The organism is Gemmatimonadaceae bacterium (assembly GCA_035533755.1).
Taxonomy (GTDB): Bacteria; Gemmatimonadota; Gemmatimonadetes; order Gemmatimonadales; family Gemmatimonadaceae; genus JAGWRI01.
The window spans coordinates 1-57242 of the sequence record DATLTC010000099.1; the positions used below are offsets into that span (position 1 = coordinate 1).

The 57242-nt window shown below is 69.4% G+C and carries 51 protein-coding genes (1 of these 51 running past the window's edge); 27 read left to right on the forward strand and 24 right to left on the reverse strand.

Features of this window, described 5'->3' with window-relative positions:
• Window positions 1–508: 508 nt before the first annotated feature.
• The 3 genes from VNE60_13445 to VNE60_13455 all read right to left on the reverse strand — a co-directional run bounded on the left by VNE60_13445 (window position 509) and on the right by VNE60_13455 (window position 2436).
• Window positions 509–1156: a PDZ domain-containing protein gene (locus VNE60_13445; protein HVB32525.1), complete on the reverse strand. Its 648-nt coding sequence runs from the start codon at window positions 1154–1156 to the stop codon at window positions 509–511.
• A 206-nt stretch (window positions 1157–1362) separates the two neighbouring features.
• On the reverse strand, window positions 1363–1866 hold the full coding sequence (locus tag VNE60_13450; protein ID HVB32526.1) for a hypothetical protein: 504 nt from the start codon (window positions 1864–1866) through the stop codon (window positions 1363–1365).
• A 48-nt stretch (window positions 1867–1914) separates the two neighbouring features.
• Window positions 1915–2436, reverse strand: a complete 522-nt coding sequence (locus tag VNE60_13455) for a sigma-70 family RNA polymerase sigma factor (protein ID HVB32527.1) — start codon at window positions 2434–2436, stop codon at window positions 1915–1917.
• A gap of 686 nt (window positions 2437–3122) precedes the next feature.
• On the opposite strand from VNE60_13455, the gene VNE60_13460 reads away from it, so the two are divergent.
• The 3 genes from VNE60_13460 to VNE60_13470 all read left to right on the forward strand — a co-directional run bounded on the left by VNE60_13460 (window position 3123) and on the right by VNE60_13470 (window position 7200).
• Window positions 3123–3437 carry a hypothetical protein gene (locus VNE60_13460; protein HVB32528.1) on the forward strand — a complete coding sequence of 105 codons (315 nt, stop codon included), beginning with the start codon at window positions 3123–3125 and terminating at the stop codon, window positions 3435–3437.
• Window positions 3434–4204 (forward strand): ATP-binding cassette domain-containing protein, encoded by a 771-nt coding sequence (locus tag VNE60_13465; protein HVB32529.1) that lies wholly within the window; start codon window positions 3434–3436, stop codon window positions 4202–4204. The genes VNE60_13460 and VNE60_13465 overlap by 4 nt, the downstream gene beginning before the upstream one ends.
• A gap of 530 nt (window positions 4205–4734) precedes the next feature.
• On the forward strand, window positions 4735–7200 hold the full coding sequence (locus tag VNE60_13470) for an ADOP family duplicated permease (GenBank protein HVB32530.1): 2466 nt from the start codon (window positions 4735–4737) through the stop codon (window positions 7198–7200).
• Window positions 7201–7376: 176 nt separating this feature from the next.
• Here VNE60_13470 and VNE60_13475 read toward each other — a convergent pair whose 3' ends face one another.
• The 4 genes from VNE60_13475 to VNE60_13490 all read right to left on the reverse strand — a co-directional run bounded on the left by VNE60_13475 (window position 7377) and on the right by VNE60_13490 (window position 12344).
• Complete coding sequence (locus VNE60_13475) at window positions 7377–8570, reverse strand: type II secretion system F family protein (GenBank protein ID HVB32531.1); 1194 nt, start codon at window positions 8568–8570, stop codon at window positions 7377–7379.
• Between the two features lie 21 nt (window positions 8571–8591).
• On the reverse strand, window positions 8592–9743 hold the full coding sequence (locus tag VNE60_13480; protein HVB32532.1) for a type IV pilus twitching motility protein PilT: 1152 nt from the start codon (window positions 9741–9743) through the stop codon (window positions 8592–8594).
• Window positions 9744–9823: 80 nt separating this feature from the next.
• Window positions 9824–11653, reverse strand: coding sequence for an ATPase, T2SS/T4P/T4SS family (locus VNE60_13485; GenBank protein HVB32533.1), 1830 nt, complete (start codon window positions 11651–11653; stop codon window positions 9824–9826).
• Window positions 11654–11801: 148 nt separating this feature from the next.
• Window positions 11802–12344 (reverse strand): ComEA family DNA-binding protein, encoded by a 543-nt coding sequence (locus VNE60_13490; GenBank protein HVB32534.1) that lies wholly within the window; start codon window positions 12342–12344, stop codon window positions 11802–11804.
• Between the two features lie 177 nt (window positions 12345–12521).
• On the opposite strand from VNE60_13490, the gene VNE60_13495 reads away from it, so the two are divergent.
• Window positions 12522–14591, forward strand: a complete 2070-nt coding sequence (locus tag VNE60_13495; GenBank protein HVB32535.1) for a M13 family metallopeptidase — start codon at window positions 12522–12524, stop codon at window positions 14589–14591.
• Window positions 14592–14596: 5 nt separating this feature from the next.
• Here VNE60_13495 and VNE60_13500 read toward each other — a convergent pair whose 3' ends face one another.
• Window positions 14597–15538, reverse strand: a complete 942-nt coding sequence (locus tag VNE60_13500) for a M28 family peptidase (GenBank protein ID HVB32536.1) — start codon at window positions 15536–15538, stop codon at window positions 14597–14599.
• Between the two features lie 178 nt (window positions 15539–15716).
• Here VNE60_13500 and VNE60_13505 point away from each other — a divergent pair, with 178 nt between their 5' ends.
• A complete protein-coding gene (locus tag VNE60_13505; GenBank protein ID HVB32537.1) occupies window positions 15717–18017 on the forward strand; it encodes a TonB-dependent receptor in 2301 nt (766 codons plus the stop codon).
• Between the two features lie 24 nt (window positions 18018–18041).
• Here the strand turns inward: VNE60_13505 and sprA are convergent, their stop codons facing one another.
• Complete coding sequence (sprA, locus tag VNE60_13510) at window positions 18042–24128, reverse strand: cell surface protein SprA (protein ID HVB32538.1); 6087 nt, start codon at window positions 24126–24128, stop codon at window positions 18042–18044.
• A gap of 216 nt (window positions 24129–24344) precedes the next feature.
• Here sprA and VNE60_13515 point away from each other — a divergent pair, with 216 nt between their 5' ends.
• The 4 genes from VNE60_13515 to VNE60_13530 are packed head-to-tail and all read left to right on the forward strand — an operon-like array spanning window position 24345 to window position 28775.
• On the forward strand, window positions 24345–25955 hold the full coding sequence (locus tag VNE60_13515; GenBank protein HVB32539.1) for an LptF/LptG family permease: 1611 nt from the start codon (window positions 24345–24347) through the stop codon (window positions 25953–25955).
• Window positions 25955–27037, forward strand: a complete 1083-nt coding sequence (locus tag VNE60_13520) for an LptF/LptG family permease (GenBank protein ID HVB32540.1) — start codon at window positions 25955–25957, stop codon at window positions 27035–27037. The genes VNE60_13515 and VNE60_13520 overlap by 1 nt, the downstream gene beginning before the upstream one ends.
• Window positions 27038–27039: 2 nt before the next feature.
• Window positions 27040–27891, forward strand: coding sequence for an ABC transporter permease (locus VNE60_13525; protein HVB32541.1), 852 nt, complete (start codon window positions 27040–27042; stop codon window positions 27889–27891).
• Window positions 27888–28775: an MlaD family protein gene (locus VNE60_13530; GenBank protein HVB32542.1), complete on the forward strand. Its 888-nt coding sequence runs from the start codon at window positions 27888–27890 to the stop codon at window positions 28773–28775. Before VNE60_13525 ends, VNE60_13530 begins: the two co-directional genes overlap by 4 nt.
• Here VNE60_13530 and VNE60_13535 read toward each other — a convergent pair.
• A complete protein-coding gene (locus VNE60_13535) occupies window positions 28772–30163 on the reverse strand; it encodes a nitrate/sulfonate/bicarbonate ABC transporter ATP-binding protein (GenBank protein ID HVB32543.1) in 1392 nt (463 codons plus the stop codon). The genes VNE60_13530 and VNE60_13535 overlap by 4 nt on opposite strands.
• A 4-nt stretch (window positions 30164–30167) precedes the next feature.
• A complete protein-coding gene (locus VNE60_13540; protein HVB32544.1) occupies window positions 30168–31844 on the reverse strand; it encodes an ABC transporter permease subunit in 1677 nt (558 codons plus the stop codon).
• Between the two features lie 184 nt (window positions 31845–32028).
• Here VNE60_13540 and VNE60_13545 point away from each other — a divergent pair, with 184 nt between their 5' ends.
• From VNE60_13545 to VNE60_13560, 4 genes are read left to right on the forward strand one after another with little or no spacing between them, the layout of a single operon-like run.
• Window positions 32029–32313 (forward strand): hypothetical protein, encoded by a 285-nt coding sequence (locus VNE60_13545; protein ID HVB32545.1) that lies wholly within the window; start codon window positions 32029–32031, stop codon window positions 32311–32313.
• Window positions 32310–33239: a COX15/CtaA family protein gene (locus VNE60_13550; protein ID HVB32546.1), complete on the forward strand. Its 930-nt coding sequence runs from the start codon at window positions 32310–32312 to the stop codon at window positions 33237–33239. The genes VNE60_13545 and VNE60_13550 overlap by 4 nt, the downstream gene beginning before the upstream one ends.
• A complete protein-coding gene (locus tag VNE60_13555) occupies window positions 33236–34129 on the forward strand; it encodes a heme o synthase (GenBank protein ID HVB32547.1) in 894 nt (297 codons plus the stop codon). The genes VNE60_13550 and VNE60_13555 overlap by 4 nt, the downstream gene beginning before the upstream one ends.
• Entirely contained in the window at window positions 34126–35955 is a 1830-nt protein-coding gene (locus VNE60_13560; protein ID HVB32548.1) for an ABC transporter transmembrane domain-containing protein, read from the forward strand. Before VNE60_13555 ends, VNE60_13560 begins: the two co-directional genes overlap by 4 nt.
• Before the next feature lie 12 nt (window positions 35956–35967).
• Here VNE60_13560 and VNE60_13565 read toward each other — a convergent pair whose 3' ends face one another.
• From VNE60_13565 to VNE60_13575, 3 genes are read right to left on the reverse strand one after another with little or no spacing between them, the layout of a single operon-like run.
• On the reverse strand, window positions 35968–36810 hold the full coding sequence (locus VNE60_13565; GenBank protein ID HVB32549.1) for a carboxypeptidase-like regulatory domain-containing protein: 843 nt from the start codon (window positions 36808–36810) through the stop codon (window positions 35968–35970).
• A complete protein-coding gene (locus tag VNE60_13570; protein HVB32550.1) occupies window positions 36810–37991 on the reverse strand; it encodes a Xaa-Pro peptidase family protein in 1182 nt (393 codons plus the stop codon). Before VNE60_13570 ends, VNE60_13565 begins: the two co-directional genes overlap by 1 nt.
• 5 nt (window positions 37992–37996) lie before the next feature.
• Window positions 37997–38629, reverse strand: coding sequence for a hypothetical protein (locus VNE60_13575; GenBank protein ID HVB32551.1), 633 nt, complete (start codon window positions 38627–38629; stop codon window positions 37997–37999).
• A gap of 174 nt (window positions 38630–38803) precedes the next feature.
• On the opposite strand from VNE60_13575, the gene VNE60_13580 reads away from it, so the two are divergent.
• From VNE60_13580 to VNE60_13615, 8 genes are all read left to right on the forward strand, one after another.
• Window positions 38804–39598: a DUF92 domain-containing protein gene (locus tag VNE60_13580; protein HVB32552.1), complete on the forward strand. Its 795-nt coding sequence runs from the start codon at window positions 38804–38806 to the stop codon at window positions 39596–39598.
• On the forward strand, window positions 39574–40854 hold the full coding sequence (locus VNE60_13585; protein ID HVB32553.1) for an FAD-dependent oxidoreductase: 1281 nt from the start codon (window positions 39574–39576) through the stop codon (window positions 40852–40854). The genes VNE60_13580 and VNE60_13585 overlap by 25 nt, the downstream gene beginning before the upstream one ends.
• Window positions 40851–41327 carry a flavin reductase family protein gene (locus VNE60_13590; GenBank protein HVB32554.1) on the forward strand — a complete coding sequence of 159 codons (477 nt, stop codon included), beginning with the start codon at window positions 40851–40853 and terminating at the stop codon, window positions 41325–41327. The genes VNE60_13585 and VNE60_13590 overlap by 4 nt, the downstream gene beginning before the upstream one ends.
• Window positions 41327–42019, forward strand: a complete 693-nt coding sequence (locus VNE60_13595) for a methyltransferase domain-containing protein (GenBank protein HVB32555.1) — start codon at window positions 41327–41329, stop codon at window positions 42017–42019. Before VNE60_13590 ends, VNE60_13595 begins: the two co-directional genes overlap by 1 nt.
• The gene (locus VNE60_13600; GenBank protein ID HVB32556.1) at window positions 42016–42543 is read left to right on the forward strand and encodes an SRPBCC family protein; all 528 of its coding nucleotides are present in this window, start codon (window positions 42016–42018) and stop codon (window positions 42541–42543) included. Before VNE60_13595 ends, VNE60_13600 begins: the two co-directional genes overlap by 4 nt.
• A 20-nt stretch (window positions 42544–42563) precedes the next feature.
• A complete protein-coding gene (gene fabF, locus VNE60_13605; protein HVB32557.1) occupies window positions 42564–43808 on the forward strand; it encodes a beta-ketoacyl-ACP synthase II in 1245 nt (414 codons plus the stop codon).
• Between the two features lie 119 nt (window positions 43809–43927).
• A complete protein-coding gene (locus VNE60_13610; GenBank protein HVB32558.1) occupies window positions 43928–44617 on the forward strand; it encodes an aquaporin in 690 nt (229 codons plus the stop codon).
• Between the two features lie 12 nt (window positions 44618–44629).
• Entirely contained in the window at window positions 44630–45226 is a 597-nt protein-coding gene (locus VNE60_13615) for a DUF1707 domain-containing protein (GenBank protein HVB32559.1), read from the forward strand.
• Between the two features lie 15 nt (window positions 45227–45241).
• Here VNE60_13615 and VNE60_13620 read toward each other — a convergent pair whose 3' ends face one another.
• The 5 genes from VNE60_13620 to VNE60_13640 form a co-directional block, all read right to left on the reverse strand.
• Window positions 45242–45637, reverse strand: a complete 396-nt coding sequence (locus VNE60_13620) for a hypothetical protein (protein ID HVB32560.1) — start codon at window positions 45635–45637, stop codon at window positions 45242–45244.
• 128 nt (window positions 45638–45765) lie between these two features.
• A complete protein-coding gene (locus VNE60_13625; GenBank protein HVB32561.1) occupies window positions 45766–46308 on the reverse strand; it encodes an inorganic diphosphatase in 543 nt (180 codons plus the stop codon).
• A gap of 3 nt (window positions 46309–46311) precedes the next feature.
• A complete protein-coding gene (gene hemB, locus VNE60_13630; GenBank protein HVB32562.1) occupies window positions 46312–47298 on the reverse strand; it encodes a porphobilinogen synthase in 987 nt (328 codons plus the stop codon).
• A 57-nt stretch (window positions 47299–47355) separates the two neighbouring features.
• Window positions 47356–48318: a hydroxymethylbilane synthase gene (gene hemC, locus VNE60_13635; GenBank protein ID HVB32563.1), complete on the reverse strand. Its 963-nt coding sequence runs from the start codon at window positions 48316–48318 to the stop codon at window positions 47356–47358.
• Between the two features lie 44 nt (window positions 48319–48362).
• The gene (locus VNE60_13640) at window positions 48363–49163 is read right to left on the reverse strand and encodes a uroporphyrinogen-III synthase (GenBank protein HVB32564.1); all 801 of its coding nucleotides are present in this window, start codon (window positions 49161–49163) and stop codon (window positions 48363–48365) included.
• Between the two features lie 170 nt (window positions 49164–49333).
• Here VNE60_13640 and acs point away from each other — a divergent pair, with 170 nt between their 5' ends.
• Window positions 49334–51298 carry an acetate--CoA ligase gene (gene acs, locus VNE60_13645; protein HVB32565.1) on the forward strand — a complete coding sequence of 655 codons (1965 nt, stop codon included), beginning with the start codon at window positions 49334–49336 and terminating at the stop codon, window positions 51296–51298.
• A gap of 12 nt (window positions 51299–51310) precedes the next feature.
• On the opposite strand, the gene VNE60_13650 is transcribed toward acs, so the two are convergent.
• Window positions 51311–51748 (reverse strand): vitamin K epoxide reductase family protein, encoded by a 438-nt coding sequence (locus tag VNE60_13650; protein ID HVB32566.1) that lies wholly within the window; start codon window positions 51746–51748, stop codon window positions 51311–51313.
• Entirely contained in the window at window positions 51745–52500 is a 756-nt protein-coding gene (locus VNE60_13655) for a thioredoxin domain-containing protein (GenBank protein HVB32567.1), read from the reverse strand. The genes VNE60_13650 and VNE60_13655 overlap by 4 nt, the downstream gene beginning before the upstream one ends.
• Window positions 52501–52758: 258 nt before the next feature.
• On the opposite strand from VNE60_13655, the gene VNE60_13660 reads away from it, so the two are divergent.
• The gene (locus tag VNE60_13660) at window positions 52759–53049 is read left to right on the forward strand and encodes a hypothetical protein (GenBank protein HVB32568.1); all 291 of its coding nucleotides are present in this window, start codon (window positions 52759–52761) and stop codon (window positions 53047–53049) included.
• 147 nt (window positions 53050–53196) lie between these two features.
• On the opposite strand, the gene VNE60_13665 is transcribed toward VNE60_13660, so the two are convergent.
• Window positions 53197–53679, reverse strand: coding sequence for a hypothetical protein (locus tag VNE60_13665; GenBank protein ID HVB32569.1), 483 nt, complete (start codon window positions 53677–53679; stop codon window positions 53197–53199).
• A complete protein-coding gene (locus VNE60_13670; protein HVB32570.1) occupies window positions 53676–54203 on the reverse strand; it encodes a CDP-alcohol phosphatidyltransferase family protein in 528 nt (175 codons plus the stop codon). Before VNE60_13670 ends, VNE60_13665 begins: the two co-directional genes overlap by 4 nt.
• 89 nt (window positions 54204–54292) lie before the next feature.
• Between VNE60_13670 and VNE60_13675 the strand changes: the two genes are divergently transcribed.
• From VNE60_13675 to VNE60_13690, 4 genes are all read left to right on the forward strand, one after another.
• The gene (locus tag VNE60_13675; GenBank protein ID HVB32571.1) at window positions 54293–54757 is read left to right on the forward strand and encodes a cyclic nucleotide-binding domain-containing protein; all 465 of its coding nucleotides are present in this window, start codon (window positions 54293–54295) and stop codon (window positions 54755–54757) included.
• 40 nt (window positions 54758–54797) lie between these two features.
• Window positions 54798–56210: a M28 family peptidase gene (locus VNE60_13680; protein HVB32572.1), complete on the forward strand. Its 1413-nt coding sequence runs from the start codon at window positions 54798–54800 to the stop codon at window positions 56208–56210.
• A gap of 1 nt (window position 56211) precedes the next feature.
• Window positions 56212–56553, forward strand: a complete 342-nt coding sequence (locus VNE60_13685) for an S-adenosylmethionine decarboxylase (GenBank protein HVB32573.1) — start codon at window positions 56212–56214, stop codon at window positions 56551–56553.
• A 94-nt stretch (window positions 56554–56647) separates the two neighbouring features.
• Window positions 56648–56992 carry a DMT family protein gene (locus tag VNE60_13690; protein HVB32574.1) on the forward strand — a complete coding sequence of 115 codons (345 nt, stop codon included), beginning with the start codon at window positions 56648–56650 and terminating at the stop codon, window positions 56990–56992.
• Between the two features lie 12 nt (window positions 56993–57004).
• Here VNE60_13690 and VNE60_13695 read toward each other — a convergent pair whose 3' ends face one another.
• Window positions 57005–57242: the 3' portion of a pitrilysin family protein gene (locus VNE60_13695; protein ID HVB32575.1), read on the reverse strand. The gene runs 2384 nt beyond the window's last position; only the last 238 of its 2622 coding nucleotides appear in the window; its start codon lies beyond the right edge, outside the window — the gene reads right to left on this strand; it ends in the stop codon at window positions 57005–57007.

Genomic DNA, 57242 nt, shown 5'->3' on the forward strand with positions numbered 1-57242 from the left:
CGAGGAGTGGCACGGCCACCAGGGCTTCGCCGAACCCGAGCGCCGAGCGAATGAGCGTCGCCACGAGGAGCACCGCCCCGACCTGCAGGGTCATTCCGTCCACCATCAAGTGTCTCCCCCGATGCGAAGAAAGGCCCCGGCGTTGGCCGGGGTGTGGCTCTGCGAGTTCTCTCGTAATTGTCTGGGCGCTGTCTCGTAACCCCACTCCCTAGCCCGAGTGAGTTGTTTTGTAACTTCCTGGGGGCAGGACCGGAAGGGACAGTCCGCAGACGGCGAAGTCGACCTGAGCCTCAAAACGGCGATCCGCAGATACATCGAGTTCGTGCTTGCGACTGATCGCTGGCCAGCGTCCAAGTCGGGCCGCCCGCCTGCTGGGCCTGCCGTATTCGACCCTTCAGAGCACCATGAAGCGGCTGGGCATCCGAGTGCGTTCCGGTCGCGACCCACCCGAGTGAGGCACGTGCGTGCTGGCACGCCCTCCGCCGCGGCGCGGCGGGGATGACGAGCCTCAGCGCTCGGCAGCGACCACGACGAGGGTGATCTTCGTCTGACCGCGGCGAATGCCAAGTCGCACCGACTGACCGGGCGCGATCGCGCTCCACCGCCGTCCGCCTTCGGGCGTGGTGAGCAAAATGCCGCCGATACTCTCCACGATATCCCCGGCGCGAACCCCTGCCCGCGCCGCGGGCCCATCGGCGCGGACCGCGAACACGACGGGCGCCTTCCCGAACGACCAGATTTCCGCCCCGTGCTGGCTCGATTGCACCGTGCACTGGCACGACAGACCGATGCCGAGCCACCCCGGCGCGTGGGCGCGGGGCGCGCCGCCGGTTTGCACCGGCGACCCCGCCACCGCGGGCTCCGAAGCGAGTGACTTCGCCTTCGCCAACTCCCCGCCCGTCGGCACGATGACGACCTCCCGGTCGCGCCCGCTACGGCGAATCGTCAAGCGGAGCGGGAGGCCCGGCCGCGCGTCGAAGAGATGCTCACTTCCCTCGCGTGTGGTGATGAGCGCACCGTCCACGGCGACCAGCATGTCGCCATCGCGCACCTGTGCCGCCGCCGGCCCGTTCGGCCGGATGTCTCGGAGTTCGAGCTCTCCCCCGAGCTGGATCCAGTCGTCGGCCGCATGCACGATCGCGTACGGCGCGATCATGCGCCCGATCCCGAGATCCGGACCGCTGCCGCCGGAGCCGCTGAACACCGCCTGCCCCCACGCCCGTCCGGTTGAGAGCGCCAAGGCTGCCAGGACGATTACCGCCGGGATCAGGACCGTCTTGCGTCGATTCCACCGCATATCACCTCCGCTTCTGAGTTCGCCCCATGCGCACCGGTGTCGATCGGTTTGCTCTTCTTGGTGCCTCAGAACCAGTGGATCGTTGCATCGGCTCGCGTCGGCGCCGACACCTCATCGTCGCATGGGATCCGCTCCGCCCCCACCCCGGATGAGAGGCGCGGGAGCTGCACCGCCGCGGCGCACAGCGTGGTCGCTGCGGATTCGCGCCCGTCGGCCAGCCCGGGGGCGGCCGGATGGGCGCGTGCGAGCGCCGCGAATTGGACCAGCGCGCCGACATACTCTGAGCCGGCGCGCTGCACGCGCAGCTCGGCGCTGCGCAGGTTGGACACCGGGGCCGGCCACGCCCGGACCGCGTCGACTCGCTCCAGGCTAGCGCGTGCGCGGGACGCTCCGGTGATACTCCCGGCGACGAACAGCGCGAGGGCAGCGGCCACGCCGGCGGCGTATGCGGCATATCGTTGCCAGCGCGGAACCGGCAGCATCCCGCGCCGACGCAGCGCCCGCACTGCGCGGTCCTCCTCCCCAGGCGGCGGCGCGCTCTCCCACGGGAGCGACGCCAGGGCCGTCATGAGTTCCGGGGGGAGTCGATCATCGTGATCCATTGCGGTTCATCCTCTTCAGCGGAGCGCGCTCCGCATCGCGTTGCGCGCGTGAGTGAGTTGACTCTTCGACGTGCCGGGAACAATTCCCATGAGCGCGGCGATTTCGTCGTGGGTGTATCCCTCAAGATCGTGCAGGACCATGACGGCGCGCTGCCGTGGTGGCAGCGCGTCCAGGGCCCTCGTCACGTCGAGGCCGTCGCCCGGCGGCGGGGCACCGTCGGCGACGAACTCCAGCGCCGCGTCACCGGCCCACCGCTCGTTGCGGCGCAGCACCTCGAGCGCGGCGTGCGCGCCGATGCCACAAAGCCAGGTGGAGAGGGTCGATTCCCAACGGAAGCGGTCGAGCGCTGCGCACGCGCGCAGCCAACTCTCCTGCACCACGTCGTCCACCTCATGGGCGGTGTGGCCGAGCAATCGCAGTACCACGCCCCGCATCCGCGGCGTGTGCCGGCGATAGAGTTGCCGGAACGCGGCCTCGGATCCGTCGAGGTACTGCCGGGCGAGCGCCCGATCAGAGGCATCGGGAAGTGCCTTCATGACAATGAGGGGCAGCAGACGCCTCGAAGGTTGCAGCCATCCGCGGAGCGCGCAAGCGGAGGGGTGCCGACGCCTCTCCGATGCCGTTCACGAAATGTCGTGAGCGGCTTCACAATGGCTTCCGCGAATTATGTGAAATTGCAGAACTTGGCGTAATTCAGTTGCGCGCACTATCGTCATTTCTTGCACTCTCTATCGTCAGGCAGTCGCGTTGGACATAGAGGGTACGGTGTCCTCGCGCACGAGACGCACTGTGGCACTGCACGAGCCAAGTCCCATGTCCCATCATACCCCAGATTACACAGTCCCGTCTATCGTATCGCGCGCTTCTGGCCACCGGGAAGCCCCGGTCCGCGTCCGGCACGATTCAACCCTTTCTCGCCGTAGATGGGGCGATGGTAGGCGTTTCCTGACCATTGGTGACTCGGATCTGAGGCCCCCACCGACCACATTCCGGAACTCTAGTGTCCACTCATAGGTACAGAATGCTGCGTCGCCGGGACGGCCGGCGATGATGCACTAAGCGGCTGGCCGCCGGGACGTGGCGCACCCGCCAGAGTGGGTCGGTACACTGTATCAGTCCGGGCATGTCGGTGCAGAGCCGTTCGCCGGAAATCACAACCGTCCTGGCCGTCAGGTCGGGGCACGCCCTTTCGCGCCCCTCGAAACGCCATGGGAGTCGTTGCATGACATGGGATCTCACTCGGATCCTACTCTTTCGGTTCACCGCTCTCTGGCTCGGGCTCCGGGGCCTGGCCGCGCTCGCCAGTCTCATGGTCGGCGTTTCCCTGGCACCCTCGGCAAGCGTGAGCTTTCGAATCGCATTACTGCTCGCGCTGGTCGCCTATATCGACATCCGGCGGCGGGGCGAGCGGATTCTGCTCGCCGATCTCACCGTCGGCACCACATCCACGGTCACCGGGGCCTTCTGCGTCGGGCTCCTCGCCGAGGGGATGCTGGGCATAGCCTTCGCAGCATTCTCGCATGCGTTCGTGAGATGACCTTCGCGCCGCGAGAAGTCCTCCGGGCCGACAGCATCGTCGTCACATTCGGCGATCGCAGGGTCCTCACCGCGGCTACGCTGCGCGCCGAAGCCGGGGAAGTGGTGGTCCTGTTCGGGCGCAACGGGGCCGGCAAGTCCACGCTGCTCCACGTCGCCGCCGGACTCCGACCTGCCACCAGTGGGGCCGTGCATTTCCAGGGGGAAGTCTACCTCCGTCCGTCGCTCGCACATCTCGCACGCCACGGGATGTTTCTCCTTCCCGACCGGGATCTTCTATCGGGCAACCTGACGCTTCGTCGGCACATGAGCCTCTTCGCGGCACGTTTCGATCGTCCGCTAATCGAGCAGGCCGCGGCCTTGGTGGGCCTCACAGAGCGGCTGGACCAGCGCGCCGATGCGTGCTCAGGTGGAGAACGACGTCTTGCCGAAGTCGCCCTCGCGTGGCTGCGCGGGCCGACTTGCCTGCTCGCCGACGAGCCATACCGGGATGTCGCGCCGATCGTCGGTGATACGCTGTCACGGGTCTTCCGCGAAATGGCGGATGCTGGATGCGCCGTAGTGCTCAGTGGACACGACAGCGAGACGCTGCTAGGCATCGCTGATCGCGTGGTGTGGTGCACCGCGGGGACGACCTATGAACTCGGTGACGCCGAGCACGCGCGCCGCGATCCTCGCTTTGTGGCTGATTATCTGGGGATGCGTGGCCCGCCGCTGCCCCCCGGGCGGCCCGAACCGCCAGCGGATCGGCCCCTTGAGGATTTCTGATCACCGCGCCAAGACGTATCAGCGTGTCACTTTGCGCGCTCTATCGTAAGTCCCGCGGCGGTCTATCGGAATTGTACCCGACAAGAGGCGTTGCTCTATCGTAATTCGGCATAGGTGCCGGCGTGGCAGCCACCCACGTGATCATACGGGGGGCGCCCCAACGCGGAGGCCCCCTCCGCCAGCCGCCCTCTTCCACATTTCAGGGCCCTAACGACCGCCGTGATACCCGGTCGTGCTCGGCGCCTCCCGTCGCTCCTCGTAGGATCTCCCAACGGGCAGAGGAGTGGCCCGGCTGACGCCAAGGCATGCGTCCCCTGCCTCTGCACGATTTAGTCTTTGCATATTGGCGTGTCGTGGATGTACAGTGTGGCATCGTCCTGCACCGCGGGCGTGCTTCACGGCGCGAGAGTAAGGGTGCCCTACCATTCGCCCGGGACGACCACACAGGCGCATTTTCCGGAGGTCGACGGATGATGACTCCGCGACAGTCTGAACATCGAAGCGGTCTTCGCGTGGTACGATCTGGATGGATGGATGGGTTGCGCCAGGATGTCGTCTATGTGGCGCGCTCACTCGCTCGCTCGCCCGGGCTCACCGCCGCAATCGTGATAACTCTCGCGCTCGGGTTGGGGACCAACGCAGCGATCTTTTCGTTTCTCGACCAGGTGTTCCTCCAGGCGCCTGCCGGGGTTGCTTCCCCGGGGCGTGTGCATCGCCTCTGGATCGAGCAGCCCAGGGGAAACAGTCGCGTGCCATCCATCTCGCAGGCGTTGAGCTACCACGAGTACCGCGTGCTCGATGCGGCGCTCGCCGATCAGGCGCAGCTCGCCCTGTACGCGTTGCGGACGGCGGTCCCGCTCGGGCGAGGCGATGCGTCGGCGACCGCGACGGTCGCGTACACGACCGCGAACTATTTCACCGTGCTCGGCGTTCAGCCGATGATCGGACGTGCATTTGCCGATGCCGAAGCCGACGTGCACGCGCCGAGCCGGGTGGTCGTCATCAGCGACGCGTTCTGGCACCGGGAGCTTGGCGCGGCCTCGGGCGCCGTCGGCACGATGCTGACCATCGACGGTCACCAGTATGCCGTTGTCGGTATCGCGCCCGCACACTTCAGCGGCATCGACTTGCAGCACGTGGACCTCTGGCTGCCTCTGGGCACCTTCCCGACTCACAACGTGGGCCGAGCGCCCTTCTGGGAATCGAACGCGACGATTGCCTTCTCGGCGTTCGGGCGCTGGGCGCCTCACGCCGACCGCCAGGTCCTTGAGGCCCGCGCGACCGATGCATTTCGCCACACGCCACGGACTGACTTTTCGACGAGCCCCACGGCGCAGCTGTCCTTCAGATCGATCATCGAGGCGCGGGGGCCGGGCAGCCGGCCGCAGGAGGTGACGCTCGCCGTTCGCCTGGCGGTCGTCGCGATCATCATTCTATTCATCGCGGGCGCCAACGCCATCAACCTCCTGCTGGCCCGCGCCATGGCCCGACGTCGCGAAGTGGCCGTCAGACTGGCACTCGGCATCAGCCGCGCGCGTCTCGCGCGCTTGTTCGTTGTGGAAGGCGTGCTCCTATCGCTCGCAGCCGGAGCCGCCGCCGTGCTGTCGGCACAGACTACGGCCGCCTTGGTTCGGGGACTGCTGCTACCGGGCACGGAGTTCGCCGACGGCTCGCTCAGTTGGCACGTGATCGCGTTCACCGTTGGGCTGTCGCTCATTGCGGGAATAGTGGCCGGCCTGGTGCCCGCGCTTCAGGCGACCGAACCGGACCTGGCCCGGTCGCTCAGGGTGACTCTGCGCGAAGGAGTCCAGGGACGCGCGCTGCTGCCCAAAGCACTCGTTGGTGCGCAGGCGGCACTCTCCGTTCTGCTCCTGGTCGGCGCCGCGTTGTGTGTGCTCAGCCTCACCAATATCGAGCAGTTGCACATCGGGTTTGATGTTCCGCGCCTGGCGTACGCGTCCGTGCAGTTCCCTGCGGGTGCGCGCCCGGACACCGTCGCCTTCACGAGCGGCATGCGCGCCGCGGGGGAACGGCTGCGCGGGGCGCCGGGGGTCGAGGCGGTGGCCTTCGCGTGGGACGAGCCCATGCGGCGGTTTGGCACCGTCAAGTTCTATACGGCCACGGACTCGTCCGACTCCGGAACCGAGCCGGTGCCGACCGGCAGCTACGTCTCGGCGGACTACTTCAAGGCCATCGGGGTGCCCGTGTTGCGAGGCCGCAGCTTTGGGGACCAGGCGCAGGGCAACTCGGCAGCCGCGGTCGTCGTGAACCAGACCCTGGCACGTACCTTCTGGCCCGGGCAGGACCCGATCGGTCAGTGTATCTACCTGCAAACGCGGCAAAGTCCGTGCGCGACCATCGTCGGAGTGGTCGGTGACGCCATTCGCGAGCGGCTCACAGAACAGCGCGCGCCGCAGCTGTACTTGCCGATCTTTCAGTCCATGCGGGGCGCACGACCGCCCCAGGTCATGGTGATTCGTGCCGATCCCAAGCGCCTGGCCGCAGTGATGGCACAGACCCGGAGTACCCTTCGCCAAGCGTTCCCCGGCGGCGAGCCCGGCGTGGTGCGCATGGCGGATCGGCTCGCGCCGCAATATCACCCGTGGGAACTCGGGGCCAGCTTGTTCAGCGTGTTCGGTGGGCTCGCCATGGTAATCGCAGGATTGGGCATCTACAGCACCGTGTCGTACTCGGTCACCCAACGCGTGCACGAACTTGGAGTTCGCATGGCCCTGGGCGCGGATGCTGCCGATCTGATGCGGGACGTGATTGGGCGGGGGCTCCGGCCCGTGATGAGCGGCGCGGTAGTCGGTGCCGTGCTGTCGCTCGCCGGTGGGCGGTTCGTCGCGTCGCGTCTCTACGGCACGGCCCCATGGAACCCTGCCGTCATCGCGTCCGTCGTGCTCACACTGCTTGGGGCCGGACTCGTCGCGGCGTCGATTCCGGCGTGGCGCGCGGCACACATCGATCCGGTGCGAACGCTGAATGCGGACTGAGGGGTGTTCTGACGCTCACAAACAATTATGATAGAATCCGCAAACAATTACGATAGAGCGCGCAACTGAATTACGATAGAAAGTGCAAATCCACACCCGATGCGAAGAAAGGCCCCGGCGTTGGCCGGGGCCTTTCTCGTGATCCACAACTCCACGAGCGCGCGTTACTGCCGCGCCTACTGCACCGCGTTCACCATGTCGAAGATCGGCAGGTACATGGCCACCACCATGCCGCCCACGACGACGCCCAGGAACACGATCATCACCGGCTCCATCAGCGCCAGCAGGTTGCTCACCGCGGCGTCCACTTCTTCGTCATAGAAGTCGGCGATCTTGGACAGCATCTCGTCCAGGCCGCCCGTCTGCTCGCCCACGTTGATCATGCTGATCACCATCGGCGGGAAGACCTGGCTCTTCTTGAGCGGCGCGCTGATCGTCTCACCGCCGGCGATGCTCGCCCGGCTCTCCATGATCGCATCCTGGATCACGCGATTGCCCGCGGTCTTGGCCGTGATCTCGAGGCCGTCGAGAATGCTCACGCCCGACCCGATCAGGGTGCCCAGCGTGCGCGTGAACCGCGACACGGCCGACTTGCGCAGCACGTCGCCCAGCACGGGCGCCTGCAGCGCCAACCGGTCGATGACGAGTTTTCCGTCGGGCGTGGCGTAGTACTTCTTGCCCAAGTACCCGGCCAGTCCGGCGCCGCCGAACACGGCCCACCAGTACGTCTTCAGAAAGTGCGACAGCCCGATCACGATGCGCGTGGGCAACGGCAGCGCCACGTTCACGCTCGAGAACATGTTCTGGAAGACGGGGATCACGAAGATCAGCAGCACGGCGATGGCCGCGCCGGCCACGGTCATGATCACCGCCGGATAGATCATCGCGCCCTTCACCTTGCGCACCAGGGCGTCGTTCTTTTCCATGAACACGGCCAGACGCAGCAGGATGGTGTCCAGGATGCCGCCCGCCTCGCCGGCCGCCACCATGTTCACGTACAGCTCCGTGAACGCCTTGGGATGCTTGCGCAACGCGTCGGCCACGGTATGGCCCGATTCCACGTCGAACACGATCTGCCGAGTGGTCTCGCACAGCGCCGGGTTCTCGCTCTGCTGCGCCAGGATGTCCAGCGCCTGCACCAGCGGCAGGCCGGCATTGATCATCGTCGAGAACTGCCGGGTGAAGATCACGATGTCGCGCATCCCGACCTTCCCCAACCGCTTCTTCTTGCCCGACCCCTCATCGACCTTGACGACGGTCAGCCGCTGCTTGCGCAGCTGCGCGATCACCTCGTCACGGTTGGCCGCATCGATGGTATCGCTCTTCAACTGTCCGTTCGCGGTGCGAGCGGTGTACGTGAAAGTGGGCATGCCGCCAGTTGCCTCCGGTGATTACCGCTTGGTTCCGGTGATGCTCGGCGTGGGGGACCCGGGCCGCTTCTCGTCCGCTCCGTCCAGCGGCACGCCGCACATGCGCGACAGCTCCGTCGGATCGTGCGAGGCCCGGACGCATTCTTCGAACGTGACCGCCCGGGTGACGTACAGATTGTACAACGCGTCGTTCATCGTCTGCATGCCGTACTTCTTGCCCGACTGCATGGTGGAATAGATCTGGTGGATCTTGTCGTCGCGAATCAACGCCCGGATGGCCGGCGTGACGACGAGGATCTCCGCCGCCATCGCCCGCCCCTTGCCGGTCGCCTTGGGCAGCAGCGTCTGCGTGATGATGCCCTCGAGCGAGAACGCCAACTGCGCCCGCACCTGCGACTGCTGGTGCGAGGGGAAGACGTCGATGATCCGGTTGATGGCCTCGGCCGCGCTGTTCGTGTGCAGCGTGGCGAACGCCAGGTGGCCGGTCTCCGCGATCGTCAGCCCGGCCTGGATGGTCTCCAGGTCGCGCATTTCTCCAATGAGGACGACGTCGGGGTCCTGGCGCAACGCGTACTTCAGCGCCGCCCCGAAACTCTTGGTGTCCGACCCCACCTCGCGCTGGTTCACGATGCACGCCTGGTGCTTGTGGATGAACTCGATGGGGTCCTCGATCGTGATGATGTGCCCCTTCACTTCCTTGTTGATCTTGTCGATCATCGCCGCCAGCGTGGTCGACTTGCCCGACCCCGTGGGCCCGGTCACCAGGATCAGCCCCCGCGGCTTGTCCGACAGGTCGCTGATCACCTTGGGCAGCCCCAGGTCCTGGAACGTCTTGATGTTGAAGGGGATCTGCCGGATCACCATCGACACGCAGCCCCGCTGCTTGAAGCAGTTGCCGCGGAATCGCGCCAGGTTCTGGATGCCGAACGAGAAGTCGAGCTCGTCGTCCATCTCGAACCGCTTCTTCTGATTCTCCGTGAGCACCGAATAGGCCAGCTGCATCGTGTCCTTGGGCTGCATCACCGTGTCGACCCGCGAGTCGGTGATGTCGCCGTCGATGCGCATCTTGGGCCGCTCGCCGGCCGTGATGTGGAGGTCCGACGCGTTGCGCTCGATCACTTCCTCGAGCAGCACGCGAAGATTCAGCGAACTGGGGGTGGCGGGGCTGGTCATCGATCCTGGGGTTGATCCACGTGGGGGCGCGCGGAACCACTGCGCCTACGAATACCGTCGTCCTACCGTCCTACCGGCTGTCACGCCGAGGTCTCCCGGCACATCTGTTCCATCGTCGTGATGCCCTTCATCACCTTCATCCAGGCATCCATGCGCAGCGTGAGCATCCCCTCGGCCACCGCGCCGTCCCGGATCTCCGCCGCGCCAACGTTCATCATCACCAGCTTGCGCATCGCCGGCGTCATCGGCATCACCTCGTACACGCCCTGGCGGCCCTTGAGCCCGGTGCCGGCGCAGGCGTCGCACCCCTTGCCGCGGAAGTACGCCAGCTCGCCGAACGTCGTGTCGAGCGTCACGTTGGCCAGGTACGGCGCCGCCTCCTTGGTGGCCCGCAACCGCGCCGCATCGATGGAATAGTCCGTGAACCGCAGCTCGCGCAGGGTCGTCGTGCGCGTGACCTTGGCGATCGCCAGCTCCTCGTCGGTGGGCGTGTACTTCTCCTTGCACCGCGGGCAGATGCGCCGCAACAGCCGCTGCGCCAGCACCAGATTGAGCGCCGACGCCACGTTGAACGGCTCGAGCCCCATGTCCATCAACCGCGTCACCGTCTCCGGCGCCGAGTTGGTGTGCAGCGTGCTGAGCACCAGGTGTCCCGTGAGCGCCGCCTTGATCGCGATGCCGCCGGTTTCCAGATCGCGGATCTCGCCCACCATGATGATGTTCGGATCCTGCCGCAGGAACGCCTTCAGCGCCGCCGCGAACGTCATGCCCACTTCGTTGCGCACCAGCACCTGATTGACCCCGAACATGTTGTACTCCACGGGGTCCTCGGCGGTCATGATGTTCACGTCGATCGTGTTCACCTTGGACAGCGCCGAGTAGAGCGTGGTCGTCTTGCCAGAACCCGTGGGGCCCGTGACCAGCACCATGCCGTAGGGGTTGGTGACCGCCTCCATCAGATCCTGCTCGGCCTTGGGCTCGATGCCGAACTTCTCGAGGTCCAGCGTCAGGTTGCCCTTGTCGAGAATCCGGAGCACGATCTTCTCGCCGAACAGCGTGGGCAGCGTGGACACGCGATAGTCGATCACCTTGTTGCCCATCTTGAGCTTGATGCGGCCGTCCTGCGGCACGCGGCGCTCGGCGATGTTGAGCGAGGCCATGATCTTGAACCGCGACACCAGCGCCGCCTGCATCTTCTTGGGTGGCTTCATCACCTCGCTCAACGCGCCGTCCACGCGATACCGCACGCGCAGCTCGTGCTCGAAGCACTCGAAGTGGATGTCCGACGCGCCCTTCTTCACGGCGTCGGTGAGGATGGCGTTGATCAGCTTGACCACGGGCGCATCTTCCATCTGCGCCTGCAACGCCGCCGCGGACACGTCTTCCTCGGTGTCCTCCAGCAGCTCCACGTCGCCGTCCAGGCCCATCCCCTCGATGTCCTCGAGGAGCGTGGTCATCTGCGTATCCGTGGTCTCGAATACCTTCTCGAGCGCGTTCTTGATCGTGAACTCGCCCGCGATCACCGGGAAGATGTCGTACCGGGTGATGAACTTGAGATCCTCGAGCACGCCCAGGTTGGTGGGGTCGGCCATCGCCACGGTGAGCGTGCGCCCCTCCCGCTTGAGCGGCAACACCAGATGCTTGAGCGCCAGGTCGCCGGGAATGAGCTTGGCGATGCGCGGATCGACCTCGAACTTGGACAGGTCCACGGCCGGCATCTTGTACTGCCGGGCCAGCATCTTGGTCAGCTCGGTCTCATGGATGAAGCCGAGCTTCACCAGGTTGTAGCCCACCCGGGTGCCGCTCTGCTTCTGCTCCTGAAGCGCCTTCTCGAGCTGTTCCTTGGAGATCAGCCCCTCGCGAACGAGGAGGTCGCCAATGCGTTCGCTTGAAGCGGCGGGTGCTGCCATGGCGGTGGTCAGGAGGGTTGTATCGGTGGTCCATCCGGCCGATCACGGGCATCCGTAATCTACAGAATGCCTCAATCGGGAAGGTGCCGATGCGTAACCTCCCTGTCAAGAACGGCTTACGACCCAGAACCGGGATCGGATTGGTGAGCTACCGCACACGCCCCGAAGGCTTGACGGGCCGGGGACTTACGGGCCGCGGCGTGCCGGAAAAGCTGACCAGCGAATCGAGCCGCGCCGCCGTGGCTTTGCCAATTCCCTTAACCCGCTGCAGGCCGGCCACCGACCCGAACGGCCCGTTGCTGTCCCGATCGGCCACGATCCGCGCTGCCAGGGCCGGCCCGATGCCCGGAAGCCGCTGCAGGTCCGTTTGGGTGGCCCGATCCACGTCCACGCGCTGGCGAGGGCCGGCCGGCCCCCGCTGGACGACCGTGATGCGCGGCACCACCCCCACCCCCGGCGCGCGCCCCTGGGGCCGTCGTTTGGCCGCGCTCTCGGGCTTGGCCTCGCGCGCCCGGCCGGCCGCTGCCCTCAGGCGCCGCGTGGAATCCACCGCCGAGATCTGGGCGTCGAGCGCGCGGCGCGACGCCTGCGGCGGCGGCACTTCGTGCGCGCGCATCACGCGCACGCCGGCGCCCAGGCAGACGACGGCCCCGAGAAAGAGCAGCGCTTGGCGTTCGGCGGGCGTAGGCATGGAGCCAGTGTATCCCCTGCACCGCGCGGCGCCGTCATCGGAACGTTGCCCGGTGGTGCGGACCACCGCGCAAGGGGTGCGCCGGCCAGGTACCGGCGCAATATTGCGCGGTCCGGGCGATCGTCCCCCCTCGCCCGCATTCGGTTCTCACCCCTCCGCTTCATCGGGAGTACGACGATGCACGCGAAATGGATCTTCCGCATGACCGCCGCGTTGGTGCTGAGCGCGGCCGCACGGTCCTCGGCGTGGGCGCAGCGCCCGGCCGACAGCGCGTTTCCCAAGGCGAATTTCGACACCACCTGCGCGCCGTGCACGGACTTCTACGAATACGCGAACGGCGGGTGGCTCAAGGACCACACCATCCCGCCCGACAAGACGAGCCTGGCCAGCTTCGGCATCCTGAGCGACAAGAACCAGGACGTGGTGCACCAGATCGTGGAGGACGACGCCAGCCTGGTGCGCAGCCGTGAGACCAAGGCCGGCACCAACGACTGGAAGATCGGCACCTTCTACATGGCGTGCATGGACACGGCGGCGATCGACCGGTTGGGCATGAAGCCGCTGGCTCCCGAGCTGCGCGCGGTCGCGGCGGTGCACACCACCGAGGACGTGGTGCGGGCCTTCGGCGAGCGCGGCGCCGGAGGCGGTGGACGCGGCGGCAGCGGGTTGGCGCCGTTCTCGCTCTTTCCGGGATCCGACCCCAAGAACGCCAACGACATCATCGTCTCGGCCAACCAGGGCGGGCTCGGGATGTCGTCGCGCGAGGACTATCTCAACGACGACGCGCGCTCGGTGAAGCTGCGCGAGGAATACCTGGACCACGTGGCGCGCTCGCTGGTGCTCACGGGAGAGACCGACGCCCAGGCCAGGGCCGACGCCGAAGCGATCGTCGGCCTCGAGACCGAACTGGCCAGGGTGCAGCTCTCGCGGGTGGCGATGCGCGACCCCAACGCGACGTACCACAAGATGTCGCTGGCCGAGTTCCAGCAGATGACGCCGCACCTGGACTGGACGCGCTATCTGGAGCAGCAGGGCGCCAAGCACGTGACCACGGTGAACGTGCGCACGCCGGCGTTCTTCACGGCGCTCGATTCGCTGATCCCGGCCACGCCGGTGGACACGTGGAAGGCCTATCTCCGGTGGCACGCCACGAGCGGCGCCATGGGATCGCTGAGCGCGCCGTTCCGCGCGGAGGCGTTCCGGTGGGAGCAGACGCTGACCGGCATCAAGGAGCCGCCGCCGCGGTGGCGCGACTGCACGGCGACGACGAACGGCGCGCTGGGCGAGGCCGTGGGCCAGGCGTACGTCAAGCGCAACTTCTCGCCGGCCGCCAAGGCGCGCGCCGCGAAGATGGTGGACAACCTCGTGTCGGCGCTGCACGACCGCATCGACGGTCTCCCGTGGATGAGCGAGGCCACCAAGCAGCAGGCGGTGATCAAGCTCGAGGCGTATCTGCGCAAGGTGGCGTATCCGGACAAATGGCGCAGCTACGCCACGCTGAGCGTGAAGACGGACGCGTACTACGCCAACCTGCGGGCCGTGTCGGCGTGGAACACGGCGCGCAACTGGGAGAAGGTGGGCAAGCCGCTGGACCGGAGCGAGTGGTCGATGATGCCGCCCACGGTGAACGCGTCGTACAGCCCGTCGCTCAACCAGATCCAGTTCCCGGCCGGCATCCTGCAGCCGCCGTTCTTCGATCCCGCCGCCGACGACGCCGTGAACTACGGAGCGATCGGCGCCGTGATCGGCCACGAGATGACGCACGGGTTCGACGATCAGGGCCGGCAGTTCGACGCCCACGGCAATCTGCGCGACTGGTGGACGCCGGAGGACGCGGCCAAGTACAAGGTGGCGGCGCAGCGCGTGGTGGATCAGTTCGACAGCTACGCCGTGCTGGACGGCACGGCGCACGTGAACGGACGGCTGACGTTGGGCGAGAACATCGCCGATCTGGGCGGACTCACCGTGGCGTACGCGGCGATGGAGAAGGCGCTGGGGAACGGCCCGCGGAAGAAGATCGACGGCTTCACGCCGGAGCAGCGATTCTTCCTGGCCTGGGCCCGGATCTGGCGCGGACTGCAGCGTCCCGAAGCCGAGTTGCAGCAGATCAAGACCAATCCGCACTCGCCGGGCAAGTGGCGCGTGGATGGGCCGCTGAGCAACATGCCGGAGTTCCGGAAGGCCTGGGGCTGCACGGACGGCGATGCGATGGTGCGTCCGGACAGTCTACGCGCCGTGATCTGGTAGGCGCGCTACTGGTGGGTGACGAGCCACACGGCCACGTCACCGACCACCTGCAGGCTGTGCGCCGACACCTTGTCGGGCGTGTCCTGCATGGTGTGGTGCCAGCCGTCCGGATACATCGCCGTCTTGGGCCCATAGTTGGCGTCGATCACGTCGATCACGTGCACGCCCTGCTTGAGGAACGGCACGTGATCGTCCCAGAACGTCTCGCCCTGTTGGGCGATGAAGTACCTGGAATAGCCCAGCTGCTTGGCGGTGTTCCAGACCAGCGACACGACCTCGGGCGCCTGGGCGAGCGAATTGCCTTCCTGATCGATGTCGAGGTCCTTGTCGCCGATCATGTCCCAGAGCACGCCGTACAGCGGCGGGTGGGTCATGTCCATATGGCGCGCGTAATAGGTGGACCCGATGAGCACGTCGGGATTGCTGGCCGTGTCGGAATACGTGTTGAAGTCGCCGTAGTCCTCGCCGTCCACGAACAGCAGGTCCACGCCCACGGTGGGGGGCGTCTTCTTGAGCGCGGCCGCGATCTGGATGAACATCGCCACGCCTGAGGCGCCGTCGTTGGCCCCAGGAATGGGCAGCTTGCGGTTGCCGATGACCGGATCGTTGTCGGCCGTGGGGCGCGTGTCCCAGTGGGTGACGTACAGCACGCGCTGCGACAGGTCGGGCCGGATGCGGGCGATGATGTTGCGCATCGGGATCGTGTCGCCGGCGGGCGTCACGTGCTCGAACCGCTGCTCGACCACGGAGTCGCCGAGCTGCTTGAGTTGGGTCACGATCCAGTCGCCGGTCTTCTTCCAGGCGGCGGTGCCGGGCACGCGCGGGCCGAACGCGACCTGCGTCTTGACCATCGCGTAGGCCGCCTGGCCATCGAACGAAGTCTTGGGGCCGCGGAAGCGGTCGCACGACGTGAGCGTGCACGCGGCCAGACACGCGAGAAGGAGCATTCGCACGGGGTGATCAGCGGAAGACGGGTGAAACCGCATGACGGGCTGTCCGATAGTAATATGCGCGCTCGCGAGTGCGGCGCCACGGCCGGCCGCCGGAAGACCAACAGTTTGCGGCCATGAATCGTACGGGTAAGATGGAATCTCGGACGACAACGAATCTACCAGGAGCCCGCGCTTGCTGACCCGGAATCGACCCCGCACGATCGCCGACTCGCTGTACCTGGCCGCGCTGGCGCTGGCCCTTGCCGCCGCGCCCGCCGCGGCGCAGACCATCTCCGGCACCGTCCAGAGCGCGGGGCATCCGATCGTCGGCGCCATGGTGCGGCTGCTGGAGCTCGACCGCATCGAACGCACGGGGGCGCGCGGCAACTTCCAGTTCGTCGACGTCCCCGCGGGCACCTACCGGATCTTCGTGGGCGTGACCGGATACGCGTCGGCCACCGACACGGTGCGGGTGGCCGGCCGCGCCGCCTCGGCGTCGTTCGATCTCAAGCCGTCGGCCATCCCGCTGGAGGAGATCGTCGTCTCGGCGTCCCCCACGGCGCGGCCGGCCGACGAGCAGTACCAGTCCGCGGAATCCAAGGGGCGACTGGACTTCGACAACAGCGCCGGCATGAGTTTCGCCGAGAAGCTGTCCGACCTGCCCGGCGTGACCGTGCGCGGCAACGGCTCGGCGCCGTCGCGCCCGATTCTGCGCGGTCTGGGCGACAACGAGGTGCTGATTCTGGAGAACGGGCTGCGCATGGGCGACATCGCCACCTACGATCCGGCGCACGCCACGCCGATCGACGCGATGGCCATCGCGCAGGTGGACGTGGTGCGCGGGCCGGCCACCATCCTCTACGGCCCCAACACGATCGGCGGGCTGGTGAATGTGATCACCAACCTCGTGCCCACGGCCTCGGATCATCCGATGTCGGGCACCGTGGCCATCGAGGGGAACAGCGTGAGCAATGAGTATTCCGGTTACGTCAACAACATCTACACCAACGGCAATTCGGCGTTCCGGATCTCGGCCGGCGGGCTGCACTCGGGCGACATCGGCATCCCGGCGGGCACGTACACCGATCCCGGCACCGGCGCCCAGTTCGCGCTCACCCGCATTCCGCAGTCGGACAATCGCAGCAGCGAGGGCGGGCTGGGCTACTCGTACCAGGGCGAGTTCGGCATGGTGGGCATCGGCGCCAACCATTACGAGATGAACTACGGCATTCCCGGCGTGCCGCCGAACGCCGACTGGCTCAACGTGCCGCCCACCACGTCGCGCATCTCGCAGCAGCGCAACACGGTGGAGTTCCGCAGCCTGTTCAACATCGGGAGTGCGTGGTTCCAGCGCGTGAAGCTCGACGCGAGCTACAACGACTACAACCACTCCGAGTTCCCCACGGCGCAGGATTCCACCGGCGTGTCCGATCCGCAGGCCAACCACTTCCACAAGCAGGAATTCAACGCCGTGCTGCAGTTCCAGCAGAAGCAGTACGGCAAGTTGAGCGGCACGCTGGGCCTCTGGTCGGACATCCAGAACCTGACCATCGAGGGCGACCAGCCGCTGGGGCCCAACTCGGTGACCACGGGCCTGGCCGGCTACGCGTACGAGGAGTATCGCGCGGCGTCCAACACGCGCCTGCAGGCCGGGGTGCGATTCGACTACAACAAGATCCAGACCAATCCCTACGCGCAGTCCACCGATACGGTGTTCCAGACGTTGAACGAATCGCGGCTCTCGAATGCCGTCACGGCCTCGGTGGGCGCGATCCAGCAGTTCACGCCGGAGATCCTGGGCTCGTTCAGCGTGGCGCGTTCGTTCCGCGCCCCCACCGTGCAGGAGCTGTTCGCCAACGGGCTCGACGCGGCCAGCGGGACGTACTCGGTGGGCACGGCGAGCCTGGGCCCGGAGAACGGGCTCGGCGTGGACGCGTCGCTCAAGGGCGACTTCGGCGGCGCCAAGTTCGAATTCACGCCGTACGTGAATTTCATCGACCACTACATCTACGGATTCTTGCGCGGCGACACGATCCAGGACTTCCCGGTGCGCCAGTTCTCGGCCACCAATGCGCGACTGGCGGGGTTCGAGGCGAGCATGGTGGTGCAGCCGGCGCCGTACCTGGCGCTGCGGGCGAGTTCCGACTACGTGAACGCGCAGGATACCAAGCTCGACGTGCCGCTGCCGTTCATCCCGCCGCTGCGCGGACTCCTGCGAGCCACGTACCAGGATCAGAAATACATGGGGATGGTGGAGGTGCGCGGCGCGGCCGCGCAGACCCGCCTGGGCGACGGCGACACGCCCACGGCCGGTTACACCCTCATGAACCTCGGCGTGGGCATGCGCATCGTGCACCAGGGGCTGGTGTCGGAGATCAGCCTGCACTGCGACAACGCGTTCAACACGGTGTACCGCGACAATCTGTCGGTGATCAAGGACTTCGTGCCGCAGCCCGGGCGCGGGTTCCGGATCAACTACCAACTGTTGTACTAGAACCCGGTAGTCGCCGGCGGGCCGCTACCGCAGCGGCCCGCTGGCAAACTGGATCTGCAGGATCGTGGACAGCACGAACTGGTTCAGCCGCCGGTTGAGGTTGTTGTCGTACGTGATGACGCGCGACAGCTGGAAGGTGAACTGCATGTTCTCCGACAGTTCGGTGTCGGCGTTGAGGTTGATGGCCGACCGCCCGTTGTCGATGAGCCGGCTGGACTGTCCGCCGCTGTCGGCGAACACGTAGCTCAGGGTGCGGCTCTGCTGCAGGCCGAACCGCGCCCGCACGTCGTTCTTGAGCCCCAGCCCCCACGACTTCGGGATCCGGAACGACCGCCCCACGTCCACGTTCACGTCCTCGGTGTGGCCGCGGGCGAAGCTTCCCGGCAGCGAGTCGATGCGCTGGGTGAGCGTGTAGCCGGCGCCCGTGCTCAACCCGCCGAACCCCCAGGTGACGCGTCCGCTCACGGGATAGGCGTACACCCAGGCGCGGCGGAGGTCGGGCGCCGAGGTGTCGAGTGCCGAGAGCAGCGATGCCGTGGCCAGCGACCGCGTGTAGCCCGCCGTGGCGTCCACCCCCGTCACCATCGCCGTGAGCGGACCGGGCCGCCAGTTCCACCGCACGTTGAAGTCGGGGAACGTGGTGGTGAGGCCCTGCACCTGGGACTGCGTGTTGTCCAGCCGGAGCACCCAGTTGTTGTTGCTCGTGCGGCGGTACCGGTTGACCACGGTGACGCCCAGCGGCAGGTAGAACGCGTTGTTGGCGCTCCAGGTACCGGTGAATCCGGCGGTGGACGCCGGCGCGCCGTTCACGTAGCGGTAACCGCCCACGTTGCCGAGGCCGAGTTGGAACCCGAGCGACGGATCGAACGGCGCGCCATCCAGCGCCGAAATGAGACTTCGCGAATAGGAGACGTCGATCGGCGAGAAGTAGCGCGTGACCCACTTGACGAGCGTCGTATCGCCGGAATACGCGGCGGCGGCCTTGCCGAGGTCCACCCCGAGCCCCAGCCCCATCGTCTGCGAGGCATTGATGCGGGCCGGCAACACGTACGCGCCGCTGCTGTCGGTGGGCAGCAGGAGCGACGTGGAGTTGGGGTCGCGCAGCATGGTGTACTGGGTGCCGAAATCGAGGCGCGGACGCAGCCAGGGCGACAGCTCGGGCGCGAACGTGATCGCGCTCTGCATGGTGCGCTGGCGTTCCATGCCCACGTCGACGCCGAACAGCCGCCGGCGCTCGGCGGTGGCGAGAATGGCCGGGGCGTTGGTGTCGCCGTACTGGCGCAGGTCGCGGAGGGAGAGCACGTCCCAGCGGGCGGTGAGCGCGTCGGTGGGGTGGAACTCGATGGACCCGCCGTTCCGCCAGAGCTGATCGAGGGCCAGCGACAGCGTGGCCGAATCGCCGGCGGAGCTCGAGGGCGTGAGGAACGAGAACCGGCGGTCGTCGTTGTGGGTGATGCCGCTGGTGAGACGGAACTGCGTGGGCTCCCAGCGGAAGGCGCCCTGCTCGAGCGCCGTGACCGGTCCGCCCTGCAAGAACCCCGGGAGCGCCGAGAGCGAGGCGCGCATCCATCCCGGAAGCGGCGCGCGGCGGTCGCCGCCGTCGATCAGGTAGTCGAGCCCGAAGTCGAAGTGGCTGCTCGTGCCGCTGGCGTACTCGTCGCGCGAGTCGCCGGTGGTGAGCGTGGTGGTGGCGGCGAGGTGGTCGAGCAGGGGCGCGAGGGCGGCGTTGCCCATCGGCGTGCGGCGCCGCAGGACGAGCGTGTACGTGGTCACGGCGTCGTGCGGCGTGCGCAGCCCGGCGATGCCGGCGCCGGGCAGATCGGTGCCGGCCAGGAACTGCGGCGCCGAGCTGGAGATCACGCGGCTCACGGTGAGCGGCGCGGCCAGATTCCAGCGCGACGGGAGGAGCTTCTCCATGTGGAGCGTGCCGGCGATCTCGAGCGTGCGCTCGTCCTGGAACGACGGCTGCTCGCCGAGCTGCCGGAAGTTGGGGTCGCGCCGCATGTAGTTCATGCGCAGCTCGCCCACGTCGCCGGCCGTGAGCTCGGCGCCGATCTGGCCGGCGTAGCCGGTGGCGTTCACGGCGTTGGCCAGGCGGATGTCGTCCACCCAGAGCTCGAGCGTGTCGCCGGGCACGATGGAGGTGGGGCCGCCGCCCTGCGCCACGCGCATCATGCCCACGGCCATCTCCTGCACGGCGGCGAGATTGGGCGGGGTGACGCCGGGCTCGACGGTGTACACCATGTAGCCGCCGCTGCACGCGGCGTAGCGATGGTTCACGCCGCTGAGCGGCAGGCCCGAGGCCGCGATCATCGCCGAATCGACGCCGGTGCAGGCCAGTGAATCGGCGCCGCCGTGCAGGTACGCGTTCTGGAGCTGGCGCCGCAGGGCGTAGAAGCGTTGGAAGTCCACCTGCACTTCGGGCAACCAGGCGCTCTGCCCCTGCCCCGAGTTCACGGGGGTGCGGTACATGTAGAAGTTGTTCTCGTCGCGGCCCATCTTCACGTACATCTGCAGCTCGCCGTTGGCGCCCCAGCCGTGATTGCGGCCGCGGGCCCACAGGCGGAGTTGCTGATAACCCATGAAGTTCTGCTGGCCGGCGGGGAACCGGTAATACGCCTCGGCGCGCCCGTAGAGCGGCAGGTCGCCGGCCAGGATGCGCAGCGACTGCTCGTTGATCTGGACGGCGGTGGGCGCGTAGGCGGCGGCGCGCGTATCGGCCTGATTGATGATGCCGGGCGGCGACTGGTAGTACAGGCCGTTCACGGAGTCGCGGTCGGCGGTGCCGATGAGCGACGTGATGACGAACCCGCCGGCGCCCTGATTGCCGGCCACGCCGGCGATGGTCTGCTGGTTGCGGGTGATCCACGGCGCGCCCACCAGTTGCAGCCCGTCGATGGGGAGCTGCACGAACTGGTCGTCGGGGGTGCCGGCGCCGGACACGAGCGTGATGCGCAGGGCTTTCATGCGGCGGCGCTGCACGTCGTTGAGCGAGTCGCTGGGGGAGTTGAACGGGATGCGGACGAACACCCATTCCTTGCGCACGTCGGTGACCACGCCGCCGGTGGTGTCGGGGACGAGGGCCACGTTGCCCACGCGCGCGTAGGTGGAGGGGTCGCTCAGGTCCACCACATAGCGCAGGATGCCCTCGCTCTCGCGGTGGGCGCTGTCGAAGTTGAGCACGCCGTTCTGGTCGATGTCCTCCTCGTCCAGCCGGTTGTTGTGCACGGTGCAGTTCACGTGGGTGTCGCCGAGCGGGAGGATGGCGCGGAACACGCCCTGGCAGGTGGCGAAGTTCTTCACCTTGCTCACGCCGCCGTTCGCGTCCACCACGACCAGCGAGTCGATGACGTCGCCCGGCAGCCCGGTGTCGTTGACGTCGACGTTGAAGGCGCGGGTGAACGGATCGCGTTCGCTGTCCAGGTGGTCGAGGCCCTGGGCGCGCTTGCCCACGTACACGCTGTCCACGCCGCCGCCGGCGCGGGGGCGCAGGTACAGCGTCTCGGGCGCGAATGTATATGAATTCTCAGATACGTCGCCGACGTCGAAGATGAGCGACGGGTTGTGGCTGCGCCCCACGACGCTGGTGTCGACCAGGGTCCAGAACTCCAGGTACTCGGTGTTGGTGAGGTCGAGCCCGGTGGGGCTGAGCACGGTGCGGATGGACCGGAAGCGCCGGCCGGGCAGCGTATTGGCCACGTGCCACTGGTACGTGTCGGTGAGGCGGCTGAAGTCGCCGCCCACGTTCAGCGGGTAGAGCGTCATCCAGAGCATCGTCTCGGGGGCGGCGAATCCGCTCCCGCCCAGCGCCACGAGGGGATCGATGTCGGTGATGCTGTACACCACCGGCTTGCCGTCGGCGCCGGTGCCGTTGTTCTGCCAGGCCATGGTGGCCATGCGCGACGGATCGAGCGTGGACGCCAGGGGGGCGGGCAACCGGTTGCCCAGCGCCGGCAGGCTCGAGAAGTACCAGAGCCCGTCGGACAGGTTCACGTTGATGCCGCCCGACCCCTCGAACGTCTCCACGTAGGCCTGCTGGTTGGCGCTGGCCTGCGGATGGCTGGCCGCGAGTTCGCCGGTGATGGTGAGCCGGGCCGGCAGCTTGGGGTCGGCGAACGGCAGGCGCCGGAGCGCGCTCGACAGCGCCGGCAGGTTCCAGGCGAACTGCCCGTTCACGCCGGCGACGAGCGACGCCGCCGGCTCGAAGCCCAGTTGCGGCCGCGTGAACGCCGACTGCTGCGACTGCGAGATGGCCGTGAAGTTGAGCACGCCGTGGCTGAGCGGCAGCGCCGAGGTGAGCCCGAAGATGTTGGTGGGCGTGGGCGCGAACAGCGGGTTCTCCTCGTACCGCACGCTCACCGTGCGCCGCCGCGTGAACAGCGTGTCGGGACGGAAGAAGGTGACGCGGCCCAGGTCGTAGTCCACGCGGTAGTCGATGTCGCGCGTGAGCGGCACGCCGTCGAGCAGGATGCGCTCCGAATTGCGCCGGATCTGCACCGAGCCGAGCACGATCGTGCCGCGGTCGGTGTTGTCCTGCGTCTGGTACTGCACGCGCAGGCGGTACACCGACGCCGGATGCTGGCTGGACGACACGAGGTAGTCGTCGGGCGTGGTATAGATGGCGTCGTTGCTGGGATTGCCGGCCGCCACGAGCCCCGAGTCGCGTTGGGCGAACGGGCGCAGCGACGGCATGAACAGGAAGTAGTCGTGGATGATCTTGGTGCTGCCGGCCAGCCGGGGATCGCCGGCGCCGGCGTTGAGGTTCAGGTTGGGATCGCTGGGCCGCGGCCAGAGCCGGTTCTCGACGTCGAACGACGCGCTGTTGTTGGCCTGGGCGAGCCCGAACATCTGCAGATACGTCTGGGCGGGACCGGCGAGGGGGCGCTCCTGGGTGCCGGTGCCGGCGAACACGTGGAGCTGCACCGACTGGCGCACCAGGTCCTCGCCGCCGATGCGGTACACCGAGCGGATCTCGCGGTCGAAGGCGGGCGAGGCCGGCCCCACGCTCGGGTCCCACACCAGGTTCGCGTACTGGTCGGCCGCCCTGGCCTGCAGGTCGGGCGTGCCGCCGGTGGTGGTCCACACCGTGTCGCGGCCGTTGATGCGCACCTCGTAGGCCACCACCAGCCGTTCGTTGGTGGGGTTGAGCGGCCGCACGAGCGCGAACCAGAGCTGCGACGGGTCCAGGTAGTAGTCCACCCCTTCGCGCAGCAGGTCGTACGTCTGGCGCGACGGCGAGGGGTCGCCGAGCAGGCGGAACCGCGGCCCGTTGGGGTTCTGCGGCTGGGTACCGTACTGCAGTCGGTACAGGAACACGCGCACCGGGCGCAGGGTGTCGGGCAGCGCCGCCGCGGCGCGCATCAACTGCCCGCGGTCGAGCAGGTCGATGTTGGGATACTGGCCCTTGAACAGGCGCGGATCGACGGTGAAGAAGAACCGCCGCGCCTCCACCTGCCAGTCGGCGATGTCGAGCCGCCCCTTGGAGTAGGTGCTGTCGCCGATGAAGAAGTCGCGGTCCTGCACCACGTTGCCTTTCTGCTGGGCGGCGATGGCGCGGATGTCGAGCGGCCCGATGTGGGCGATGGCCTGCAGGCCGTAGTTTCCGCTGGGGATGCCCGAGGTGATGAATCGCGACGGCGGCGCGTCGAACGACACGTTGCCCACCTGGAGCTGCTCCAGGGCCTGGCCCGGCTTGCCGCTATAAACCAGCGATATGTTGTTGGAGGCGTCGAATTCCCGCTGCGAGTCGTAGTCCACGTTCACGTGGACCCGGTTGGCCACCGTGCCCGTGCTCTTGACCGAGAACTGGAAGTCGAAGTTGGGCGCGAACGTGCCGTTGCAGGCGAGGCCCGGGTTGTAGTATTGACTGAAGTTGCACCGCTCGTTGACGTCGCGCTCCGTCTTCGCCTCGATCCGGGCCCCGAACTGGAGGTTGAGGTCGCTGCCCGGCCCGAACAGGTTGCGGGGGATGGAATCGGTGTCGGCGGCGGTGCGGGGCACCAGTTGGAACGAGTCGCCGCGCATGACCACGCGGGGAAACGGCGGGATGGACGCCCGAACGGCGCTCGGCTCCGGGCGCTGGGCGAGGGCCAGCGCGGGAAGCAGGAGCAAGGAAGCGGCGAGGAGGCGAGAGGCGCGCACCAAACCCGAGACGAGGGGGTATGACGCCACCGGCAGACCTGAGGCGCGTCGGCCGTCCTTCGGCGAGTCGGTCCCTGAGACCTTGAATTTGATAGGTCGGCGGGTGGAATATACAGCTAGTGCGACGGCCCACAACCCGGTGGGAGACTTGAAGTTCCACAGCCGCTGAGGCGCGACCAAGGAATCGTGAAGATTCTTACCAAGTACGTGCTTAAAGAGCACGTCGGGCCGTTTGTTTTCGCCCTCACGTCCCTCACGTCGCTGATGCTGCTGCAGTACATCGGCAAGCGGCTGGGCGAGTTGGTGGGCAAGGGTCTGCCCTGGCGCGTGCTCGCCGAGTTCTTCGTGCTCACGGTGCCGTTCACCGTGGCAATGACGCTGCCGATGGCGGTGCTCGTGGCCGTGCTCTACGCGTACAGCCGGCTGGCATCGGAGAACGAGATCACGGCGATGCGCGCCAACGGCCTCAACATGCGGTCGCTGCTGCTGCCGACGCTGGCGGCGGGGGCCGTGGTGGCGCTGATCATGCTGGTGTTCAACGATCAGGTCCTGTCGCGCGCCAACCACCAGCTGGCGGTGCTCTCCACCGACATCGCGCGCACCAAGCCCAGCTTCGCCCTCAAGGAACAGATCATCAATCCGGTGGTGGAGCAGAAGCTCTATTTGCGGGCGTCGCACATCGACCGCGGCTCGCAGCACATGACGGGCGTGACGATCTGGGACCTGACCGACCCGCAGCACCGCCGCACGATCTACGCCGACAGCGGCACGCTGGGCGTGGCCGAGAACCGCACCGACCTGGTCATGCACCTGTACGACGGCATGATGCTGGAGGTGCCGACCCTGCAACCGGAACAGTTCACGCGCCTGTTCTACAAGCGCGACCTGCTGCGCGTGCGCAACGTGACCAACTCGTTCGAGGCGTCGGATGCCGACTCGGCGGCCAAGAGCGACCGCGAGATGACGGTGTGCGAGATGCAGGCGGCGTTCGCCGACGCCGACTTCCGCTGGCGGTCGGCGGCGTACGATCTGGCGTACGCGCAGGCCAAGATGCTCACCGCCAAGGGCGCCACGAACGTGAAGTACCCGGTGGCGCCGGTGCGCAACAATCCGTGGGGGCTGGGACGCCTCTACTGCGGCCTGCTCAGCCGCTTCTTCAGCGTGAAGAAGCTCCAGGCGGCGCCGGTGTCCGCGGTCGAGCTGGCGCTGTTGGCGCCGCAGGCGCAGGCCCAGGCCACGGTGCAGGCGCCGCCGCCGCGCGTGCCGCCGTCGGCGGGGGGGACGCCGGCGCCGTCGGCGGGGGCCGGACAGCCGCCGGCCATGCAGGCCCCGCCGGGGGTGAACTACGGCGAATCGCAGGTGACGCTGCAGTCCGAGGAGGAGGCCGCCGTGTCGCGCGAGAAGATCGACCGGTACATGCGCCTCCGCTACGACATCGAGATCCAGAAGAAGTTCTCGCTGGCGGCCGCGTGCATGATCTTCGTGCTCCTCGGCCCGCCGATCGCGCTGCGCTTTCCGCGCGGCGGCGTGGGGTTGGTGATCGGCGTGAGCTTCTCGGTGTTCGCGCTGTACTACGTGGGGCTCATCGGGGGCGAGACGCTGGCCGACAGCGAGTTCATCTCGCCCTTCTGGGCCATGTGGGGCGCCAACATCCTGCTGCTGGCCGTGGGCCTGAGCATGGTCTCGCGCATGAACAAGGTGTCGGGCGGCACGCGCGGCGGCGACTGGACCGAGGTGCGCGAGGCGTTCCGTCAGTTCGCGAGGCGGGTGACGCGCCGCCCCCGGGGGCGCGCCTGATGCGGAATCCGATCAAGCCCCTCGACCGCTACGTGTTCGCGGAGTTCTGGAAGATCTTCGTGGTCACCGCGCTGGGCTTTCCCGTGATCACGATCGTGATCGACCTCACCGACCATCTCGACCAGTACCTGGCCCGCCATCTCACGCCGCAGAACATCGCGTTGAGCTACGTGTACTGGGTGCCCCAGTCGATGTTCATGGTGTTGCCGGCCGCGGTGCTCTTCGCCACGGTGTTCGCCGTCTCGGCGTTCACGCGCCATTCGGAGATCACGGCGGCCAAGGCGTCGGGCATGAGCTTCTACCGGTTCATCCTGCCGATCATGCTCGGGGCCGCGCTGGCCACGGGGATGGACCTGGTGATCTCGGAGCTGATGCCGGCCGCCAACCGCGCCCACAACCAGCTCCTGGAGGAGGACAAGTTCCGGGGGCTCAACCAGCGGTACAACTTCGCGTTCGCGGGCGATCTGGGGCGCGTGTACAAGATCGGCGTGCTCAATCGCGCCCTCGGCACGGCGCAGTCGGTGCAGGTGGAGCGGCGCGGCACGGGGGCCGACTATCCCTCGTACGTGGTGGCGGCGGACAACGCCACGTGGCGCAACGGCCACTGGGACCTGGGACGCGGCACGATGCACCTGGTCACCGACTCCGGCCCCGGGTTCGCCGTGTCGTTCGTCTCGATGCGGGACAACGAGTTCAAGGAACAGCCCTCGGAGATGATGTCGCGGACGCACCTGCCCGACGAGATGCGGTACGAGGAGCTGTCGCGGTTCATCAAGGCCATGGAGCGCTCGGGCACCGACGTGAACGAGTGGAAGGTGGAGCGGGCGTTGAAGATCGCCATCCCGATCACCTGCATCATCATCGCCCTGTTCGGGGCGCCGCTGGCCACCACCAATCAGCGCGGCGGGGCCGCGTTCGGCATCGCCATCTCGCTGGCCACCACGGTGACGTTCCTGATGGCGGTGCAGGTGACCAAGGCCGTGGGCGGCACCGGCATGATGCCGCCGGACCTTGCGGCGTGGGTGCCGAACGCGCTGTTTGCCTTGATCGGAATTTTCCTGCTCGGCCGCGTCCGCACCTGACCGTGACCCATTTTCCGCACCACCCCGTCGCCCGTCCCACGGAGACGTTCCCCATCGTGCAGCGCTCCGGCATCCGCTTCTTCCGGCGGATGTCGCGGGGGCTGGTGGGCTCGTTCCGGAAGGTGGGCGCCTGGACCTACTTCTTGCGCGACATCGTGCGGGCGCTGGGCGCGCCGGCCACGTACGCGCCCGAAACGATCCGCCAGATGAAGAACATCGGCGTCGATTCGGTGCCGCTCACCGTGATCGTCGCCGGCTTCATCGGCAGCGTCATCGCCCTGCAGACGCGCTACCAGTTGTTTCCGGGCGTCCAGCAGTCGCTCGTCGGCCTGGCCACGCGCCAGATGGTGATCCTGGAGCTGGGCCCGCTGCTCACCGGGCTCGTGCTCACGGGGCGCGTGGGAGCGCGCATGGCCGCCGAGATCGGCACGATGCGGGTGACGGAGCAGATCGACGCGCTCGAGACGCTGGCCTACGACCCGGTGGCGTTCCTGATCGTGCCCCGGCTGCTGGCCGCGATCATCATGCTTCCCGTATTGACGGTGCTGGCCGACGCGGTGGGCGTGTCCAGCGGCTACGCGATGGGGGTGTTCGCCACCGGCATCAGCCCCTCGGACTTCAAGGACGGGCTGCGGCTGGGGTTCGGGACCTTCCAGGTGATCTACAGCCTGCTCAAGGCGACGATGTTCGGGGGGGCCATCTCCTTCTTCTCGTCGTTCGAAGGCTACATTGCAGAAGCCGGCGCCGAGGGCGTGGGACGGTCCACGGCCAAGGCGGTGGTCGTCACCTCGGTAGCCATCCTCGTGCTGGATGCATTGACCGCGGTCCTCCTCGCTCCGTACCTACAGTCATGAAACGACGCGACGAAGTCTCGGTGGGCATTCTGATCACCATCGCCGTGGCCGTCCTTCTCGTGGGCGTGCTCTGGCTGGCCCGTGGCGGCCTGTCGTCCGGGTATCCGCTGTACACCCGGTTTGCCTGGGGGCAGAACCTCAAGCAGGGGCAGCCGGTGTTGCTGGCCGGGGTCAACATCGGGTACGTGGACGAGGTCGATCTGCGCCCCGAGGGCTACCTCGACGTCCTGCTGCGGATCAACGACCGGTACAAGGTGCCCAAGAGCTCCAAGGCCACGGTGCGCGCCGTGGGGTTTTTCGGCGATGTGGCGGTGGCGCTCACTCCCAAGCTCGGGGGCGACCTGTCGGGGGCGTACGCGCCGGGCGACACGGTCCCCGCCGGAACCGCCGAGGCCAGCGTCCAGGAGATCATGACGCAGGCCGATTCCATCGGCGCCGCGCTGGGGGCCATCACCCACGCCCTCCAGGTGCAGATGGTGGACGCGGGCGGGCTCCGCGACCTGCGGCAGACGATCGCGTCCACGTCGGCGCTGGCCGCCCAGCTCCAGAACATCGCCGCCGAGCAGAACGCGCACGTCACGCAGACGCTCAAGGCCTACGAGCGCGTGGCCAACTCCATCGACTCCAGCGTCGTGGATTCCACGGTGCGCAATCTGCGCGCGTCCAGCCAGAGCGTGTCCGAGGCGGCCGTGAAGCTGAACACGAGCGCCGGGCAGCTCAGCGACATCCTGGGCAAGCTCAACGCCGGCCAGGGCACGGCCGGCAAGCTGCTCACCGACACCCTGCTCTACCGCAACATGCGGAACACGATGGCGACGATGGATTCGCTGCTCGCCGACATCAAGAAGCATCCGAGCCGGTACATCAACGTCCGGATCTTCTAAGGGGCGTCGTCGCCGGCCTCCGCGCCGCCGTCGGTGGCCCGGTGTTCCTCGTCCAGCCGTAGCTCGCCGGCCGTGGTGTCGTAGCTGAACAGCTCCGTGTAACGCCCCCAGTCCACGACGGTCTCGAACTGGCGCCGGGCCTCCTCGCCGCCGAAGGCCTTCTGGAGTTCCTCCTCCAGCCGCTCGGCCTCGAGCGTGTGGGCGGGCGCGTCGTCCAGCAGCCGCACCACGAACCGCATGATCGGCGCGTGCTCGAGCACGCCGGTGCGGAGCAGCGCCTTCTCGCCGTCCAGATCGACGCCCGCGAACTGCTCGCCCAGCGGCGTGAGCAGCACGTTGCGCTCCGCCACCTCGGCGAATCCGAGCAGGTCGGCGGTCTCGACCAGCGCCAGCAGGTCGTCGTTGCGCATTTGCAGGTCGCGGGACAGGTCGTGCAGGTTGGCGCGCCCGCCGATGCTCGACACGAACTGCACGAACCCCGCCAGATCGTCCAGCCCCACGTCGGGGAGCGCCGGGTAGCGCGGCTTGGCCGGCCGTCGCGCGGCGCGGCGCTTGGGACGTTCCAGGAATGCCGACGGGTCTTCGTCGGGGTTGGTCATGATGCGGTAGATGGTCTCCACCAGGCGCATCTGCGCCTGGCCGCGGCTCTTGCGCTGATCCACCGGCACGCCCGGCAGCTCCACGCGGATGTGCCCCGGGTTGGCGCCGAACACCACCACGCGATCGGCGAGCGTCACCGCCTCGTCGATGTTGTGCGTGACCATGAGCACCGCCTTGGTGGGCAGCGACCGGTCCATCCACAGCTGCTTGAGTTCGGTGCGCAGGTGCTCGGCGGTGAGCACGTCGAGCGCCGAGAAGGGTTCGTCCAGGAACAGCACCTCGGGCTGCACGACGAGCGCGCGGGCCACGCCCACGCGCTGCTTCATCCCGCCCGAAAGCTCCTTGGGGAACGCTTCCTCGAAGCCGTCGAGGCCGATGAGATCGATGGCCTTGAGGGCGCGCGTCCGGCGCTCCGCCGGCGCGAGGTCCACCGCCAGCAGCCCCAGCTCCACGTTCTGCAGCACGGTGAGCCAGGGAAAGAGCGCGAAGCTCTGGAAGACGATGGCCACCTGCGGATTGGGTCCCGACCACGGCTCGCCGTGCACCAGCAGGTCGCCGTCCGACGGCGCGATGAGCCCGGCGAGGATGCGCAGCAGGGTGGACTTGCCCGAGCCCGACGGGCCGAGCAGGGCCACGAACTCGCCGGCCCGCAGTTCGAGATTCACGTGTTCGAGCGCCGGCGCCCGGTCGTCGCCGTAGTACTTGCGCACGTCGCGCACCGCGAGGAGCGCGGGGCCGCCGCCGAGTGGCGTGGGCGGAGTGGATGCGGGCGAGGCGGGGGAACTCATGGCGTCAGGCGAGCTGGTAGCGGGATTCGGCGAGCCCATACAGGCGGCGCCAGACGAGTCGGTTGATGGTGATCACGATCGCCGACATCACGAACGTGGCCGCGAGCAGGATCGGGAACTGCCCATGATTGGCGGCCGACGCGATCACCGCCCCCAGCCCCGTGGTCATGCGCGTCGTGCCGCCGAACGTCACGTATTCGGCCACGATGCTGGCGTTCCACGCCCCACCGGTGGCCGTGATCATGCCGGTGACGACGTACGGAAAGATCGCCGGAAGGATGAGCGTCTTCCAGCGGCGCCACCCCGTGATGCGGTAGGTGACCGCCACTTCCTTGAGATCCGACGGGATCGACATCGCACCGGCGATCACGTTGAACAGCACGTACCACTGCGTGCCGAGCAGCATCAGCGCCACGGCGGCGATGTTGAGGCCGCCGGGCAGGGCGAGCAGCGCCAGGAGGAGGGCCGGGAAGAGCGCCGTGGCCGGAATCGACGCCACGATCTGCACGACCGGCTGCAGCCGCCGCGACCACACCGGGTCGAGCCCGATGCGCACGCCGAGCGGGATCGTCCACGCGGCGCCGATGAGCAGCGCCACCGTGGTCCGCGCGAGCGTGGCCGCCGACGCCAGGAGGATGCGGCCCCATGTGGCGGCGTCGAGCGTGGCGAGCGCGCGCGCCGACGCCAGCGCCCCCCACGCCACCACGCCCAGCAGCACGAGCGCGGCGCCGGTGCGGATCGCCGCCCCGAGCGGCGAACGGCGGCGCGGCGCCTCGGGCACGACGGGCGCGCCGAGCGGCGTGGGCGGCGGGCTCAACCGGCGGTCCAGCCGGCGCGTCATCGGGCGCAGGACGCGATCGCCGATCCACGCCATGAGCTCCGAGTCGCGCAGCGCGTCGAGCACGCGCGACGACGAGGCCGCCTGGCCGCCGGCCTGCTCGAGCTTGAATCGGTCGGACCATGCCACCAGCGGGCGCCAGAGCAGCTGATCGAGCAGCACGATCACGAACACCAGCATGAGCAGGCCCAGGCAGAGCGCCAGGACGTCGCCCCGTTCCGCCGCGGCGGCGAGATACGAGCCCAGGCCCGGCAGGCGGTAGCTGTCCTTGCCCAGCGTGAACTGCTCCGACGCCATGAGAAAGAACCAGCCGCCGGCCCAACTCATCATGCTGTTGGCCACCAGCGAGATCACGCCCGATGGCAGTTCCAGGCGCGTGAATCGCCGCCACCGGCCCAGCCGGTACACGGTGGACGCTTCGCTGAGCTCGGTGGGAATGGAGTGCAGCGCCTGATGGAATCCGAAGGCGAGGTTCCACGCCTGGCTGGTGAAGATGAGAAGCACCGCGGCCAGCTCGAGCCCGATCACGCGCCCACGGAACAGCGCCGCCAGCCCGAGCACCACGCCGGGCATGAACGACAGGATGGGCACGCTCTGCAGGATGTCGAGCAGGGGGATGAGGAACCGTTCGGCCACGCGGCTGTTGGCCGCGGCGCGGGCGTAGGCCACGCTGAACGCCAGCGACAGCACGTACGCCACCGCCATGCGCATGGTGGAGAGCGCGGCGTACCAGGGAAGATTCCACGGCGACGTGCCCACGTGCACGTTGCTGGCGATGGGCGTGCCCCAGCCCACGCCGGCGTGCATGACCACGTAGCCGATGGCCACCAGCAGGCACAGCATGGCGAGGTCCACCCACTTGGGAGCGGGTGGCCGGACAACCGCGGTGGGCCAGGACCGGAGGAACGCCATGCAGCAAACCTAGACGGTAGACGCAAGGGCGGCGCGCCCGGAAATCACGGTTGACCCGCCCCCCCACACGGGCGAGGTTTCCTAAGCCGTTTGCCGTTCTTCGAGACGATCATTCATGCGCATTGCCCTTGGCGAAGCGATCTTCTGGGTCGCCGCCGTGTGTTGTCTGGTGGCCCAGGTGGCCATCCTCCGGTCGGTCCTGCTTCCGCACGCGCCCACCGCGGGCGCTGATCGGGTGCCGCGCCCCCGCACGGGGGCCGAGATCGCCTGGGCCCTGCTGCCCGCGCTGGCCCTGATCGGGGTGTTCGCGCTCACGTGGCGGGCCATGCACGCGCCGGCCACCCCCGCGTCCGTGCGCGTGTCCGCCGCGGCGCCGGCCCTCCGCACGCCGGCGCCGTGAAGACGCTCCGCCGTTACGCGTATCTGGCGCTCGCCGTCGTCTGCCTGCACCTGGTATTCGGCGCCATCGTGCGCATCAGCGGATCGGGCATGGGCTGCGGAGACAACTGGCCCAAGTGCTTCGGCTACTGGTTCCCGCCGCTCAGCCGCCCCGATCTGATCATCGAGGTGTCGCACCGCTACCTGGCGTCCATCGTCACCCTCACGATCCTGGCGCTGTTCGTGGCCGCGTGGCGGCGGCGGCGCGAGCCCGGCGTGGGCGGACCGGGGGGCGTCCTGCGCATGGCCGGCGCCGCGGTGGTGACGGTGTTCTGCGTGGCCATCCTGGGCGGGGTCACGGTCAAGCTCGGCAATGCCCCGTGGGCGACGGTGGCCCACTGGACGCTCGCGATGACCCTTCTCGCCATGCTGGCCACGGCGACCATCCGCACCGGGGCCATGGGCGGCGCCGGCGCCCGCGCGCAGACGGCGCCCCGCGGCCTGGTGCGCAGCGGATACGCGGCGGCGAGCATCGCCTTCCTGGCCGTGGCCATGGGCGGACTCACCGCCAACTACCCGTTCGGGGCGGTGGGATGCACGACCTTCCCGTTCTGCGGGCCCAATCCCGCGGCCCCCGAAGCCGCCGTGCACATCCAGCTCATGCACCGTACGCTGGCCCTGCTGCTGGGCCTGCTCGCCGTCGGCATGGCACTGCGCGCGCGCCGTGACGACGTGGGCCCGGTGGTGCGCCGCGCCGCCGATGTGGTGTTGGCGTTCGTGATCCTGCAGGTGGCCATCGCCGCGGCGATGGTGCTGCTGCACCTGCCGCCGGTGCTGCGGTCGCTGCACGAAGCGGCCGGCGTGGGCGTGTGGCTGTCGGCGTACACGATGGCGTACCTGGCGCGGATCGCGGCGCGGCCGCGGGCCGCGCCCGGAGCGGGCGCGTGAGCGACCTCGCGGCCACCCCCACGGGCGCGCGCGGCGTGACTCGCGATTTCGTGGCGCTCACCAAGCCGCGGATCATCTCGCTGCTGCTGGTGACGACCGTGGCGCCGATGTACGTGGCCGGCCACCCGAGTCTCACGCTGGTGCTCGTCATGCTCGTGGGCGGGTACCTGATGGCCGGCGGCGCCAACGCCGTGAACATGTATCTCGACAGCGACATCGACGACCGCATGTCGCGCACGCGGCTGCGTCCGATCCCGAGCGGACGGATGAGTCCGCGCGAGGTGCTGGTGTTCGGCCTGCTGCTGGCCACCACGTCCACGTATCTGCTGGCGCGGTTCGCCAACCTGCTCACGGCGGCGCTGGCGCTGCTCGGGTTCTACGCCTACATCCTGCTCTACACGCGGTGGCTCAAGCGCAGCACGCCGCAGAACATCGTGATCGGCGGCGCGGCCGGCGCCATCCCGCCGCTGGTGGGCTGGGCGGCGATGACGAACGGGCTCGATCTCATGGCCCTATACCTGTTCCTGATCATCTTCTACTGGACCCCGCCCCATTTCTGGGCCCTCGCGCTCAACAAGCAGAAGGACTACGGCCTCGCCGGCGTGCCGATGGCGCCGCTGGTGTGGGGCGAGCGCGAGACCAAGCGACAGATGCTCTGGTACACGATCATCCTGGTCTGCCTCACGCTCCTGCCGGTGGCGTTCGGCGCCCTCGGCCTTCCGTACTTCATCATGGCCGCGGCGCTCGACGCCTGGCTGCTCATAGGAATCGTCCGCGTGATGCGCGCCGAAAATTTCACCAAGCCCGCGTGGAGCGTCTACAAGTACTCGCTCCTCTACCTCGCCCTGCTGTTCGCCGCGATGGTGATCGATCGCGGCCTCGTCGCATGAGCGGTCCGGCGGCAGCCGCCGCGGTCCCGCTCGCCGGCGCCGACAGCGCGCCGCCCTCGCGCCGGCCCAGGTCGCCCAGGGCGCTGGCCCGGCTGGTCCCCTGGCTCCGCCCCCACCGTCGCGCGCTCGTGATCGCGTCGGTGTGCCTGCTCGGCTCGGCGGCGATCGGGCTCGCCTTCCCGGCCGTGGTCAAGACGCTGCTCGACGCGGCGTTCCAGCAGCACGACCGCTCGATGCTCGACCGCATCGCGCTCATCCTGGTGGCGCTGTTCGCCATTCAGGGCGTGCTGAATTTCGTGCAGGTGTTCCTGCTGTCGTCCACCGCCGAGCGGGTGATCGCCACCCTACGCGACCAGGTGTTCACGCACCTCGTGCACCTGTCGCCGGGATTCTTCAGCGACCAGCGCAGCGGCGATCTCACCAGCCGGCTGTCGGCCGACCTGGCCGTGCTGCAGTCGGTGCTCAACAATCAGGTGGCGGAGATCGCCCGGCAGGTGCTGTTCCTGATCGGCGGCCTGGCGCTGCTCACGCTCACGCACACGCAGTTGATGCTGACCACGCTGGCGATCACGCCGGTGATCGTGGGCGCGGCGGTGCTGTTCGGCCGCCGGCTGCGCCGCGCGAGCACCGGCGTGCAGGACCGGGTGGCGCAGGCGATGGGGATGGCGCAGGAGTCGTTCTCGCAGATCCGCACCGTGCAGAGCTTCAATCGCGAGGGCGCCGAGTCGCAGCGGTACGCGACGCTGATGCGCGAGGTGGTGTCGGCCGCCATCCGCCGGGCGCGGTTGCGCGCGATGCTGTTCGGCGTCGTCGGATTCCTGGCGTTCGCCGGGGTGGTGGCGGTGCTGTGGGAGGGCGGGCGCCTGGTGCTCGAGGGCCAGCTCACGCCGGGCGCGCTGGTGTCTTTCCTGCTGTACGCCATCTTCGTGGCGGCGGCCGTGGGCACGCTGGCGTCGCTGTTCGGGAGCTATCAGGAAGCGATCGGCGCGGCGCAGCGGGTGTTCGAACTGCTCGCCACCAAGCCGACGGTGCCGGAGCCGGCCCATCCGCGGGCGCTGCCCAAGCCGGTGCGCGGCGACGTGCGGCTGGACCGCGTGGCGTTCCGCTACGCGCCCGATCTGCCCGACGTGTTGCACGACGTGTCGCTGCACATCGCGCCGGGCGAGGTGGTGGCGCTGGTCGGTCCGTCGGGGGCCGGCAAGACGACGATCGCGTCGCTGCTCCCCCGCTTCTGGGACGTGACCGGCGGTGCGATCACCGTGGACGGCATGGACGTGCGCGAGTTGAGCTTCGACGACCTGCGCGGCGCCATCGGCATGGTGCCGCAGGAGCCGGCGCTGTTCAGCGGCACCGTGCGCGAGAACATCGCGTACGCGCGCCCCGAGGAATCGGCGCATCCGGCCACCGACGAGGACGTGCGGGCGGCGGCGCGCGCCGCGCACGCGCTGGAGTTCATCGACCGGCTGCCCGAAGGGTTCGAGACGATGGTGGGCGAGCGCGGCGTGAAGCTCTCGGGCGGCCAGCGGCAGCGCATCGCGATCGCCCGCGTGTTCCTCAAGAACCCGGCCATCGTGGTGCTCGACGAGGCCACGTCGAGCCTCGACGCGGAGAGCGAGCGGTTGGTGGAAGAGGCGATGGGCGACCTGCTCCGCAATCGCTCGACGCTGATCATCGCGCACCGCCTGAGCACCGTGCGCCGCGCCAATCGCGTGGTGGCGCTCGAGAAGGGTCGCGTGGTGGAATCGGGCGGGCACGACGAACTGCTGGCGGCCGGCGGGCTGTACGCACGGCTGTACAAGACGCAGTTCACGGCGACCGAGGGCTGACCGCCCCGGCGTCTACTGCAGTTGCAGTTCCACGTCCAGATCCGCCGCCTGGCCGGGCTTCACCGTCACCACATGGTCCACCGGCGCCGGCGCGCGCTCGTGCCAGATGCGCACGTCGTAGGTGCCCGGTGCGAGGCCGCGGATGGCGAACCGCCCGAACCGATCGGTGACCGCGAAGTACGGATTATCGAACACCGCCACGTACCCGCGGGCGAACGGATGATCGGTGCCGCGTACGCGCACCAGCCCCGGCTCGGCGGCGATCGCCGCGCTCGGCACCACCGACCAACGGTCCACGGTGGAGATGCGCGCGATCAGCGCGCCCTCGGACTCGCTGTAGAACCGGGCGTGGTGCGCCGTGGCATCCAAGCTCTGCAGGTTCACCGTCGTGCCCGTCACCAACGCCAGCACCCGGGGCACGAACCGGCAGCGCTCGATGGCGAGGTCCGCCCGCCGGTCGCGCGGCAGCGCGCGTCCCGCGTGCACGTCGCTCACCCACACCAGCGCGTCGGCCAGCCGGTGCCCGCGGGCCTGCACCGACTCATCCGGCACCTCGCCGCCGCAGACCGACGCGTCGTCGCCGGAGAGCGCCGTGGGACGGAGCAGCGGCGCGCCGCCCAGCGAGATCACGCCGCGGATCTCGCCCGGCCGCGCCACGCGCACCACGCGGTACGGCCCGTCGGGGGCGATGGCCCGCGCCACGGCACGCAACGGATCGGGCACGCGGGCCACCGTGGAAGACGCCGGATCGCCCCTGGCGTCGCGCGCGCACGCCGTGGGCAGGCCGAGCGCCGCCACCAGCAGCGGCCAGAGCCGCGCGATGCCGCCCGCCCCCGACGACGAACGCCCCGCCATCAGACGACCAGCATCTCGCGCTGGAGCTCCGACGGCGTCACCACGGCACGACCGGCCTGCAGGTAGACGTTCACCTCGCTGCGCACGCCGATCTCGCCGGGCACGTAGATGCCGGGCTCGATGGAGAACGCCACGCCGGGAAGCAGCTGGCGATCCTCGTGCGTCTCGAGGTTGTCCATGTTGGGCCCGGAGCCGTGCAGCTCCCGCGGATCGATCGAGTGGCCGGTGCGGTGCGTGAAGTACTGGCCGAACCCGGCGCTGGTGATCACGGCGCGCGCCGCGTCATCCACCTCGGCGCCGAGGATCGGTTGGCCCGCCGCCACGCGCGACTGCACCAGCGCGATCGCCGCGTCGCGCGCGTCGCGCACCGCCACCCACACGCTCTGGGCCCGGGCGGACGGCGCGCCCACGGTGGCCATCCACGTCTGATCGGCCCACACGCCGCCGTCGGGCTCGTGCGCCCACAGATCCACCAGCAGGACGTCGCCCTCGCGGATGGGCTTGGAGCTGGCCGCGGTTGGTTCGTAGTGCGGATTGGCGGCGTTGGCCCCGACCGAGGCGTTGGGCCCGTGGTCCGTCTCGACGCCGGCGTCCTTGAAGCGCGCCAGGATCCACTGCATGAGTTCGTACTCGGTCATCGGCGACGGCGTGCGGGCGCGCTGGCCGGCGAGCTTCATGCCGTCCTGCGCGATCCCGGCGATGAGCTTGGCCGAACGCTCGTGCGACGCCACATGCTGCGCGTTCCACGCCGCGTAGAATCGCGTCACCAGCGGCGCCGACGAGACCACCTCGGCGCCCGCGGCGCGCACCATCTCGAGCACGCCGGCCGGCACGCGGTCGAGGTACGGGACGGCGTCGCCCGGCGAATACTCCATGGCCACGCGCTTGCCCTTCACCAGGGTGGCCAGGTGCTCGTCCAGCGAGCGCCACGACGCGTACACCTCGCGCTTCCATTGCTTGGGCCACTGGGCCCACGGCCCCTGCTCGATGGCGTGGGTGATGGCCACCGGCGTGCCCTCGCGCGGGATCAGCGCGAACACGCGGCGCGACACCAGCCCCGTGAGCCGCAGCAAGCCGCCGGCGATCGGATTGGCGCCGTGAAAGTCGAACAGCAGCCAGCCGTCGAGATCGGCCTCGGCGAGGGCCCGCTGTAGATCGGGAAGGGTTTCGGGAGTGAGCATGATGGTCAGGCGGCGGCGGATCGGTCCACGGAGCGCCAGTCGGCGCGCCATTCACAGGTTCCCTCGCCACGGCCGCCGCAACGCACGTGGTCCACGGAACCGATGCTGCCAATGAGGAGACGGAGCAGCTCGCGCAGCGCCGACTCGTAGAACGCGCATCCGATGCTGCCCGGCGCCGAGCCCAGCGTCACCGATCGCGGCACTTCGAGGAGCACGTACCCCCCCACGCGCCGCGCGGTTCCGTTGAGATACCGCGACGCGATGCGCCGCGCGCGCCGCAGCGCCCACGGCCGCGCGATGATCGACGGCAGGAGCCGCAGCAGGCGGCGCGTCACCGGCGAGATGGTCATGTAGGCTTCGCGCGCCAGGTACCGTCCGGCGGCGCGGAACACCGCTTCGGCGTCGGGACGGCGGCCGATCAGACGCGCCAGCGCCACCGCCTCTTCCTGCGCGGTGCGATGGCGCCGCCGCGCGGCTTCGGTGTAGCGCTTGATCTGCGAGTAGACGGTATCGCTGAGCCCGAGGCGCTTGTTGCGCAGTTCGTCGACAAATTCGGCGTCCAGATCGCCGGGCGTGTCCACGTCGCGGACCGCCTCGAGCAGACTCAGCGGAAGTAGGGCGTCAACGGTTGCGAGCATGCGGTGGGAAAGGGGCAGCGGGCGAAGCTAACGGCGGCGTGGTGGCGCAACAAGCCAGGGAACGCCGGCGCGTGACGCGCGCTTCCTAATCTACCCGCTTGCCCCCCGCCCCGCGCCACTCGCAGATTGCGGTTCGCGCGGCGCGCCGTCCTCCACCGTCTTCCGCCCCCGAGCATGCCGAATGTCACGCGCCTGTTGAGTGGGCTTGCCGTCGCGGCGCTGATCGCCGGCGCGGCGCGCCGCACGCGCGCCCTGTCGCCGTCGGGCGCCGTGGCCGCCGTCGTCGTGGGCACGGCGGCCGTTGCGGCGGGGTGGGACTGGGGCGCGCTGCTCGTGGCCTTCTTCCTGGCGTCCACGCTGCTCTCCCGCGTGCGGCGCTCCCAGAAGGCGTCGGCCGCGGCCGCCATCGTCGCCAAGGGCGACGAACGCGACGCCGTCCAGGTGCTGGCCAACGGCGCCCTGTTCGCCCTGGCCGCGGTGGCCGCGATCGCCGCGCCCGGCGGTCCCTGGCGCGCCGCCGGCGCCGGAGCGCTCGCCGCCGCCACGTCCGATACCTGGTCCACGGAGATCGGGATGCTGTCGCTCCGCGCGCCGCGGTCGATCGTCACCTGGCGCCCCATGCCGCCCGGCACGTCGGGCGGCGTGACGCTGCTCGGCCTGTTCGGCGCCGTGCTCGGGGCGGCGTTCATCGAGATGGTCACCCTCGGCGTCCACTGGTCCGGCCAGACCGCGGCGGCGGCGCTGGCCGGTGGCATCGCCGGCTCGCTGGCCGACTCCGTGCTCGGCGCCACCGTGCAGCAGCGGCGGTGGTGCGACCGCTGCCGGCAGGCCACGGAACGCGCCGAGCACGCGTGCGGCGCGCCCACGCGCCTGGCCGGGGGACTGGCCTGGCTGGACAACGACGGCGTCAACGTCGCCTGCACGCTCGTCGGGGCCGCCGTGGCGTGCGCCATCGCGTGGCGGCCGTGACCGGCGCCGACGTGATCGTCGTGGGCGGCGGTCCGGCCGGCGCCTCCACGGCGTTCGGCCTGGCCCGCACGGGCGCTCGCGTGATGCTGCTCGAGCGGGCGCACTTTCCGCGTCCCAAGCCGTGCGCCGAGTGCCTCAGCCCTCAGGCGTCGCGCATTCTCGCCGACATGGGGGCGCTCGACGCCGTGGAGCGCGCCGGTGCGGTGCGGCTCGCGGGCATGATCGTGCGCGCGCCCGATGGCGCCCGCATCCACGGACGCTTCGCCGCCGCGCACGGCTATCGCGCGTTCAACGATCACGGGCTGGCGCTGCGCCGCGAGTTGCTCGATCCCATTCTCGTGGATTGCGCGCGCCGCGCCGGCGTCGAGGTGTACGAGGGCGTGCGCGTGGTGGACCTGGATCGGGACGCGGCCGGTCGCGTGACCGGCGTCGTGACGCTGTCGCCCGACGGCGCGCGCGCCGTGCGATCGGCGCGGGTGGTCGTGGGCGCCGACGGCCTGCATTCGGTGGTGGCGCAGCGGCTGGGCGTGGCGCGCCGGCGGCCATGGCCGCGGCGCATCGCCCTCACCGCGCACTTCCGCGGCGTGGACGGCATGGGCGCGTTCGGCGAGATGCACGTGGCCCGCGACGGCTACGTGGGACTGGCGTCCGTGGACGGCGGCCTCGTGAACGTGTCGGCGGTGTTCCCGCACCGCGCCGCCGCCGCCATCGCCCGCGACCGCGCGGCGTTTCTCGACGACTGGCTGTCGCGCCAGCCGCAGCTGGCGCCGCGGTTCGCTCACGCCCAGCGCGCGGACGATGTGCGGGCCGTGGGGCCGTTCGCGTCGCACGCGCGGCGGGCCTGGGCGCCGGGCGCGCTCCTCGTGGGCGACGCCGCCGACTTCTTCGATCCGTTCACCGGCGAGGGGATCTACTCCGCGCTCCGCGGCGGCGAGCTGGCGGCGATCTACGCGCGCGCCGCGCTCGCGGCCACGTCGCCGGCCGAAGCCGACACCGCGCTCGCGGCGTATGATCGCGCCCGGCGCCGCGAGTTCGGCGGCAAGTGGATCGTCGAGCGCGTGATCGGCGCCGTGATCGCCTGGGCGCCGCTGATCAACCGCGTGGCCCGCGCCTGCGAGGCGCACGGCGAACTGGCCGACCTCCTGGTGGGGGTGGCCGGCGACTTCGTGCCGCCGCGCGAGGTGATGCGCCCATCGATTCTGTTTACCTTGTTCGCACGTCCTCTTCCCGCCGCCCGCGCGGCGCCCCGCGCATGACCCTAGATCCCGATGCCTTCCGCGCCGTGCTCGGCCGCTTCGCGTCCGGCGTCACCATCCTCACCACCCGCGATGCCGCCGGCCGCGACCACGGGATGACCGTGAGCGCGTTCTGCTCGGTGAGCCTCGAGCCGCCGCTCGTACTCGCCTGCGTGGATCACACCGCCGACATGCACGACCTGCTGATGACCCTCGACGACGTGGGCGTCAGCATTCTGGCGTCGGGCCAGGAGGCGCTGTCGCGCCGGTTCGCAGAACTCGAGTCGGATCGGTTCGACGGCATCGGCTACACGCGCGGCGAGCGCGGCGTGGTGCTGTTCGACGAGGCGCTCGCTCATCTCGAGTGCCGCGTGCGCCACCGGCATGCGGCCGGCGATCACACCGTCTTCGTGTGCGAGGTGGAGCGCGCCACGGTGCGCCAGGAGCGGCCGCTGCTCTATTACCGCGGCGGCTACGCCCAGCTCGAACGCTGATGGGGTGGCTCACCCCCGCGCGCCGCCGGGGGGTCGAGATCCTCGACGACCCCGCCACCCCGGGCCCGCTGCGCGAGCGGTCGCAACGCGACGTCGTGCGCTCCAACACCGTGCTCGGCGGCACCCGCGCCGTGCTGCGCGAGCTGCGCGCGGCGCTGCCGCTGGCGGGGCCGGCCCCCACCCTGCTCGACGTGGGCACCGGACTGGCCGACATCCCGGCGCGCGCGTCGCGCCGCGCCGGCGCGCTCACCACCGTCGGATACGACGTGGCCGAGCCCCTGCTCGCCGCCGCCCGCGGGCGGATGACGTACGCCGTGTGCGGCGATGCCCTTGCGCTTCCCTTTGCCACCGCCAGTGTTGACGTGGTGATCTGTTCGCAATTGCTGCATCACTTCGTTCGCGACGACGCCGTGCGCCTGGTGCGCGAGCTGCACCGCGTGGCGCGGCACGCCGTGATCGTGAGCGACCTCCGACGGAGCTGGCTGGCGGCCGCCGGATTCTGGCTCGCGAGCTTCCCGCTCCGATTCCATGCCGTCACGCGCCACGACGGCGTGGTGTCGGTGTTGCGCGGATTCACCGCCGGCGAACTGGCGGCGTTGGTGCGCGACGCCACCGGCGCCACGCCGCGCGTGCGGCGGCGGCTGGGCTATCGGCTCACCGCCGTCTGGAGTGCGCGGGTGGCCGGCCGGTGAGCGCCGCCAGCGGCGCCCCGTTCGCGCTCGGCAACATGCCGCCGTCGGCGCGCATGATCACGCTCGACCAGCAGCTGGTGGCGGCTCCCCTGGGCGTGATCTTCGCGCTCGCCCGCGACGTCGAGCACTGGCCGGCGCTGCTGCCGCACTACCGCCGCGTGCGGTTCCTGGAGCGCACCTCAGACGGCGGCGGCGTGGTGACGATGGCGGCCGTGCGCCCGTTCGGCCTCGTCGCCTGGCCCACGTGGTGGACGTCGGAGATGCAGGTGGCCGACGGCGCCGGCGGCGCCCCGTGGATCCGCTACCGCCACATCCGCGGCGTCACCCGGCACATGGAAGTGCTGTGGGCGTTCCGGCAGGACGCCGCCGGCACGACGGTCAAGATCCTGCACATGTGGAACGGGCCGCCGTGGCCGCTGATTGGTGATCTGGCGGCCCGGCGCGTGATCGGTCCGCTCTTCGTGCACGGCATCGCGTCGCGCACCCTGGCCGGCCTGGCCCGCGTCGCCGAACAGTCGGCGTGATCTCACTCCTGGAGCAGCGCATGACCGGTCGCAGGCGAGTCGTCATCACGGGCATCGGCCCGATCACCCCCATCGGCACCACGCGGGACGGGCTGTGGGACGGATTGCGCCGGGAGCGCAGCGCGGTGCGCACGCTCACGCGCTTCGATCCGGCCATGTTCCGCAGCCGCAATGCCGCCGAGATCGCCGACTTCCGCCCCGACGATTTCCTGGAGCGCAAGCGCGCCAAGCGGCTCGATCGCTTCGGGCAGCTCGCGGTGGCGGCGGCCCGTCTCGCGGTGGACGACGCGCGCCTGGACCTGGCAGTCGAGAACCGCGAGCGCGTGGGCGCGATGATGGGCTCGGCGCTGGGCGGCGTGGCGTTCGCCGAAACGCAGGTCGGCGTGGCGCTGCGCGACGGGTTCAAGGCGGTGGACCCGTCGCTCGCGCTCACCGTGTTCGCCGGCGCCGCGAGCTGCAACATCGCCATCGAGTTCGGCGTGCAGGGCCCCAACAGCACCAACGCGATGAGCTGCGCGTCGGGGACGATCGCCGTCGGCCAGGCGTTCCGCGCCATCCGCGACGGCGACGCCGACGTGATGCTGGCCGGCGCCGCCGAGGCGCCGCTGGCCCCGCTCTGCTTCGGCGCGTTCGCGATCATCCGCGCGATGTCCACGCGCAACGACGATCCGGCGCGGGCGTCGCGCCCCTTCGATCGCGACCGCGACGGCTTCGTCATGGGCGAGGGCGCCTGCGTCCTCGTGCTCGAGGAGCGGACGCGCGCGCTGGCGCGCGGCGCGCACGTGTACGCCGAGATCGTCGGGTTCGGATACTCCAACGACGCCCACCACATGACCGCGCCCCGCCCCGACGGCTCGCAGGCCGCGCGGTCCATGCAGCTGGCGCTCGACGACGGGCACGTGGCCGCGCACGAGGTGGGCTACGTGAACGCGCACGGCAGCTCCACGCCCCTCAACGATTCCACCGAGACCTCGGCGCTCAAACGCGTGTTCGGCGCGTCCGCGGCGCCGCCGCCGGTGAGCAGCACCAAGGCGTACTACGGCCACGCACTGGGCGCCTCGGGCGCGTTCGAGCTCGCGATCACGGCGCTGGCCGTGGAGCGCGAATGGCTGCCGCCCACGCTCAACCTCGAGACGCCCGGCCCGGGGTGCGACCTGGACTACATCGCCAACGCCGGCCGCGCCGCGCGAGTGGACTACGCGCTGAGCAACTCGTTCGGATTCGGCGGGATCAACGCCGCCGTGGTGCTGCGCCGCGCCGAGTGACGGGGCAGGCCCCGGCCGCCCGTCGCCGGCGGCCGGTGATCACTGGACCTCACCCGCTACCGCGCGTAGCGTTGTGAGCAGCAGGCGAGTCCCAATTCCCCACCCCGGAGCCTCACCGCATGCAAGACCTCAAGCGGCCGATCGTCGCTGAATTCGTCGGCACCTTCGCGCTCGTGTTCATCGGGGGGGCGACGATCCTGAACGGCTACGTGGCCAGCGCCGCCGTGCCGCTCATCGACATCGCCATCGCGCAGGGGGTGATCATGGCGGTGCTCGTCACGGCCACGATGCGCGTGTCGGGCCACCTCAACCCCGCCGTCACGATCGGCATGGCCGTCGCGGGGCGCCTCCGCCCCAGCGCCGCGCTGTTCTACGTGGTGGCCCAGTGCGCCGGCGCCGTGGTCGCCGCGCTCGTCCTCCGGGCGCTCTTCCCCGCGGCCACCGGCGCCGCGGGCCGCCTGGGCGGGCAGTGGGTGGCCAGCAACGTGTCCACCATGCACGCCATCGGGCTCGAAGCGATCGCCACCTTCTTCCTCGTGTTCGCGTTCTTCGGCACGGTCGTGGATCCCAAGGGGCCCAAAGTTGGAGGGTTCGCCATCGGCCTCACGATCGTCGCCGACGTCCTCGCCATCGGACCGTCCACGGGCGCGTCGATGAATCCGGCCCGTTCGTTCGGCCCGGCGCTCGTGAGCGGCGTGTTCGAGGGCCACTTCATCTACTGGATCGGCCCGATCATCGGCGGCATCGTGGCGGCGCTGGTGTACGAGTGGACGTTCCTGCGCCACGGGCCCGCCGACGCGGCGGCCTGACCCGGCGGCGCCATGACATCGCCGGGACAGCCGCCGTCGCTCCAGGCGTTGGAGCAGGAGCGCGAGCGCGTCATCACGCTCCTGTCCCGGCATTTCGCCAACGACAACCTGTCGATCGAAGAGCTCGAGACGCGACTCGAGATGGTGTACCGCGCCGCGTCGGTGGCCGAGATCCGCGCCCTGGCGTCTGACCTGCCCGCCATCGAGGGGGCGCCTGCGACGCCCGCCACCCGGCCGGCACCGGCCCCCTCGCAGATCGTTCACTCGCGCATGGTGTCGGTGCTGAGCAGCCGGGTGCGGCGCGGCGCCTGGATCCCGCCGCAACGGCTCGATGTGGTGGCCGTGCTGTCCGACACGCACCTGGACCTGCGCGAGGCGCAGCTCTCCGACGGCGTCACGGAGATCCATGTGAAGGCCACCTGGGCTTCGGTGCGGATCACGGTCCCGTCGCACGTGCACGTGGTCACCGACGCCATGCCGCTGCTCGCGTCGGTGTCCGATCGCTCGGTGGCCAGCCGCTCGTTGCGGCACGGCGCGCCCGTGGTGCGGATCACCGGCTGGGCGCTGATGTCCGACCTGTCGGTGCGGACGCGCGATCCCGAGGACTAGCCGCGGCGACCGCGCTCAGCTCCGCGCGTGACGCACTCCGGCGCGCAACGCGAGGCCGGTGATCGATCCGGCGACGGCCGGAATCAACTGCACGAAGCTGGACAGGACCTGCGGCGCCGCGTACGGCAGCGGGATGCCGGCCAGGCGGGCATACAGGTGCGCCAGCGGGACGCCGAAGCCCACGAGAATCCCGCCCAGCCAACCGCCGGGCGCGAACAGCGCGGAGACGGCGAACGACGAGACGGCCACCACCTGGATCGTGCCCTGCACGTCGCCGTTGTGCAGATCGAGCCATCCCGCCATCGCGGCGCATCCCACCGTCATCACCACGAACGCCGTGAGCCAGGCGATCCGGCGCGCGCGGCTGGGCGGCGGCGGTTTACGGTTGGACGACGGGGGAGTGCGCGGCATGGACTCAGACGAAGTCGGGCATGGGGCCGGGGAGATGCTCCGTGGCTGCAAGGTACAGGCGGGCCCCGACAGTGGCAAGTACTTTGCGTTGTAAAGCAGATCCCCTGGCGGCGCGCCGGTTCACCCGGTCAGGGGCCCGGCGTCAGATATGCCCGGTCGTACTGCGCGATGGACTGGGTGATGAGCGCCATCGCCTCGCCGCTCTTTCCCCATCCCACGATCTCCACCTTCTTCCCTTCCAGCTCCTTGTAGCTCACGAAGAACTGCGCCACCTCCCGGAGCAGATGCTGCGGGATATCGGCGATGTCGAAGTACTCCTGCGAGTAGGGATCGTGCGTGGGCACGGCGAGGATCTTGTCGTCCGGCTCGCCGCGGTCGAGCATATGCAGCACGCCGATCGGGCGGGCGTCGATCATGCACCCCGGGAAGGTCTCTTCCTTGAGCAGCACGAGCACGTCCATCGGGTCGCCGTCGTCGTGCAGCGTACGCGGAATGAAGCCGTAGTCCGCCGGGTAGTGGACGGCCGAATACAGCACGCGGTCGAGCTTGATGAGCCCCGACGGCTTGTCGAGTTCGTACTTGTTGCGGCTCCCCTGGGGAATCTCGATCACCGCCGTGATCACCTCGGGGGGATTCGCGCCCGGCGCCAGATCGCGCCACAGATTGAGCACGGCTCAGCGCTCCCCGCGGCCGATCACCGCGGCCGCTTCGGCGGCGAAGTAGGTGATGACCACGTCGGCGCCGGCCCGCCGGATGCCGAGCAGCGACTCCATCATCACGCGCTCGCCGTCGATCCATCCCCGCTCCGCCGCCGCCTTGATCATGCTGAACTCGCCGCTCACCTGATACGCGGCCAGCGGGTAGCCGGTGGCGTCCTTCACGCGGCGGATCACATCCAGGAACGGCCCCGCCGGCTTGACCATCAGCATGTCGGCTCCTTCCGCGATATCCAACTCCACCTCGCGCAGCGCCTCGTCGGCGTTGGCCGAATCCATCTGATAGCTGCGGCGGTCGCCGAACTGCGGCGTGGACTCGGCGGCGTCGCGGAACGGCCCGTAGAACGGACCGGCGAACTTGGCGGCGTAGCTCAGAATGGGCGTGTGCGCGAACCCCGCGTCGTCGAGCGCGCCGCGGATGGCCCCCACGCGGCCGTCCATCATGTCGCTCGGCGCCACGATGTCGGCGCCCGCCGCGGCATGCGACACGGCCTCACGGGCCAGCAGATCGAGCGTGGCGTCGTTGTCCACGTCGCCGTCCTTGAGCACGCCGCAATGTCCGTGGTCGGTGTACTCGCACAGGCAGACGTCGGTGATCACCACGAGGTCGGGCACCTCGCGCTTGAGCGCGCGCACCGCCTGCTGCACCGGCCCCTGGTCGTCCCACGCGCTGGTGCCGATGGCATCCTTGTGCTCCGGGATGCCGAACAGCAGCACGCCGCCCACGCCGGCCGCGGCGGCCGCGGCGGCCTCGCGCACGAGCTCATCCACGGAGAGTTGCGCCACGCCGGGCATCGAGTCCACAGGCACGCGCACCCGGTGGCCGGGGCGCACGAACATCGGGAGCACGAGCTGCGACGCCGACAGGTGCGTCTCGCGCACCAGACGCCTCAGGGGCGCGGTGCGACGCAGGCGCCGCGGACGGTACTCGGGAAACATGGCCATGCGATCATCCTGCGTTCTGGGGACGCGATCGCCGGTGGCGCCGCGCCCGCCTGGGAATCACTCCGGTTGCGGCGACGGCAGATGCTGCGCCCGCCGCAGCCCCTCCAGAATCTCCGTCGCCCCTTCGCCGCGCAGCTGATTGGCCAGCCGCACGCCACACAGCTCGGGGTCGGCCTCGTCGAGCACGATCTCGCCGCGCACCACGCGGCGGCCGTCGAGGTCGGCGATCAGGCCGTGCAGCACGAACCCGCCGCCGCGCGGCATCACCAACGCGCCGATCGGCACCTGGCACCCGCCCTCGAGCGCGCCCAGGAACGCGCGTTCGGCGCGCACGTCGGTCATCGTGCGGGCGTCGTTGAGCGCGCCCGCGAGCTCGCGCAGGCGCGCGTCGTCGCCGCGGATCTGGATCGCGATCGCGCCCTGCCCCGGCGCCGGCAGCCAGTCGGGCGCGTCGAGCACCGCGGTGATGCGCTGCGCGACGCCCAGACGGTGCAGGCCGGCGGCGGCGAGAATGGCCGCGTGCACGCTGCCCGCGTCCACCTTCTTGATCCGCGTGGGAACGTTGCCCCGCAGCTCGACGATATCGAGATCGCGGCGCCGCGCCGCGAGTTGTGCCCGCCGCCGCAGGCTCGACGTGCCCACCCGCGAGCCGCGCGGCAACTCGTCCAGCGACTCGGCCTGGATCACGTCGCCGATCACCAGCACGTCGCGCGGGTCCTCGCGCCGGAGCACGGCGCCGATCGCCAGCCCGTCGGGCGATTCGGTGGGCAGATCCTTGAGCGAGTGCACGCAGCAGTCCACCTTGCCCTTGCCGAGCGCGTGCTCGAGTTCCATGGTGAACAGGCCCTTGGCGCCGATGGCGCTGAGCGGCTCGTCGAGTTTCTTGTCGCCCACCGTCTTGAACGTCACCAGCTCGGCGGCCACGCCGCGTCCCTCGAGCAGCCCCTTCACCAGGTTGGCCTGGTAGAGGGCCAGATCGGAGGACCGTGTGGCGATGCGAATCGGGGTCTGAGTGGCCATTGGGGAATGGACGGGGAGTCGCGCGTTCTGAAATGTAGCCGCGCTCAGCGCCGGGAGGCGACCACGGCCGTCACCAGCCCGTCCAGCGTGGACGGATCGGCCTCCGAGCGCACCGTGAGCCCCAGCGCGCGCACCACGGCCGACGTGGCGGGGCCGATCGTGGCGATTCCCGCGCGCGCCGCCGCGTCGGCCCCCACCGCGTCCACGAACGCGCGCACCGACGACCCGGCCGTGAACGTGACCACGTCGATCTCGCCGCGCAGCAGCCGCTCGCGCATCGCCGCGGCGCCCTCGACATTGGGGGCGGATCGGTAGAGCGCGATCACGTCCACCGTCGCGCCCAGCGTCCGCAGCCCCTCGGGAAGCACATCGCGCGCGCCCGCCGCCGCGAGGTAGAGCACGCGGCGGCCCCGGACGTCGTCCCGCGCCCCGAGCGTCTCCAACAGCCCCTCGGCCACGAACCGGGGCGGGACCACGTCCACCGCGATGCCCAACGCCTGGAGCGCGCCCGCCGTGGCGGGGCCCACCACCGCCACGCGCCGGCCCGCCATGGGCCGCGCATCGCGCCCCGCGTCGTGCAGCGCCTTCCAGAACATCTGCACGGCGTTCTGGCTGGTGAACAGCACCCAGTCGTACCGGGCGAGATCCGCGATCGCGGCCCGCACCGGCGCCGCATCCAGCGGCTCGATGCGCGTGGCCGGCATCTCGACCACGTCGGCCCCGAGCGCGGTCAGCGCGGTCGTGAACGACGAGGCCGCCTGCGCGGCGCGCGTGACCACCACGCGGACGCCGGACAGGGACGCCGCGCCGCGTGCCTCGGGATGATCGCTGCCGGGCCTGGTCATGCGCCGATCGAGACTCGTGCGAGGGGATCGGATGAAGATACCCCACGGGCGCGACCATGCGACACTCGCGTCCGCACCTTGCCTCGCCCCCCGCCAATCCGCAGTATCAACTGCCCCTCCGGATCCCCGTCGATCGTGCCCGCGTCGTCCCGTCTCACCGGCCATTCTCCATGACTGATATCTCCGTCCTCCTCCAGGAGAACCGCAAGTTCCCGCCGCCGCGATCCTTCGCCGCCACGGCCGTCGTCTCCGACCCCGCGGTCTACGAGCGCGCGGCCCGCGACATCCCGGCCTACTGGGCCGACCAGGCGCGCGCGGTGGAGTGGATGGAGCCCTATCGGACGGTGCTCGAGTGGACGCCGCCCCACGCCCAGTGGTTCCTGGGCGGCAAGCTCAACGCGTCGGTGAACTGCGTGGACCGCCACGTGCGCGGGGAGCGCCGCAACAAGGCGGCCCTCATCTGGGAAGGCGAGCCCGGGGACCGCCGCACGCTCACGTACTGGGATCTGTACGTCGAGGTCAACAAGTTCGCCAACGTGCTCAAGTCGCTGGGCGTCGCGCGCGGCGACCGCGTGGCGATCTATCTGCCGATGATTCCCGAAGCCGTGATCGCGATGCTCGCCTGCGCGCGCATCGGCGCGCCGCATTCGGTGGTGTTCGGCGGGTTCTCGCCGGAGTCGCTGCGCGACCGCATCAACGACGCCGAGTGCAAGCTGCTCATCACGGCCGACGGCGGCTACCGTCGCGGCGGGATCGTGCCGCTCAAGCGCAACTGCGACAAGGCGCTCGAGGAGACGCCGTCCATCCAGAACGTGGTCGTGGTGCAGCGCCGCCCCGGCGCCGGCGGCGACGAAGCGTTCGCCGACATGAAGGAAGGGCGCGATCACTGGTGGCACCGCCTCATGCGCACGGCCAGCCAGTGGTGCGAGCCCGAGGCGATGGACGCCGAGGACGTGCTGTACATCCTGTACACGTCGGGCACCACGGGGAAGCCCAAGGGCATCGTGCACACCACCGGCGGCTACCTGGTGGGATGCACCACCACGACCAAGGAAGTGTTCGATCTCAAGGAAGCGGACGTCTTCTGGTGCACCGCCGACGTGGGCTGGGTGACCGGGCACTCGTATCTCACCTACGGCCCGCTCTCCAACGGCGCCACCTGCGTGATGTACGAAGGCGCCCCGGACTGGCCCGAGAAGGACCGCTTCTGGGAGATCTGCGAGAAGTACGGCGTGACCATCCTGTACACCGCGCCCACTGCCATCCGCGCGTTCATGAAATGGGGCGCGCAGCATCCCGCCGGGCACGACCTGTCGCAGTTGCGGCTGCTGGGCTCGGTGGGCGAGCCGATCAATCCCGAAGCGTGGATGTGGTACCACAAGCACATCGGCCACGAGCGGTGTCCGATCGTCGATACGTGGTGGCAGACCGAGACGGGGGCGATCGTCATCTCGCCGCTCCCCGGCCTCACCGAAACCAAGCCCGGCAGCGCCACGCAGCCGCTGCCGGGCTACGCCGCGGCGCTGCTCGACGCGGAGGGCCGGCCCATTCCCGTGGGCGGCGGCCTGCTGGCGCTCACGCATCCGTGGCCGTCCATGCTCCGCACCATCTGGGGCGACGACGACCGATACGTGAGCACGTACTTCACCAAGTGGCCGGGCCGCCCCGATCTGTATTTCCCGGGCGACGGCGTGAAGCGCGATGCCGAGGGCTACTACGTGATCCTCGGCCGCGTGGACGACGTGCTCAACGTGGCCGGCCACCGCATCGGCACCATGGAAGTGGAATCGGCGCTCGTGGAACACCCCGCGGTGGCCGAGGCCGCCGTGGTCGGCAAGACGCACGAACTCAAGGGGCAGGCCCTGGCGGCCTTCGTCACCCTGCGCGAAGGCTTCAAGCCCTCAGCGGCGCTGCACGACGAGTTGCGCGAATTCGTGGCCGAGAAGATCGGCGCCATCGCTAAACCCGACGACGTGCTGTTCTCAGCCGATCTGCCCAAGACACGGTCGGGCAAGATCATGCGGCGGCTGCTGCGCGACATCGCCGAGGGCCGCGCGCTCGGCGACACGACGACGCTGGCCGATCCCGGCGTGGTGGCGAAGTTGAAGGAGCAGTACGAGTCGATCGAGAGCTAGCACGGCCCCGCGCTACTCGCCGATCACGGGGCGCGGCTGGTCGCGAAAGTCGAGCACGGAGAGCACGAACAACACGGCGACGATGCTGGCCGACCCCACGCACCAACGGCAGATGGCGTGGATGCGGAAGAGCTCGAGGTAGGTGAGCCACCCGCTGAAGATCACGCCCCAGCCGGTGAGCCCCACGAGCGCCAGCGACAGGCGGCGGTCGGCGGCGAACTGCTCCTGGGCGGCGGCCATCGCGACCACGAAGATGAGCGCGTAGTAGGCCACCCCCCACACCGCCACGTGCACGCCGAACAGCATGGACCACCGGCTGGTCTGCACGATCTCGCAATCACCGCTGCCGCAAGCCAGCGTGCCGATGATGCCCATGTCGTGCAGGGTGAGGTAGGCCGCCAGCAGGGTGCCGAGCAGGGCCAGCACCGCCAACGTCATGCGTTTTGTCATTTCTTTGCGGCGGCCTTGGCGGCGGCGGCCTTGGCGGCGATCGCCTCTTCGACGTTGGCCCGGAATTGATCGAACGTCTCATAGCCGCCGATCACCTTGCTCCCGAACACGAAGGTGGGCGTCTGATCCACCTGGCGGTTCTGCGCCTCGGTGGCGTTCGCCTGGATCTGGGCCTGGTACTTCTTGGCGGCGATGCATGCCGCGTACTGATCCATGTTCAGGCCCACGCCCTTGGCGATGCCCGAGAGCACCTTGTTGGGATCGTTGGTGGCCTCGGTGTTCCAGCTGTCCTGATAGTTGTAGATCGCGTCGTGCATGGGCCAGAACTTGCCCTGGTCCGCGGCGCACCAGGCGGCCCGATGGGCATACCACGTGTTGGCGTGCATCGGCAGCGGGAAGTCCATGAACCGGATGGCCACCACGCCCGAGTCGATCAGGTGGGTGCGCACGTCTGGCTCGGTGAGCGTGGCGAACTGCCCGCACGCCGGGCACTCGAAATCGGCGAACTCGATGACCTCGAGCTTGGCGCTGTCGCTTCCTTCGAGGTGCCCCATGGCGGTGAGCTTGGGCAGCGTGCTGTCCCACTCCGCCGCCGCCTGCTTGGGCCTGGCCGAAAGGTAGGAAAGGGCGCCGATGCCGACCACGGCGATGACGCCGATCAGGATGTAGAATCCGCGCATCGCCGGGCTGGTCTTGGCGGCCTTCACCGCGCCGGCGCGCTTGCGTCCTGGGTTCGCTTGCTTCTTGGCCATGTGATATTGGGGTTCCTCGGCTTGGGCCGCCGGTAGGCAGGGCGCCGCGCCCGCGGTGCCGTTGCGTCAAAGCTAGACCTGGCCCGTTGGGCCACGCAAGCAATTCGGCCCCCTCGGGACCTGGCGATTCTCGCCTTCCGGCGGCCCTGCAAACACTTGCCGCCAGCGATCCGTATACAAATTGACGGCCGCGGTACACGGAGGCTCGTCATTCATTAGATTACGGGTGCACCATTTCTTTCACTTTTACCTGGATAAATGGCCAAGACCAAGCAACGGCGGGGCGCGCTTTCATCGCCCAATACGCCGAGTCCATTCGAGGAAGCTCGCGACGAACTGTTCCAACACATCATGCGGTGTGACGTGAGCGGCTCCGAGCCGGAGCACCAGCAGGAATGGTTTGACGACACCATGAAGTACATGGTCGAGCGGTACCCGGAGCTGGCCGAAGGGGATTTCGAGGAGTTGAAGAAGCTCGGGCTGCGATTTGCCCAGCCGCCGAAATCCAATACGCCCGCCGATGAAGCTGGAGCCGCGAACGCGGCGTGACCGCGCAGTGAGCGGTTGGCGGTACGCGGTACTCAGTCGCAGCCATCAGTTGGGCGTGCCCCACGCCAGCTGATGGCTTTCAGGTGTCCGCGGCGCACCGACTGCCGCAGGCGGCGGCGTTCACCCGTTGCCCGCTGGTTCCCGATCTCATCGCCACAAGCTGTCTGACCGGCGCAGGACGATGCCCAGCCGGAGGCCGCCGCCCAGCCCGAGTTGGTACGCCACGCGCGTGCCGTGCGTGAGCGGCCCCTCGAAGTCGAGCGCCCCCACGAGGTAGGGCCGCACCTTGTCGCCGGCCTCGTACCGCGCGCTCACCCCACCGGCCAGCGACAGCCCCCAGCGCTCGCGCCCGAACGGATCGAGCAGCACGCGCATGAGCGCATCCACGCGGCCGGCGCCCACCAGCGCGTGGTTGCGGTCCACCGCGCCGGCCCCGGCGTCGAGTTCCAGCCGCTGATAGTAGCCGGCGCCGAGATTCACCCCCGCGCCCAGTTGGACGGAATACGGGCCGGGGCCCAGCACGTCGGCGCGGAATTCCGGGCGCGGCGCGATGCGCTGGGCGCCGGCGGGCGCGGTCCACACCGTGGCGAGCGCCACGAGCGCCACGAGCGCCGCCGCGACACGGCTCATCGCACCCTGCCGCGCCACAGCGCGAACGTGTAGTCGGCGACGGCCCACAGGGACGTCGCGAGCACGGCGGCGAGCAGCGCGCGCACCCAGCCCGGCCGCACCATGATCGCCACGAAGGTGAGGAGTTGCAGCGAGGTCACGATCTTGCCCAGCCACCGGGCGCGGAACTCCACCGGCCGCAACCACGGGATGATGCGCGCCACGAGGAATCCCACGGCGGTCATCAGGTCGCGGAAGATGATGATGAAGTAGCCCGCGGTGCCGATCGCTCCGGTGAACAGAAACGTGGAGATGGCCACGAGCACGAACACGCGGTCGGCGAATGCGTCGAGGAGGGCCCCCCACGAGCTGGTGACCTGCGCGCGGCGCGCGATGTACCCGTCGAGGAAATCGGTGACGGCGGCCAGGCCGATCAGCGCGATGCGGGTCTCCGTCGCATCGCTGCCCACGAAGGCCCCGGCCATGAGAAGCCGCGAGAACGAGATCCAATTGGGGAGGTGGTTGAGCCCCCGCCGAGCGTGCATGGCCCAAAAGCTACCGCCCGCCCCCCGTGCTTGCCACCGCTCCATGCGCGACCTAGCTTGCCACTTCCGCCCAGTTTCCCGAGGTCCGGATGTCGGAAGTCATCGAGCTCTTGCGCCACGTGACGATCTTCAAGGGGCTCGACGACGAGGAGCTCCGGGCGGTGGCCGAGTTGTGCAAGGAGGAGAAGTTCGTCTCCGGGGAGTACATCTTCCACGAAGGCGAATCCGGCAACCGCCTGTACCTGATCACCGACGGCGAAGTGCGCATCAGCCGCGACGTGCCCGGCAGCGGCGAGGAGGCTCTGGCCATCCTCAAACCGGGCGCGCTGTTCGGCGAGATGGCCGTCTTCGACCGCAGCGAGCGCTCCACGCACGCCATCTCCAACGGCGGCACGACGGCGCTCACGATCACCCGTCCGGACTTCGAGATGCTGCTGGACTTCGACCGCGAGCTGGCGTACAAGGTGCTGTGGGCCGTGGTGCGGCTGCTCTCCACGCGACTGCGCCAGACCAACGATTCGCTCCGGTCGTTCCTCGCCATGTCCATGTTCTGACCGCCGCGAACGCTCACGGGTCGCGGCCCAACCGAGTGCCATGACACGCCTACCGCTCCGCCTCGCCCTCCCCCCCCTCGCCCTCTTCGTTCTTCTCGCCGCTCCTCGCCCGCTCGCCGCCCAGACCACCGCGTCCACGCCCCTCGGTCCCACGCAGGGACTGGTGCGCGACGCCACCGTCACCGCGGTCCTCCACGACATCTCGCCCTCGAGACTCCGCGCCACCGACTCGGCGCTCGTCTCGTTCGGCACCCGGAACACGCTGTCCGACACGCTGTCGTCCACGCGCGGCATCGGCGCGGCGCGGCGCTGGCTGCACGCGCAGATGGAAGCGATCAGCAAGGACTGCGGCGGATGCCTGCGCGTGGAATACGACCCGGCGATGGTGGAGGTCATGCGCGATCCCGCGCGCCCCACGGTGAACGTGGTCAACGTCCTCGGCTGGCTGCCGGGCCGCGACACCACGCACGTGATCGTGATCGGCGGACACTACGACTCCTGCGTCTGCAGCCTCCCGGGCGGCGGGTACGACACCACCACCACGGCCCCGGGCGCCGATGACGACGGCTCGGGCAGTTCGGCGGTGCTCGAACTCGCGCGCACGTTCGCCAAGCGCTACCCGCACGGCCTGAACGCCACGATCGTGTTCGCGATCTACGCCGGCGAGGAGCAGGGACTGCTCGGCTCCACCCATCTCGCCAAGCGGCTCAAGGACGGCGGGTACACGGTGCTCGCCGGGATGACCGACGACATCGCGGGCGACGTCCAGGCCGAAGACGGGACCGTGGACTCCACGCACGTGCGGATCTTCGCCGCCGACCCCGACAACTCGCCGAGCCGCGAGCTGGGCCGGTACGTGTGGGCGCTCGGGCACCTCTACCTGCACGGCTTCACCGTGAATCCGATCTGGCGCATCGACCGCATCCAGCGCGGCGGCGACCACATGCCGTACGTGGAGAGCGGATGGGCGGGCCTGCGGTTCAGCGAACCGCTCGAGAACTACAACCACCAGCACCTGCCCACCGACCAGTTCCAGTTCGTGAACTTCGGCTATCTGGCCAACGTGGCGCGGGCCAACGCGATGACGGTGGCGTCCATCGCCGCGGCGCCGATCACGCCGCAGGACGCGCGCGCCGTGCGCGAGGCGCACGGCGCGTCGGGCGGGCAGGCGTGGGCGCTGTCGTGGCAGCCGTCGCCCGGCGCAGTGAAGTACGAGGTGCTCATCCGCCGCACCATCTCGCCGCAGTACGAGCGCGTGGTGGACGTGGGCAACGTCACCAACTACGTGCTGCACACCCAGCTCGACGACGAATGGGCGGGCGTGCGCGCCGTGGATGCCAACGGCCACCGCTCGATGACGGCGCCGTTGCCCTCGCCGCCGCCGCTGCGTTCGTTCAACCGCGCCCCGGAACCGGGGCGCGGCGCGCGCGGCGGATCGGGCCCCACCCCATAACGTGTCCGCGGCCTTCACCCATCTCACGGCCGATCTGTCGGGCGTGCGCGACGAGCAGCTCCGCGATCTGCCGCTGATCACGGGACTGCTCATCGCGGCGGTGGGTGGGGCCGGGCTGTCGTCGCTCGCCCCGCCGGCGCTGCACGAGCGGCCGCGCGGCGGGATGACCGCCGTGCTGCTGCTCGAGCCCGGCCATCTGATCGTGCACGCGCTCCCCGACCGCGGCCGGTTGATCCTGGACATGCTCACGCTATCCACCCAGGAGCCGCTCAAGGCCCTGGAGGTGTTCACGCGCCGGCTCGCGCCGCGCGACGTGCGCACCGAGATGCGCGCCATCGGGTAGCCGGCGGCGCTCCCGTTGCCCCGGAGCGCCGCGCGCAGCAACTTGCCCGCCGTCCCCACGCGCCCCGCGAACGCCAGCCGAGGAACGTCATCGCATGTCGCCCGTCTTCCAAACCGTCGGCCTGCTCATCCTGTCGAACACGTTCATGACCTTCGCGTGGTACGCGCACCTGCGGAATCTCGCCGACCGCAAATGGTACGTCGCCGCGATCGTGAGTTGGTCCATCGCATTCTTCGAATACATGTTCCAGGTGCCCGCCAACCGCATCGGCTACCAGGTGATGACGCTGGGCCAGCTCAAGATGATCCAGGAGATCGTCACGCTGTCGGTGTTCGTCCCGTTCGCGGTGTTCTACATGAAGCAGCCGCCGCGGCTGGACTTCCTGTGGGCCGGCCTGTGCATGATGGGCGCGGCGTACTTCATGTTCCGGGCGGCGTGACGGGCCCGGCCCTCACACCGCCTTGCCCACACCCCGCACGATGCCTTCCACGCGCCGCTCGGGATCGAAGTAGCGCCGCGCCAGGGCGAGGATCTGGTCGCGGGTCACGGCGCGCACGCGGGCCTCGAACTCGCCCAACTCCTCCAGCCGACCGTTGAGCCAGGCGCCGATGGCGTCGCTCAACACCGCGCCGCCACGCTGCAGCCGAATGGCGTGCACGCCGAGCGCGTACGTCTGCACGTGCGCCAGC

What these genes read in the sequence shown, in the direction of transcription:
- VNE60_13580 (HVB32552.1), top strand. Translation starts at nt 38,804, where the DNA reads ATGCCGAATGTCACGCGCCTGTTGAGTGGGCTTGCCGTCGCGGCGCTG.
- VNE60_13660 (HVB32568.1), top strand. Translation starts at nt 52,759, where the DNA reads ATGGCCAAGACCAAGCAACGGCGGGGCGCGCTTTCATCGCCCAATACG.
- VNE60_13490 (HVB32534.1), bottom strand. Translation starts at nt 12,344, where the DNA reads ATGCCTACGCCCGCCGAACGCCAAGCGCTGCTCTTTCTCGGGGCCGTC.
- VNE60_13470 (HVB32530.1), top strand. Translation starts at nt 4,735, where the DNA reads ATGGATGGGTTGCGCCAGGATGTCGTCTATGTGGCGCGCTCACTCGCT.
- VNE60_13675 (HVB32571.1), top strand. Translation starts at nt 54,293, where the DNA reads ATGTCGGAAGTCATCGAGCTCTTGCGCCACGTGACGATCTTCAAGGGG.
- VNE60_13475 (HVB32531.1), bottom strand. Translation starts at nt 8,570, where the DNA reads ATGCCCACTTTCACGTACACCGCTCGCACCGCGAACGGACAGTTGAAG.
- VNE60_13640 (HVB32564.1), bottom strand. Translation starts at nt 49,163, where the DNA reads ATGACCAGGCCCGGCAGCGATCATCCCGAGGCACGCGGCGCGGCGTCC.
- hemB (HVB32562.1), bottom strand. Translation starts at nt 47,298, where the DNA reads ATGGCCATGTTTCCCGAGTACCGTCCGCGGCGCCTGCGTCGCACCGCG.
- VNE60_13455 (HVB32527.1), bottom strand. Translation starts at nt 2,436, where the DNA reads ATGAAGGCACTTCCCGATGCCTCTGATCGGGCGCTCGCCCGGCAGTAC.
- VNE60_13570 (HVB32550.1), bottom strand. Translation starts at nt 37,991, where the DNA reads ATGCTCACTCCCGAAACCCTTCCCGATCTACAGCGGGCCCTCGCCGAG.
- acs (HVB32565.1), top strand. Translation starts at nt 49,334, where the DNA reads ATGACTGATATCTCCGTCCTCCTCCAGGAGAACCGCAAGTTCCCGCCG.
- VNE60_13485 (HVB32533.1), bottom strand. Translation starts at nt 11,653, where the DNA reads ATGGCAGCACCCGCCGCTTCAAGCGAACGCATTGGCGACCTCCTCGTT.
- VNE60_13500 (HVB32536.1), bottom strand. Translation starts at nt 15,538, where the DNA reads ATGCTCCTTCTCGCGTGTCTGGCCGCGTGCACGCTCACGTCGTGCGAC.
- VNE60_13495 (HVB32535.1), top strand. Translation starts at nt 12,522, where the DNA reads ATGCACGCGAAATGGATCTTCCGCATGACCGCCGCGTTGGTGCTGAGC.
- VNE60_13450 (HVB32526.1), bottom strand. Translation starts at nt 1,866, where the DNA reads ATGACGGCCCTGGCGTCGCTCCCGTGGGAGAGCGCGCCGCCGCCTGGG.
- VNE60_13540 (HVB32544.1), bottom strand. Translation starts at nt 31,844, where the DNA reads ATGCTGTGCCTGCTGGTGGCCATCGGCTACGTGGTCATGCACGCCGGC.
- VNE60_13610 (HVB32558.1), top strand. Translation starts at nt 43,928, where the DNA reads ATGCAAGACCTCAAGCGGCCGATCGTCGCTGAATTCGTCGGCACCTTC.
- VNE60_13480 (HVB32532.1), bottom strand. Translation starts at nt 9,743, where the DNA reads ATGACCAGCCCCGCCACCCCCAGTTCGCTGAATCTTCGCGTGCTGCTC.
- VNE60_13530 (HVB32542.1), top strand. Translation starts at nt 27,888, where the DNA reads ATGAAACGACGCGACGAAGTCTCGGTGGGCATTCTGATCACCATCGCC.
- VNE60_13615 (HVB32559.1), top strand. Translation starts at nt 44,630, where the DNA reads ATGACATCGCCGGGACAGCCGCCGTCGCTCCAGGCGTTGGAGCAGGAG.
- VNE60_13670 (HVB32570.1), bottom strand. Translation starts at nt 54,203, where the DNA reads ATGCACGCTCGGCGGGGGCTCAACCACCTCCCCAATTGGATCTCGTTC.
- VNE60_13560 (HVB32548.1), top strand. Translation starts at nt 34,126, where the DNA reads ATGAGCGGTCCGGCGGCAGCCGCCGCGGTCCCGCTCGCCGGCGCCGAC.
- fabF (HVB32557.1), top strand. Translation starts at nt 42,564, where the DNA reads ATGACCGGTCGCAGGCGAGTCGTCATCACGGGCATCGGCCCGATCACC.
- VNE60_13650 (HVB32566.1), bottom strand. Translation starts at nt 51,748, where the DNA reads ATGACAAAACGCATGACGTTGGCGGTGCTGGCCCTGCTCGGCACCCTG.
- VNE60_13545 (HVB32545.1), top strand. Translation starts at nt 32,029, where the DNA reads ATGCGCATTGCCCTTGGCGAAGCGATCTTCTGGGTCGCCGCCGTGTGT.
- VNE60_13445 (HVB32525.1), bottom strand. Translation starts at nt 1,156, where the DNA reads ATGATCGCGCCGTACGCGATCGTGCATGCGGCCGACGACTGGATCCAG.
- VNE60_13565 (HVB32549.1), bottom strand. Translation starts at nt 36,810, where the DNA reads ATGGCGGGGCGTTCGTCGTCGGGGGCGGGCGGCATCGCGCGGCTCTGG.
- VNE60_13680 (HVB32572.1), top strand. Translation starts at nt 54,798, where the DNA reads ATGACACGCCTACCGCTCCGCCTCGCCCTCCCCCCCCTCGCCCTCTTC.
- VNE60_13590 (HVB32554.1), top strand. Translation starts at nt 40,851, where the DNA reads ATGACCCTAGATCCCGATGCCTTCCGCGCCGTGCTCGGCCGCTTCGCG.
- VNE60_13520 (HVB32540.1), top strand. Translation starts at nt 25,955, where the DNA reads ATGCGGAATCCGATCAAGCCCCTCGACCGCTACGTGTTCGCGGAGTTC.
- VNE60_13620 (HVB32560.1), bottom strand. Translation starts at nt 45,637, where the DNA reads ATGCCGCGCACTCCCCCGTCGTCCAACCGTAAACCGCCGCCGCCCAGC.
- VNE60_13535 (HVB32543.1), bottom strand. Translation starts at nt 30,163, where the DNA reads ATGAGTTCCCCCGCCTCGCCCGCATCCACTCCGCCCACGCCACTCGGC.
- VNE60_13460 (HVB32528.1), top strand. Translation starts at nt 3,123, where the DNA reads ATGACATGGGATCTCACTCGGATCCTACTCTTTCGGTTCACCGCTCTC.
- VNE60_13595 (HVB32555.1), top strand. Translation starts at nt 41,327, where the DNA reads ATGGGGTGGCTCACCCCCGCGCGCCGCCGGGGGGTCGAGATCCTCGAC.
- VNE60_13575 (HVB32551.1), bottom strand. Translation starts at nt 38,629, where the DNA reads ATGCTCGCAACCGTTGACGCCCTACTTCCGCTGAGTCTGCTCGAGGCG.
- hemC (HVB32563.1), bottom strand. Translation starts at nt 48,318, where the DNA reads ATGGCCACTCAGACCCCGATTCGCATCGCCACACGGTCCTCCGATCTG.
- VNE60_13655 (HVB32567.1), bottom strand. Translation starts at nt 52,500, where the DNA reads ATGGCCAAGAAGCAAGCGAACCCAGGACGCAAGCGCGCCGGCGCGGTG.
- VNE60_13690 (HVB32574.1), top strand. Translation starts at nt 56,648, where the DNA reads ATGTCGCCCGTCTTCCAAACCGTCGGCCTGCTCATCCTGTCGAACACG.
- VNE60_13665 (HVB32569.1), bottom strand. Translation starts at nt 53,679, where the DNA reads ATGAGCCGTGTCGCGGCGGCGCTCGTGGCGCTCGTGGCGCTCGCCACG.
- VNE60_13465 (HVB32529.1), top strand. Translation starts at nt 3,434, where the DNA reads ATGACCTTCGCGCCGCGAGAAGTCCTCCGGGCCGACAGCATCGTCGTC.